The sequence below is a fragment of the Pseudomonas sp. B329 genome (assembly GCF_023127835.1).
In the GTDB taxonomy this organism is placed as follows: Bacteria; Pseudomonadota; Gammaproteobacteria; order Pseudomonadales; family Pseudomonadaceae; genus Aquipseudomonas; species Aquipseudomonas synxantha_A.
This window is the reverse complement of record NZ_SPKP01000059.1, coordinates 7,538-63,006: the sequence shown is the minus strand read 5'-3', so window position 1 is coordinate 63,006 and position 55,469 is coordinate 7,538. Positions and strand designations below refer to the sequence as shown.

The following is a 55,469-nucleotide window of genomic DNA, read 5'->3' as shown; positions in this document are numbered from 1 at the left end:
CGGTTGTTCCATGAGGTCGCCGCGTCCCATTCCGCAGAGTTGTTCGTGCTGCTGGCGCTGGTAATTGTCTTGCTCACCGCCTGGCTCACCCACCTGCTCGGCCTGTCCCCTGCCCTTGGTGCGTTTCTGGCCGGTATGTTGCTGGGCGAGAGTCATTATCGTCACCAGATAGAAGCGGATATCCGGCCGTTTCGCGACATTCTGCTGGGGCTGTTTTTCGTCAGCATCGGCATGTTGATCGACCTGCAGTTATTCGTCAGCCACAGCCTGTTGATCCTCGGCCTGACCCTTACGCTGATGTTGGTCAAAGGCTCTGTGGTGGCCGTACTGGTCAAGCTGCGTGGCAGCGACACTGAAACCGCCTGGCGCAGCGGCCTGGCCCTGGCCCAGGGTGGCGAGTTCTGTTTCGCGCTGATGGCGCAGATGCAGCAGAGCCGGTTGATTCCGGATGAGTTCAACGGCCTGCTACTGGCCGCCACGTTCTGCTCGATGCTGTTGACGCCGCTGCTGTTGCGCGCAGCGCCGGCCATTGCCCTGCGCCTGCATCGCAAGCCCAACCAGCAAGTGCAACTGGAGCACATCACCGCGCTCAACGCTCAGTTGCACGGGCACGCGGTGATTTGCGGTTATGGTCGGGTGGGACAATCGATCGGGCGGTTTTTGCGCCGCGAGCACCAGGCGTTTATCGCCCTGGATGACGACCCCGAACGGGTGCAGGAGGCCGCTACCGAGGAAAGCAGCGTGCATTATGGCGACTGCCGCCGGGGTGCCTTGCTCAGTGCCGTGGGCCTGGAGCGCGCGCGGTTGGTGGTGATCGCCGTCGACAACAGCGATGTCGCCCTGGTGGTGCTCAAGGAAGCGCGACGGATCAACCCACAGGTGCCGATCCTGGTGCGCACCCGTGATGACAGCCAGTTGGCTGAACTCAAGGCCGCGGGGGCCAGCGAAGTGGTGCCCGAGTTGCTTGAGTCAAGCCTGATGCTCGCGTCCCACGCCCTGATCCTGCTGGGCCTGCCGGACCAACAGGTACAGGCTCGGGTGGATGAAGTGCGGCAGAACCACTATCGCTTGCTGCACGGGTTTTATCCGCCGCCACACACTGATGAACAAGCGCCGATCAATCCTGACTGACCGCACCGATCTTGTGGATCGACAGGTCCGCGCCGTAATACTCCTCTTCCTGACTCAAGCGCAGCCCTTGCACGCGCTTGATCACGCCGTACACCAGCAAGCCGCCACCAAACGCCACCGACACGCCCAGGCCGGTGCCGATCAACTGGCTGATCAAGCTGACGCCGCCAAGCCCACCCAGGGTGGCCTGCCCGAAGATGCCGCAGGCGATGCCGCCCCACACGCCACACAAGCCGTGCAACGGCCATACGCCCAGCACATCGTCGATCTTCCAGCGTGCCTGGGCGGCGATAAAGCACCACACAAACAAGCCGCCTGCGACTACTCCGGTGACCAGCGCGCCCACCGGATGCATCAGGTCGGAACCTGCGCAGATCGCCACCAGCCCGGCCAAGGGGCCGTTGTGCAGGAATCCTGGGTCGTTACGGCCGATCACCAGCGCGGCCACGGTACCGCCAACCATGGCCATCAACGAATTGACGGCCACCAGGCCGCTGACCCCGTTGAGGGTCTGCGCACTCATCACGTTAAAGCCGAACCATCCCACGATCAGGATCCACGACCCCAGCGCCAGGAACGGGATGCTCGACGGTGCAAACGCCACCAGGCGCCCTTCGCGATAACGTCCATTGCGCGGCCCCAGCAGCAACACCGCCGCCAGCGCCAGCCAGCCGCCCATGGCGTGCACCACCACGGAACCGGCAAAATCGTGAAAACTGGCGCCAAAGCTTGCAAGCAGCCAGGCTTGCAGACCGAAATTGCCGTTCCACACCATGCCCTCGAAGAACGGGTAGATAAACGCCACGATCAGTGCAGTGGCGCACAACTGCGGCGCAAACTTCGCACGTTCGGCTATGCCACCGGAAATGATCGCAGGGATCGCCGCGGCGAAGGTCAGCAGGAAGAAAAACTTCACCAGGCCATAGCCATGATCGGCGCTGATGACGGCTGCCGGTTGCATGAAGCTCACACCGTATGAGATCCAATAGCCTATAAAGAAATAGGCCAGGGTGGAGATGGCGAAATCGCTGAGGATTTTCGACAGGGCGTTGACCTGATTCTTCTGGCGCACCGTGCCGACTTCAAGGAAGGCAAAGCCGGCGTGCATGGCCAGGACCATGACCGCGCCAATCAGGATAAACAGGGTGTTGGAACTGTGGACGAGTGTATCCACCGCACTTTGCAGATTTTCCATGGAGGTTGGCAGGCCTGCATCAAGGCAAAAAGCACCAAATCGGTTCAAGCTGAGGGTTGGCGCACTAAATGGGTACCACCGGCTTCGTCCCTCTTGGGAGGGCACGAACCGCTTTAGCGCAGCGATCAACACAACTGACCGTTGCCGACAGGGTTTTTCCGCGGGTTTTAGTTATTTAGGGTAAGGTTTTTCAAGGCTTGCGCCCCGACCGCCCATATTCGGCGCGGGCCTCTGAGCCTGCGCACCAATGCAAAGCAAAAGCTGTACCACACAATTGCAGTGAACCTTCAGCGAACGCCGCGACTCGAAACCACACGTACAGATCAGCCACACACGGAGACAACCATGGCCGGTAAAACAGCAAAGACTGCTCAAGAGATACTGATGGCGGATTTTCAAACCCTGGTCAGTGATACCGAAAGGTTGCTGGACGACACCGCAGTGCTGGCCGGCGATCAGGCCGACGAACTGCGCACCAAGATCCACGAGAGCCTGCTCAAGGCCCGCGAGACCTTGCAACTGACCGAAGACTCCCTGCGCGAGCGCGGTCAGGCGGCCATCACCGCCACCGAAGACTACGTGCAAGCCAACCCATGGCAGTCAGTCGGCATCGCTGCCGGCGTGGGCTTTTTGATCGGTCTGCTGGCTACAAGGCGCTAATCATGTCTATCGGCGAATCCAGCTCATCAACGAGCGCACATTCTTCGGCAAGCGGTTCCACCTCCCGACGCCTGGGCGCCGCTGTGCTGGGCTTGCTGCACAGCCATGTCGAGTTGTTTGGCATCGAATTGCAGGAGCAAAAGGCCCGCACTGTCAGCCTGTTGTTGTTTGCCGGTCTGGCGTTGGTGTTCGCCCTGCTGTTGCTGGTAGGGTTGTCGACGCTGGTGATGATCCTGGTGTGGGATACCGGCTACCGCCTGACAGGCATCATCTGCCTTTGCGTGTTCTATAGCCTGGCCGCGGCCTTCTGCGGTGTGCGCCTGAAAGCGGCGGTGTTCGATGAATCCACGCCCTTCCACGCCACGCTCGAAGAGCTGGCCAACGACCGGGAGCGCCTGCTGCCATGAGCATGACCGAGATCCCGAAAAATACCTCCCGCCGGGAAATGCGCAAGACGCTGATCCGCCTGCGCATGGAAATGCACCGCCAGGAAATCCGTCATGAGTCCCAGCAACTGATGGCCCCTCTGCAGAAAATGCGCAACATGCGCCACAACTGGCAGGACAGCCTGGGCATCAAGCACGCGCCACTGTGGGGCGTGGCGGCGGTGACGCTGATGGGCTTTTTCACCGGCAAGGGCGCCAAGGGCGGCAGTATCAGCAGCGTGACACGTCTGGTGCGGCTGGGTGCAGGGTTGATCCCATTGATCAAATTGGCCATGCAAGGCTCGCGCAAAAGTTAAACCTTTGCCGGCGTTTAGCGTGCCGATACCAGTGGCCCGGCCCTCGTCAACGGGTGCCGGGCCTTTTTTCGCCCGCACCGCCGACCTGTAGATTTTTGCTTGCTCCGCCACGCCGGAAACGGGAAGCTGGCGGATGTCATTCACCGAACGGAGAGTAGTTGCCTTGGATTGGCCCACCCTGCTGAACCGCGAACGCCTGGGAAAACCTCTGCACAGCCCTGAAGAACTGGGCCGCAGCCCCTTTCACAAAGACCACGACCGCATTATTTTCTCCGGCGCGTTCCGGCGCCTGGGCCGCAAGACCCAGGTGCATCCGGTATCGAGCAACGACCATATCCACACGCGCCTGACCCATTCGCTGGAAGTCAGTTGCGTCGGCCGCTCCCTGGGTATGCGCGTGGGTGAAACGTTGCGCGGCGCCCTGCCCGACTGGTGCGACCCGAGCGACCTGGGCATGGTGGTGCAATCGGCTTGCCTTGCCCACGATATCGGTAACCCGCCGTTCGGACACTCCGGCGAGGATGCCATTCGCCATTGGTTCCAACAGGCCGCCGGGCGCGGCTGGTTGGACGACATGAGCAGCGCCGAACGCAATGATTTTCTCAACTTCGAAGGCAATGCCCAGGGCTTTCGGGTACTGACCCAACTTGAATACCATCAGTTCGACGGCGGCACGCGGCTGACCTACGCCACCTTGGGGACGTACCTCAAGTACCCCTGGACCGCCCGCCACGCCGACTCGCTGGGCTACAAGAAGCACAAGTTCGGCTGTTACCAGAGCGAGCTGCCGATTCTGGAGCAAATCGCCCATAAGCTCGGCCTGCCCCAGCTTGAAGAGCAACGCTGGGCCCGTCACCCGCTCGTATACCTGATGGAAGCGGCCGACGACATCTGCTATGCGCTGATCGACCTGGAAGACGGCCTGGAAATGGAGCTGCTGCAGTACGCCGAAGTCGAGTCGCTGTTGCTTGATCTGGTGGGCGATGACTTGCCGCAGACGTACCGCCAATTGGGCCCGCTTGACTCTCGGCGCCGCAAGCTGGCGATCTTGCGCGGCAAAGCGATTGAGCACCTGACCAATGCAGCGGCGCAGGCCTTTGTCGAACAGCAGGACGCCCTGCTCGCCGGCACGCTGCCTGGCGATCTGGTCGAGCATATGCACGGGCCGGCGAAGCGCTGTGTGCTGGATGCCAAGGACATGGCGCGCAAGAAGATCTTCCAGGACAAGCGCAAGACACTGCACGAAATCGGCGCCTACACCACCCTGGAAATCCTGCTGAACGCCTTCTGCGGCGCGGCCCTTGAACAACATGGCGGGCGCACGCCGTCATTCAAGAATCGGCGCATTCTGGACTTGCTCGGCAATAGCGCGCCGGATCCGACCTGGCCGCTGCACGCCTCATTCCTGCGGATGATCGACTTCATCGCCGGTATGACCGACAGCTACGCCACTGAAATGGCACGGGAGATGACCGGGCGCTCCAGCCCCCAATAACGATCCGATCAAGCCGCCCGTTCCCTGAAACGAATCGCCCTACGATGGGAACAGAGCGGCCTGATCGAATTCGTACAGGCACCCGAAGAATAATCACGCACGCTCCTAACGGGCCAGCCGCGCAATTCCTACCGCCCCCATCGACGCTTGCATCACTGTGTGCACTTTTATGCCCAGACACTCTCTTCGTATTCTTTTGGTGGAGGATCACCCTTTTCAACTTCTGGCCACCCAGTGCCTGCTCAAAAGCTTCGGCTTCGAGCAACTGACACCTGTGGAAAATGCCGAGCAGGCCATACACACGATGAGTCGGTCCGAACACCCCTTCGACCTGATGCTGTGTGACCAATGCCTGCCTGACCTGCCGGGGCTTGAACTGATCGAAATCGCCAACCGCCAGCGCTTCATCACTGGCGCCATTCTGTTAAGCGGCTTACCCACACAGGAATTGATCAACCTGAGCAGGCAAGCCTTGCAACGACGTCTTCCACTGCTTGGCTATTTGTCCAAGCCCTTGAACAAAGATGAGCTGGAAAGGCTAATAGGTTAATTTTTAACTCTCTCATGTAGGAACTTAAACATCATTTTCAATGAAAAACACTATAAGGCCCGTCGTAAAATCCAAGGCCCCGTTTATTGGCGCAACCACCTTCAAATTGTTGATATACCCTGCAACGTCCCCCTAACAACTTGTAGGCTTTTGCCTTATTAAACGTAGGAACTTTCCTGTTTTGCATTTACTCCCTGTGAGCTTCATGCTGAGCCCTCATCTTCTGAGCTAATGTGCCCGCTTTATTTGCACCAGCATGGAATGTGATTATGAACTCAGTTTTTATTATCGATGACCACCCGGTAATCCGGCTTGCCATTCGAATGTTACTGGAGCATGAGGGTTACAAGGTCGTCGGCGAAACAGACAATGGGTGCGATGCGATACAGATGGTCCGCGAATGCCTTCCAGACCTGGTGATTCTCGACATCAGCATCCCGAAACTCGACGGCCTTGAGGTGCTCTGCCGATTCAACGCCATGAACACCTCGATGAAAACCCTCGTGCTCACGGCGCAATGTCCTACGCTGTTTGCCACGCGATGCATGCGCTCGGGTGCCGAGGGCTATGTGTGCAAGGAAGGGGACTTGAGCGAGTTGCTGAGCGCCATCCGTGCGGTCCTGTCCGGTTACAACTACTTCCCCAGCCAGGCGTTGAACGGCCCCGGAACGGAAGGCCTGGATGTACAAGAACTGGAACTGTTCAAGACAGTCAATGACCGGGAGCTGATGGTCTTGCAACTTTTTGCACAAGGCCGCACTAACAAGGAAATAGCCAAAGGCATGTTTTTGAGCAACAAGACTGTCAGTACTTATAAAAAGAGGTTAATGCAAAAACTCAAAGCCAAATCCTTGGTAGAACTCATCGAGATGGCAAAACGAAACGCGCTAGTGTGAGAAAGCGGATGCCCAGGCGTATAAAGGACTATCTGATTATATTGAGTGCCGGTCTGTACTTCAGCACTGCCGTGCTCGCAGAGCACCAAACAAACCCGGAACGCTTCACCTTATTGAGTCGTGCGGGAGCCGTTCAACTCGGCACTCATTTTGACAAGGCTCAGCACCAGTGGCTACAGAACAAACGCGAACTGGTGCTGGGCACCTCCGCGCCCGATTACCCGCCATTCGACCTGACGTCCAGCGGCTATGATTATGAAGGGCTGACCGCCGATTACGCGGGGTTGTTGGCCAAAGCACTCTCCTTGCCGGTCAATGTAATGCGCTACCCGTCCCGGGATGCTGCCATTCGAGCCTTGGAAACCGGGGAAATCGACTTGTTGGGCTCATCCAACGGTTTTGAGGCTGCGACACCGAACCTTATCCTCTCTGAACCCTACGCCGTGGACCAACCGGTACTGGTCACCCGCGAGGGAGAAACCCGTAGCCTCAACGAGGGCCTGGACGGGCTGCGCTTGAGCCTTGTCTACCATTACCTGCCGCTCAATGAGGTAGAAAAGCTGTACCCCAAGGCCATCATCCGCGCCTATCCGTCTTATCAGAACGCCTTGAATGCGGTGGCCTTCGACCAGGCGGATGTGTTTCTGGGTGACACCATTTCCACCCACTACATGATCAACAAGGGTTATCTCAAAAACATCCGCATGGCCAATTTCGGCAAGCATGAGGCTTATGGTTTCAGCTTCGCCATGCGTGAAGATAACCGCGTGCTGCTGAGCATTGTCGACGCGGTCCTGGCTGCGGTCCCCATCACCGAACGAGACAGCATCGCCAAACGCTGGAGCGCCGGCAGCGATATCCTGCTCACCGACAAGAAATTGCAACTGACCCAACGCGAAGAGCGCTGGCTTAAAGAGCATCCGGTGGTCAAGGTGATCGTCAATGAAACCTTCGCGCCTCTCACGTTCTTCGATGCGGACGGCAACTTTCGCGGCATTACCGCCGATCTCCTGGAGCTGATTCGCCTGCGCACCGGCCTACGCTTTTCGATTGTACGCGGGCGTGATGTCAACGCGATGATCGATCAGGTCACCAGCCAGAAGGTCGATATGATCGGGGCCATTGTGCCGAGCAACACAAGGGACTCGCAGCTCAATTTCAGCCGACCCTACCTGGAAAACTCCTACGTATTGTTGACACGCAAGGAGCCAGGGCCACCCGCGAACATCGCACAAATGGCAGGAAAGCGCCTGGCGATAACCCAGGGCAACCCCTTGATCGAGACCTTGACCAACGATTTCCCCCAGGTTCACCTGGTCGAAACCAGTGATACTTTCAGGGCATCGGAGTTACTCGCACAGGGCCAAGTGGATGGCGCAGTGAGCACACTGGTGATCGCCAACTACCTGCTGTCTTCCAAGGCTTTTCAGGACAAGCTGCAGATCAGCGCCAGCATTGGCACTACGCCGGCAACTTATACCCTGGCGACATCGCGCCACGCCACGGAACTGAGCTCAATCCTCGACAAGGCGCTGCTCAGCATCGCCCCGGATGAAATGGGCGTGATCAACAGTCGTTGGCGGGGTTACACCGCCGCGTCCGACAGCTACTGGCGCAACTACCATCAATTGATATCTCGAATCATCATCGGTACCGGGCTGTTGCTACTGATTTCCCTGACCTGGAACGCCTACATGCGGCGCCAGATAAAACACCGCAAAATGGCCGAACGGGCCCTGAACGACCAATTCGAATTCATGCGTGCGCTGGTCAATGAAACCCCCCATCCGATCTACGTGCGTGACCGCAACGGCCTGCTGCAAACCTGCAACGACAGCTACCTGCAGGTATTCGACGTCAAACGCGAAGACGTGATCGGCAAAAGCGTCACCCAGATGAGCATGGCCCTGGAGTCGGAGGCGGCGCAATACCATGCCGACTATCTGCGCGTAGTGGCCGAGGGCATTCCGCTGATCCTGGATCGCACATTGCATATCCACGAGCGCAAACTGACGATCTATCACTGGATCCTGCCGTACCGCGACTCCACAGGCGAAGTCCAGGGCATCATCGGCGGCTGGATCGACATCAGCGACCGACGCGAGTTGTTTGATGAGCTACGCGCCGCCAAAGAGCGGGCCGATGAGGCCAATCGCGCCAAGAGCACGTTCCTTGCCACCATGAGCCACGAGATCCGTACGCCCATGAACGCCGTGATCGGAATGCTCGAACTGACGCTCAAGCGCGCCGATCAAGGGCATCTCGACCGCCCGGCCATCGAAGTGGCGTACAACTCGGCCAAGGATCTGCTGGAGTTGATCGGTGACATCCTGGACATAGCGCGTATCGAGTCCGGCCGTCTCAGCCTGGCGCCGGAGCGCGTCAACCTGCGCGAGGTGATTGAGTCGGTGGTGCGTGTCTTCGACGGTCTGGCACGCCAGAAAACCCTCAGCCTGCTGCTGGAATTCAAGCCCGACCTGAACGATATCGAAGTGCTGATAGACCCTCTGCGCTTCAAGCAAGTACTGTCGAACCTGGTGAGCAACGCGATCAAGTTCACCGAGCAAGGCCAGGTGAAGATCAAAGTGGAAGTACAGCCGACCCAGGCACCGGAGCAGATCGAGCTGAAGCTGGTGGTGGAAGACACCGGCATCGGCATCAGCAGGGAGGATCAACTGCGTCTGTTCGAACCCTTTGCCCAAGCGGACAATTCCGGTCAACTGGCCAGGAGCGGCGCGGGGCTGGGGCTGGTGATCTGCCGCAGCCTGTGCGCCATGATGGGCGGCCAGTTGAGCCTGAGCAGCGTGCCCATGGTAGGTACCCAGGTGCACGTCAACCTGAGCGTACCCCGCCTGCAAACGATCACGGTGGTGGGTGAGCAACAGCCTGAAGCACCGGCCGCCACTCGGGTGCTGAATGTACTGGTGGTAGACGACCACCCGGCGAACCGCCTGCTGATGTGCCAGCAACTGGGCTACCTGGGTCATCAATTCACTGCCGCCGAGCACGGTGCTGCAGGGTTCCAGGCCTGGCGCAAGGAGCATTTCGACCTGGTGATCGCCGATTGCAACATGCCCATCATGAATGGCTATGAGCTGAGCCGTTCAATCCGTGAATATGAGCAACGCGAGCAATTGGTACCTTGTGTGGTGCTGGGCTTTACTGCCAACGCCCAGCCAGAGGAAAGACAACGTTGCGTGCAGGCCGGCATGGATGACTGCCTGTTCAAGCCCATCAGCCTGACCGTACTGGAACGGCAACTGGCGCAAATCGCTCCCAAACCTGCGAACCAGCGCCTGAACCTCGAGTGCCTGCAAGCGTTGACCGGCGGCGACCCGCAATTGAGTCGACGCCTGCTGGAGGAGCTGCTGAGCAGCAGCCGTGACGACCGTCAGGCGCTTGTCACGCTGTTGAACCGGCAGGCCCACCCCCCCGAGATCATTGAACAAGCCCACAAAATCAAGGGCGCTGCCCGTATCGTTCAGGCCCATTCATTGGCTGGGCAATGCGAAGCGCTGGAGCAAACCTGCGCTCGCAATGAAGAGTGGGCAACCATTGAAACCGGCATCAAGGCGCTGGAGCATCTCATGCTGGAACTGGAGAGGATGCTGCAGATTCAACTGGCCGAGCTGCAAGGCCAATAAACGCCCGGGCCCGCAACGGCAGGAGCGAGTCACTCGCTCCTGCACTCCTCTGCCGTGGCTCCCAGGTTCAGCAGTCGGTCAGCCGCAGGAAAATCGCCGCCAGCCGTTCAATCCCTGCCTGGTCCTGAGGTGTAAAACGGGCCAGCGAGGGACTGTCGAGGTCAAGCACGCCAATCAGCTGACCGTCTTTGACCAATGGCACCACCAACTCACTGTTCGAGGCGCTGTCACAGGCGATATGGCCTGGGAACGCATGCACATCCTCTACTCGCTGGGTTTGTCGTGAAGCCGCAGCAGCGCCACATACGCCACGGCCGAACGGGATACGTACGCAGGCTATCTGACCCTGGAACGGCCCAAGCACCAGTTCTTCATTGCGATTAAGGTAAAAGCCTGCCCAGTTCAGGTCATCGAGCTGGTTGAACAGAAACGCAGAAAACTGTGCACTGTTGGCAATAAAGTCACGCTCATCCGCCAGCAATGACTCCAGTTGTGCACACAGCATGGCGTAGCCATCAAGACCGCTGCCGGCCTGTTGCAAATCGATCATGGTTGACGTTCCAGCAATTTAAGACCTACCCAGTAACGGGCAAACTGATAGGCACAACGGCCATTGCGGTTACCGCGCCCTGTGGCCCAGCGCACCGCGAGTACATCAAGCTGCTCATCGCGCTGCCACTGCAAGCCGGCCTTGCCGGCCAACTCGCCGATCCAGTGTTCCACCACATCCAGGAAATGCTCCTGGGAAAACGGATAGAACGACAGCCACAAGCCAAAACGGTCCGACAAGGCAATCTTGTCCTCTACCGCCTCGCTCGGGTGCAACTCGCCATCCACACGTTTCCAGTTGTCGTTGTCGCTCTGGTTCTCCGGCACCAGATGACGGCGGTTGGACGTGGCATACAGCAGCACGTTTTCCGGCGCCTGCTCCAGGGAGCCGTCCAGCACGCTTTTGAGCACGCGATAATCGCCTTCGCCGGCTTCGAACGAGAGGTCATCGCAAAACAAAATGAAGCGCTGCGGCAGTTTTATCAACTGTTCGACCACGCGCGGCAGGTCGGCCAGGTGGTCGCGTTCGATTTCGATCAAGCGCAGACCCGCCGTGGCGTGCTGAGCCAGCAAGGCGCGCACCATGGAAGACTTGCCGGTGCCGCGAGAACCCCACAGCAGCGCATGGTTGGCGGGCAGGCCATCGAGGAACTGCTGGGTATTACGCGCCAGTTGTTCACGTTGCTTGTCGACGCCAATCAGGTCCGACAAGCGCATATCCAGGCTCACTTCCAGCGGCAACAGGAAGCCACTGCGACCTTCACGCTGCCAACGAGCGGCCAGGCATTGGCGCCAGTCGATGGCTTGGCGCGGGGCCGGCAATAAGGGTTCCAGGCGAGCAAGTACGGCGTCGGCCCGCTCAAGGAAGGCATTCAATCGAGAATCCATGATTATTCCTCTGGCAAGTTCTTGTAAAAGATGGCGTATTGGCAACCCTGCGGCAGACCGCATGAGGCTGCGTCAAAAAACGATTCGTGCCCGGCAAGCAGAAGCTTGGGGATGTTCAGCTATGCTTGCCGGGCGAAAGGAAACGTGAAGTGGTTCAACACTCGATGGATATCAAGTTCGCCCACCGCTTGTCTTATAAACAAGCCAGATTGACTGTGCTGGTCGGTTTCGTGTTGGGAACCTTGCTCAGTCTGATCCAAATCGGCATTGATTATGCCAGTGAAGACGCATCCATCAACCGTGAAATACGCTCACTGATTGAAATCAGCCATAACCCCGCGTCGCGTATCGCCTACAACATCGATGCCGAACTCGCCCAGGAGCTGACCCTGGGCCTGCTGCACTCCCCTGCCATCACCCGTGCGCAGCTGATCGACAACAATGGCGCGGTGCTGGCCGACGTCAACCGCCCGCGCAAAGAAAGCAACTATCGTCCGGTCAGCGATTTTCTGTTTGGCGCCAATCGTCAGTTCGAGGACCGACTGTTTCTCAACCATATGCCCAACGAATCCCTCGGCGTATTGCGCCTCGACGTTGATACCTATGCCTTTGGCAGCCGTTTCCTGCATCGCGCCGAGATCACCCTGCTCAACGGATTTACCCGCAGCCTGCTGCTGACCGGGATCTTGCTGGGCTTATTCTACGTAATGCTCACGCAACCGCTGGTACGTATTATCCGAGAGTTGAGTACCCGCAAACAGGCACGCCTGGATTGCCCGCCGGGGCATGAGCACGACGAAATCGGCGTATTGGTCGACGTCGCCAACCAGCAATTTGAAAACATGGAAACCGAGATCCATCAGCGGCGTCACGCCGAGGACCGCCTCACCGAATACCTGGGCCAATTGGAAAATATCGTTTCGGCGCGCACCCTTGAACTCAAGGCCAGCAACCAACGCTTGAGCCAATCCAATGATGAACTGGAAGCAGCCAGGATGACCGCGCTGGGGATGGCACAGGCACGGGCCGCGTTCCTGGCCAATATGAGCCATGAAATCCGTACGCCGCTCAATGGCCTGCTGGGGATGATTGCACTGTCGCTCGACAGCCCACTGAATGCCGAGCAGCGCCAGCAACTGTCGATCGCCCATGACTCGGGCAAAGTGCTGGTCGAATTGCTCAACGATATTCTCGATCTGTCCAAGTTCGATGCCGGCCAACTGGAACTGGAACATATCCCCTTCGACCTGGGCTCACTGGTGGAAGACACTGCCAACCTGCTGTCGCAGAATGCGGCGCCGAGTGTCGAGCTGACGTGCCTGATTGATCCACAGTTTCCCGCCCAGGTCATCGGCGACCCGACCCGGGTGCGGCAAATCGTCAGTAATCTGCTTTCCAATGCCTTGAAGTTCACGCGCTTCGGCCGGGTCGATGTGCGCCTGCGTGCCCTGGAAGGCAGGGTCAATATTGAAGTCTGTGATACCGGCATCGGTATCGCCCAGGAAGCCCAGGTGAAAATCTTCCAACCCTTCACCCAGGCCGGTGCGGGCATCACCCGTCAATTTGGCGGTACGGGTTTGGGACTGGCCTTGACGCACAATCTGTGTGAAGCCATGCAAGGCCGCTTGAGTATCAGCTCGGAGGTGGGCTTTGGCAGCCAGTTCTGCGCCGACCTCCCGCTACCCACCCATTTACCTGCCACGCGCTATACACCGCTCACAGGTGATGTAATCGCCATCACCCATGCCGGTGGCGGGTTGACAGAGCTGCTCACCACCCTGCTGCCCTCTTGGGGGCTGACACCAAGGTGCTATTCCCAAGACGATGATTTGAGCGCACTGGCCCCTGACCTGTTGATTACCGACTGCCCTGAATGCTTGTTCCGCTTGCGCCCGGCAATCAGCGCGCCGATTCTGCTGGTCACCGCCTATGGCAACTTCATGCCCAGTGAAGAAGTCGCGGCGCTGGCACCGCTGCAGCAACAAGCACGCCCATTGAGCCGTAACGCGCTGTACCAGATCCTGCAACGCAACCTGCGCAGCAGCACGCAACCGATCCTCGACCCGATCCAGATGGAAGCCGCGCCGCTGGCTCACCGCGCGCGCATCTTGTTGGTGGAGGACAACGCGGTCAATCAACTGGTGGCCAAGGGGATGCTCAGCAAGCTGGGGTGTGAGGTGATTGTGGCTGCCCATGGTGGGGAAGCGCTCAAGCTGCTTGAGGACCAGCGCTTCGATATGGTGCTGATGGACTGCAACATGCCGGTGATGGATGGCTACGAGGCCAGCCGGCAAATTCGCCGTAGCGGGCGCTGGCCAGACCTGCCCATTGTCGCCTTGACCGCCAATGCCCTGTCCGAAGAGCGCGAGCGTTGCCGGGCGGCGGGCATGAACGATTACCTGGCCAAGCCGTTTCGCCGCGAAGAGCTCCATGCGCTGCTGGAGTTGTGGGTACCGACGACGACAAGCCTCTGAGGCTGCGCCCGCACTATCGTGGTCATTTGAGCAAGGCTTCGATCTCCTGGCTCAGGTCCTGTGGCTTGGTCGTTGGCGCAAATCGCTTGACCTGCTTGCCGTCGGGGCCGATGAGGAACTTGGTGAAGTTCCACTTGATATTCTTGGAGCCCAGCAGCCCCGGGGCCTGCTTTTTCAACTGTACGAACAATGGGTGGGCATCGCTGCCATTGACGTCGACCTTCTTGAACAGCGGAAAACTGACACCGAAGTTCAGCTCGCAGAACTCGGCTATCGCGCCTTCGTTACCCGGTTCCTGCTTGCCGAACTGGTTGCAGGGAAACCCCAGCACCACCAGCCCCTGGTCCTTGTAGCGCTGCCAAAGTTGCTCCAGGCCCTTGTACTGGGGGGTGAAGCCACATTTGCTGGCGGTGTTGACCACCAAAATGGCCTTGCCGGCGAAATCGGCCAGGGTCTTTTGCTCACCCTTGATGGTGGTGCAAGGGATGCTCAGCAGGGAGTCGCTCATGGCAATGCCTCAATTCAGGGGAAGAAGTGATACGCGTACGCTTGACCGACTGGCATTCGGGCCTGTTTATCGCTTCAAGCCGAGCGCGGCACCAGGTCCAGGCACACCGAGTTGATGCAGTAGCGCAGGCCCGTCGGCGGCGGCCCGTCCGGGAACACATGCCCCAGGTGTGCGTCGCACTTGGCGCAGGTGACTTCGGTACGAATCATGCCGTGGCTGACGTCACGAATTTCGATCATCGCGCTGTCGGCAATCGGCGCGTAGAAGCTCGGCCAGCCGCAGCCGGAATCAAACTTGGTGGTCGAATCGAACAGCGGCTCATTACAGCAGATGCAGTGATACACGCCGTCGGTCCTGGTTCCGTTGTACTTGCCGCTGAAAGGCCGCTCGGTGCCCTTGAGGCGGCACACGTTGTACTGCTCAGGGTCGAGCATGGCCTTCCACTCATCAACGGTTTTCTGCAACTTTTCCATCGGTACACCTCGGCAACTGAAAAACCCTGATCTGTGTCTTTTCCATGGATCAGGCGGCACGTATGATTGCGCCTCTTCAAAACGCCAGTCTGGCACCCGCGCCATCGGCATTCAAACGTATTTATGGGGGCGAACCGCGCAGGATTCACCCTACGGTAGTGCCTACGCCGTCTGAATCGTTCATTTTCAGGATCACATCGCCATGCAGGTCAGCAAATCGAACAAGCTCGCCAACGTCTGCTACGACATTCGCGGCCCAGTGCTCAAGCACGCCAAGCGCCTGGAAGAGGAAGGCCATCGCATCCTCAAGTTGAACATTGGCAACCCGGCGCCGTTTGGTTTCGAAGCGCCGGACGAAATCCTCCAGGACGTGATCCGCAACCTGCCGACCGCCCAAGGCTACAGCGACTCCAAGGGCCTGTTCAGTGCACGCAAGGCGGTAATGCAGTACTACCAGCAGAAGCAGGTCGAAGGTGTCGGCATCGAGGACATCTACCTGGGCAACGGCGTGTCAGAGCTGATCGTGATGTCGATGCAGGCGCTGCTCAACAATGGCGATGAAGTGCTGGTGCCGGCACCGGACTATCCGCTCTGGACCGCTGCCGTGACCCTGGCTGGCGGCCATCCGGTGCATTACCTGTGTGATGAAGGCGCCGACTGGTTTCCGGACCTGGCCGACATCAAGGCCAAGATCACCCCCAACACCAAGGCGCTGGTGATCATCAATCCGAACAACCCTACCGGCGCCGTGTACTCCAAGGAAGTGCTGCTGGGCATGCTTGAACTGGCACGCCAGCACAACCTGGTAGTGTTCTCCGACGAGATCTACGACAAGATCCTCTACGATGACGCCGTTCACATATGCACCGCCTCCCTGGCTCCGGACCTGCTATGCCTGACCTTCAACGGCCTGTCCAAGTCGTATCGCGTGGCGGGCTTCCGCTCCGGATGGATCGCCATTTCCGGCCCCAAGCATAATGCCCAGAGCTACATCGAAGGCATCGACATGCTGGCCAACATGCGCCTGTGTGCCAACGTGCCGAGCCAGCACGCCATCCAGACCGCCCTCGGCGGCTACCAGAGCATCAATGACCTGATCTTGCCCCAGGGTCGCCTGCTGGAGCAGCGCAACCGCACCTGGGAGTTGCTCAACGCGATCCCCGGTGTGAGCTGTGTGAAGCCTATGGGCGCGTTGTATGCGTTCCCGCGGATCGACCCGAAAGTCTGCCCGATTCTCAACGACGAGAAGTTCGTGCTCGACCTGCTACTGTCGGAAAAGCTGCTGGTGGTCCAGGGCACTGCGTTCAACTGGCCATGGCCGGATCACTTCCGCGTGGTGACTTTGCCACGTGTGGATGACCTGGAAATGGCCATCGGTCGCATCGGCAACTTCCTGAAGTCCTATCGCCAGTAAGGAAATTGACGCTGTACGACTCACATTGGGTCGTACAGCGATTATCTGGCAACACTTCTTTCTCGCTTACGCGCGGTGGTAGTTCAATCAGCCCCTGCCTGAGGCGTGCCCCCTATAATCACGGGGCGGCAAGGCAAACTCACGCCGGTCATGGCCGACAATACAGGTCGGAAAATCCCTTCAGGGCCTTACGTTCACGCTGTAGGACACAGTTTGAAATAGTCGCTCGGTTGAATCACCCCATGCGGCACCTTATATACCCCGCAGTACGCGACATATTAAGCATGAGGAGAACCCTACAACCATGATGCGCATCCTGCTGTTCTTGGCCACTAACCTGGCGGTCGTGCTGATTGCCAGCATCACCCTGAGCCTGTTCGGCTTCAACGGGTTCATGGCGGCCAACGGGGTTGACCTGAACCTCAATCAGCTGTTGGTTTTCTGTGCGGTCTTTGGTTTTGCCGGCTCGCTGTTTTCGCTGTTCATCTCCAAGTGGATGGCGAAGATGAGTACCAGCACCCAGGTCATCACTCAACCTCGCACTCGCCATGAACAATGGCTGATGCAAACCGTGGAGCAGCTATCTCAAGAAGCAGGCATCAAAATGCCCGAAGTGGGGATTTTCCCTGCCTATGAGGCCAACGCCTTCGCCACCGGCTGGAACAAGAACGACGCGCTGGTGGCCGTAAGCCAGGGCTTGCTGGAGCGTTTTTCGCCCGATGAAGTCAAGGCGGTGCTGGCCCACGAGATCGGTCACGTGGCCAACGGCGACATGGTCACCCTCGCGCTGGTACAGGGCGTAGTGAACACCTTCGTGATGTTCTTTGCGCGGATCATCGGCAACTTTGTCGACAAGGTCATCTTCAAGAACGAAGAAGGTCGCGGCATTGCCTACTTCGTGGCGACCATCTTCGCCGAGTTGGTGCTGGGCTTCCTGGCCAGCGCGATCACCATGTGGTTCTCGCGCAAACGCGAGTTCCGCGCAGATGAAGCCGGCGCACGCCTGGCGGGCACCAGCGCAATGATCGGCGCGCTGCAACGCTTGCGCTCCGAACAGGGCCTGCCGGTGCATATGCCGGACAGCCTGACGGCCTTTGGCATCAACGGTGGCATCAAACAGGGCATGGCTCGCCTGTTCATGAGCCATCCGCCGCTGGAAGAGCGGATCGACGCACTGCGTCGTCGGGGCTGATAACCCAGGCAAGACAAAAAAGGGGCGATTGAATCGCCCCTTTTTCGTGGACGTGATTTACCGCCTGGTCAGCCGATAAACACGCTCATCAAGCCGAGTAACGCCGTCCGCCTTGAATTTGCTGCTTTCACTCAAAATGTCCCGCTCTTGCAGCGTGACCACATTCCAGTGCGGGCCCAGCAACGACTGCACTTCCTCATCCGGGACGGCGAAAGGCGGGCCAGCCCTTTGTGCCTGGTCGTAGTCGACAGTGATCAACAACCCCTCACAGACGGGGGTCAGCAGGGTATCGAGATGCTCGGTGTATCGCGAGCGCATTGGCTGCGGCAAGGCGATCAGTGCCGCACGGTCATACAGCGCCGTGCAATCAGCCACGGCACTTGCGTCAAGGGCGAAGAAGTCACCGCACCACACTTCGATCAGGCCCGCCTGATACACCTTGAACACGCCTCTCTGATCGATCTGCGGCGTAAGCCCCTGCTCGCTGAAGAACGCCTCAACGGCTTGTTCAGACACCTCCACACCCATCACGCGATGCCCGCGATCCGCCAACCACTTCATGTCCAGGCTCTTGCCACACAAAGGCACGAAAACCCTGGCACCATCAGCCAGGGCCAACGCTGACCAATGCCGCTGCAAGTAAGGATTAACGTCGGACTGATGAAAACCGATCTGATTGGTTGCCCAGCGTTCCTGCCAAATTTTTGCGTCCATGCATCACCCTGAAAAAATCGATTAAAAGACACTAAATCTTATATTAGATCTCGATCAATGATCTGAATGAAGATAGCGCCATATTATTCTTCAGGACCCCTCTTATGCTCCCCAGCCTGTTTATCTCCCATGGCTCCCCGATGCTGGCCCTGCAACCCGGTGCCAGCGGCCCGGCGCTGCAGGCCCTGGCAGCCGCGTTGCCACGGCCCAAGGCGATTGTGGTGGTATCGGCGCATTGGGAAAGCCACGAGTTACTGGTGAGTGGCAGCGCCGCGCCCGAAACCTGGCACGACTTCGGCGGCTTCCCTCGCGAACTGTTTGCGGTGCAATACCCTGCGCCGGGTGATCCACAGCTGGCAAATGAAATTGTCGAGTTATTGCAGGCTGACGGCCTGACTGCACGCGTCGACAACCAACGGCCCTTCGACCATGGCACCTGGGTGCCCCTGTCGCTGATGTACCCGGCGGCGGATATTCCGGTGGTGCAAGTCTCCCTGCCAAGCCGCATGGGCCCGGCTTTTCAAACCCGGGTTGGATACGCCCTCTGCCGCCTTCGCGATCAAGGTGTGCTACTGATCGGCTCCGGCAGCATCACCCATAATCTCGGTGAGCTGGACTGGCGCGCCGGGCCGGAAACCATCACGCCATGGGCGCTAGCCTTTCGCGACTGGGTGGTCGAAAAACTCGCTGCCGGTGACGAAACAGCCTTGCATGACTATCGCCTCCTGGCGCCCCATGCAGTGCGCAGCCACCCCAGCGACGAGCATTTGTTGCCGCTGTACTTTGCGCGGGGTGCCGGCGGTGATTTCAGCGTGGCGCATCAGGGCTTCACCCTCGGCGCCTTGGGCATGGACATCTACCGCTTTGGCTAACGCAGATGCACAGCCTGAAATCCCAGGCAAAAAAAATCCCCGAACCAGTCGGGGATTTTTTATGTGCGATCAATCAGCCCAGAGGCGGATCAATCTTCGCGGTAGCGACGCAGTTTGAGCTGCTTACCGGCAACGCGAGTGTCTTTGAGCTTGGCCAGCAGTTTTTCCAGGCCATCCTCCGGCAGCTCCACCAGGGAGAAGCTGTCACGTACCTGGATGCGACCGATGGCTTCACGCGCCAGGCCACCCTCGTTGAGGATAGCGCCCAGCAGGTTCTTGGCAGCGATACCGTCACGCGCACCCAGCGCGGTACGGCAACGAGCACGACCTTCAGCCAATGGAACCGGAGCACGACGTTCACGATCGCCACGCTCTGGACGGTCGCCGGAACGCTCTGGACGATCACCGCGCGGGGCGTTGTTCGGTACCAGTGGGCGCTCTTTCTCGATGGCAGCCAGGGTCAGGGCTTGACCATTGGTCGCTTTGCGCAGCAGGGCTGCAGCCAGGGCACGCGGGGTGCAACCGATATCGGCGGTCAGGCGGTCCAGCAGGTCGCCGTGGGTCGATTCAGCGTCAGCCACCAATGGCGCCAGGCTGTTGGTCAATTTCTTGATGCGAGCATCAAGAACGGCCTGGGCATCCGGCAGGCGTACTTCGGCAACTTTCTGACCGGTGACACGCTCGATCACTTGCAGCATGCGGCGCTCGCGCGGAGTCACCAGCAGCAGTGCACGACCTTCGCGACCCGCACGGCCGGTACGGCCGATACGGTGAACGTAGGACTCTGGATCGTACGGCATGTCAACGTTGAACACGTGGGTGATACGTGGAACGTCGAGGCCACGGGCAGCAACGTCGGTCGCCACAACGATGTCCAGACGGCCATCCTTGAGGGAGTCGATCACGCGCTCACGTTGGTTCTGGGCGATGTCACCGTTCAGCGCAGCGGCTTTGTAGCCTTTGGCTTCCAGGGCACTGGCCAGGTCCAGGGTCGCTTGCTTGGTGCGCACGAACATGATCAGGGCGTCGAAGTCTTCGACTTCCAGCAGGCTCAATACAGCCGAGGTCTTCTGGTCAGCGTGAACCAACAGGTGAGCCTGTTCGATCGCGGTAACGGTCTGGGTCTTGGTCTGGATCTTCACGTGTTGCGGATCGCGCAGGTGGCGTTCGGCAATGGCACGGATCGACTGCGGCAGGGTAGCCGAGAACAATACGGTCTGACGGGTCGGTGGCAGTGCCTTGAAGATGACTTCCAGGTCATCCATAAAGCCCAGCTTCAACATTTCGTCAGCTTCGTCCAGAACCAGGTGGTTCACGGTCGACAGGACTTTCTCGTCACGACGCAGGTGGTCGCACAGACGGCCCGGGGTGGCGACAACGATCTGTGCGCCGTTACGGATAGCCTTGAGTTGTGGGCCCATCGGCGCGCCGCCGTAAACGGCCACAACGGTTACGCCTGGCATTTGCTTGGCGTAGGTTTCAAAAGCGGTTGCTACTTGCAGCGCCAACTCTCGGGTTGGCGCCAGGATCAGGGCTTGCGGCTCGCGCTTGGCAGGATCGATGCAATGCAAAATAGGCAGGGCGAACGCGGCGGTTTTACCGGTACCGGTTTGCGCCTGGCCAATCATGTCCTGGCCGGCCATGATGATCGGGATCGATTGCTGCTGAATAGCCGAAGGTTCTTCGTAGCCAGTCGCGATGACAGCGGCGAGAATGTTCGGGTTAAGATTAAAAGCGGCGAAGCCGCCGGTTTCCTGGGTCATGGGTCTGCCTCTAAGTGCATCCGCAAAGACCCATGCTCCAAAGCTGCGCATGCCGTGTTGAGACTCAAGAGTCGCCCTGGCTGCTTTGTCGGCGGGGATTTGCGAAAACGAATGAATGAAAAAGATTCGTCAAGGGAGAGTCCGCTGTGCGGACGTGCAGCCGAAGCTGACTTCGGGGAATTGCGCTACCTAAACGCGGCCCGGTTAAAGGCCGGCGCGCACTATACCGGAAATAGCTGAAAAAGGGAGCTTTTTTTATCGCAGCGCACTGATAAACCGCGCTGCGTCGCGGGCTTTGCAGATCTGTGCGCCAGGGTCTATTTTTCAAAGGCCCGGCCCTGCTGGTCATCAAGCTTAAACGGTTCACCCACCCACTCAGGCCCTTCGGTCTGAAACCCTACCCGCGCCCGAGGGCACACCCGATGAAACAAGCCAGCAGTAGCCGCGTCAGCCGTGCACTTGAGGGCCATGTTCTGTTGCTGGGCCTGGACCGCGTGGCCAAACGCAATGCCTTCGATCTGGATTTACTCAATGAGCTGAGCCTGGCCTATGGCGAATTTGATCGAAACGATGACGCCCGGGTGGCCGTGGTATTTGCCCACGGCGATCACTTCACGGCGGGGCTGGACTTGGCCAATGTCAGCGGCGTGATGGCGGGCGGCTGGCAACCGCCGCTGGGCGGGTGCGATCCCTGGGGCGTATTCGCAGGGCCCAGGGTCAGCAAACCGGTGATCGTCGCGGCCCAGGGCTACTGCCTGACCATTGGTATCGAGTTGATGCTGGCGGCGGATATCAACCTCTGCGCCAGCAATACACGCTTTGCACAGATGGAAGTGCAACGTGGGATCTTTCCGTTTGGCGGCGCGACAATGCGCTTGCACCAGATCGCGGGCTGGGGCAATGCGATGCGCTGGCTGCTTACCGGAGACGAGTTCGACGCCCATGAAGCCCTGCGCCTGGGCCTGGTACAGGAAGTAATGGCCAGTGAAGACCTGTTGCCCCGCGCCATCGAACTGGCCAACCGCATTGCTCGTCAGGCGCCGCTTGGCGTGCAGGCGACGTTGATGTCGGCGCGTCTGGCGCGTATGGAAGGCGAAGCTGTCGCAGCCGCCGCCCTGCCACCCATGGTGGATAAATTGCTCAACAGCGAGGATGCCAAGGAAGGTGTGCGGGCGATGATCGAGAAGCGACCGGGGGTGTTCAAGGGGATTTGAGTTGGCAATACCGACGCGATCGGGGGCAAGCCCCCTCCCACATGTGTACGTGTAAACGGATCTGAAATGCGGTCAAATGTGGGAGGGGGCTTGCTCCCGATCGCGCCGGAGCACACAACTAGGTCGCCGGCCGAATAGCCTTGATCAACGGCTGCAACGAGTACCCCAATCGCGGCGCCAAGGCTTCGGCGCGGGCTGACAGGGCATCGAGGTCCAGTTCCTGATCCAGCTCGGAAGGCACCAGCAGAATCACATTGCCCTCCTTCACCGGCAGCTCCCAGTAGTGTCGGTGATACAACCCACGCAGCAATGCCGCGCCCAGCGGTTTACCATCATCGGTGGCCCACTGGTTGATCACCAGCCAGCCGCCGGGGTTGAGTTTCTTCTGGCAGCTTTCCAGAAAGGTCCAGGCCAGATGCCCCACACCGGGGCCGACATCGGTGTAGAGGTCGACGAAGATCAGGTCGGCCGATTCAGCGGTATCGAGCAATTGCAGGGCGTCCCCCACTCGAATGTACAAGCGCGGGTCGTCATCGAGCCCCAGGTATTCGATGGCCAGGCGCGGTACATCAGGGCGCAGTTCAATGGCCTCGACGTCTTCCAAAGGCAGAAACCTGAGGCATGCCTGGGTCAACGTGCCCGCGCCCAAACCGAGGAACAACGCGCTCTCCGGCTGCTCATGGCACAGCGCACCGATCAACATGGCCCGGGTGTAGTCATACTCCAACCAGCTAGGGTCGGCGGTGAACACGCAGCTTTGCTCGATGGCGTCGCCGAATTCGAGAAAGCGGTAATCGGCTACTTCGAGCACACGGATCATGCCGAAATCATCATGGACTTCGGCCAGCAGGCGCTCGACACGCTCCTCGGTCATCACTACTCCTAAGGGGTTACCGCTTGGCAAAGGCGCGATTGTCGGCCAACCGGCAGCAACAGGTCACGCACTAATTGCTGATAACATCAGCGTTATCCGTCAATCACCCAATCGAGTTCATGATGAGCCAACCTTGGAGCCCCGACAGCTGGCGCGCCCTGCCAATCCAGCAACAACCCCAGTATCCGGACGCTGCACACCTGTTGCAGGTGGAGCAGAACCTGGCCAGCTACCCGCCGCTGGTGTTTGCCGGGGAAGCCCGTGAGTTGCGTCGCCAGTTTGCCGAAGTGACCCAAGGCCGCGCCTTCCTCCTGCAAGGTGGCGATTGTGCCGAGAGTTTTGCCGAGTTCTCCGCGGCAAAAATCCGCGACACCTTCAAGGTGCTGCTGCAGATGGCGATTGTCATGACCTTCGCCGCCGGTTGCCCGGTGGTGAAAGTCGGACGCATGGCCGGCCAGTTTGCCAAACCGCGCTCGTCCAACGATGAGACCATCGACGGTATCACCCTGCCTGCCTACCGTGGCGACATCGTCAACGGCATCGGCTTCGATGAAAAAAGCCGTGTGCCGGACCCCGACCGCCTGTTGCAGTCCTACCACCAGTCCACCGCCACCCTCAACCTGCTGCGCGCGTTTGCCCAAGGGGGGTTCGCCGACCTGCACCAGGTGCACAAGTGGAACCTGGACTTTATCGCCAACTCAGCCCTGGCCGAGAAGTACAGCCAACTGGCCGACCGCATCGACGAGACCCTGGCCTTCATGCGCGCCTGTGGCATGGACAGCTCGCCGCAATTGCGCGAAACCAGCTTCTTCACCGCCCACGAAGCGTTGCTGCTCAACTATGAACAAGCCTTCGTGCGTCGCGACAGCCTGACCAACGACTACTACGACTGCTCGGCCCATATGCTGTGGATCGGCGACCGTACACGCCAGTTGGACGGCGCCCACGTCGAATTCCTGCGCGGGGTGAACAACCCGATCGGCGTGAAAGTCGGACCGAGCATGAACCCGGACGATCTGATCCGCCTGATTGATATCCTTAACCCGGACAATGACCCTGGTCGCCTCAACCTGATTGCGCGCATGGGCGCAGGCAAGGTCGGCGACCACTTGCCCAACCTGATCCGCGCCGTACAGCGCGAGGGCAAGCAGGTGCTGTGGAGCTCCGATCCGATGCACGGCAACACCATCAAGGCCAGCAGCGGCTACAAGACCCGCGACTTTGCGCAAATCCTCGGCGAAGTGAAGGAGTTCTTCCAGGTGCACCACGCCGAAGGCAGCTACGCCGGCGGCATTCATATCGAGATGACCGGGCAGAACGTCACCGAATGCATCGGCGGCGCACGGCCGATTACCGAAGACGGGCTATCGGACCGCTATCACACCCATTGCGACCCACGGATGAATGCCGATCAGTCGCTGGAGCTGGCGTTTCTGATTGCCGAGACCTTGAAACAGGTCAAACGCTGATCAACATCGCCGCCCTTAATCGGGCGGCATCGGGTCGCTGGCAATTGAGCTGGACCTGCTCCAGCCCCAGCCAGGCGGCCATTCGCCGCAGGTTGACGGCCAGCGCCAACATGCCTTCGTCATCCAGCCCCGATTCTTCTTCGTGCACTGCATGCACCGCCAGCCGCCCGTGGGCACGCTCGGCCCGCAGGTCGACGCGCGCAGCGATCCGCTCATTGTGCAAAAACGGCAGCACGTAGTAGCCATACACCCGCTTGTCTTGCGGGGTGTAGATCTCCAGTCGATAGCGGAAATCGAACAGGCGCTCGGTGCGGCTGCGCTCCCATATCAATGAATCGAACGGTGACAGCAAAGCGCTCGCCGGCACTTTGCGTGGCACTTTGGGCTCCGGCAGACAGTACGCTGGTTGCTTGAAGCCTTGCACCTGGCACGTCAGCAACTGCCCGTCCTCGACCAGTTCGGCCAAGCGCGGGCGGCTGTCCGCGGGGTCGAGGCGGAAATAATCGCGCAGGTCCTTTTCGGTGGCGATACCCAGCGCCGTTGCGCTATGCATCAGCAAGCCGCGCTGGGCTTGAGCCTCGCTCATGGACGTTTGAAGAATCTCGCCCGGGATCACACGCTCCGGCAAATCATACAGTCGCTCAAAACCTCGGCGCCCCGCGACGGTGACCAAACCGGCGGCTAACAGCCATTCCAGTGCGTGCTTCTCATCACTCCAATCCCACCAGGGCCCAGCACGCTCCTCTCGGGTCGACAAACTGCCCGCACCCAAGGCGCCCTGCTGCTCGACGCTGTGCAACACACGCCCAATAGTCGCCTGCTGCTCACGGCCAAAACGCGCCATCTGCGCATAGATGCCTTGCCCTTGCCTGGCCCGCTCCATGCGCCAGCGCATCAGCGGGTACATCGCCATCGGCAACAGCGACGCCTCATGCCCCCAATACTCGAACAATGAACGCCGCCGCCCCTGGCTCCAGGCTGCTTGCTCAAGGAGCAACGGGGTGTACTGGCCAAGGCGGGAGAACAACGGCAGGTAGTGGGAACGCACCAATGCGTTGACCGAGTCGATTTGTATAACGCCCAGGCGTTCGATCAGCCGGTTGAGGTGCGCAGCTTTTATCTGGGCAGGCGCCTGGCGCCCCGAGAAACCCTGGGCGGCCAGCGCCATGCGTCGAGCTTGCTTGAGTGAAAAGGACAGGTCGGCGGGCATGGCAATCTCCATAAAAGCTCGCTCCCTACCCTACTGCATCCTGGCTTACTTTCGCAGCGGGTCTTCCCAGAAATGCCGATGGCTTTCCTGCTCGACGTCGGCGCGGTTGAGCCCGATATCCTTGAGTGCGTCATCGCTCAACGTCGCCAGCATATTGCGCTCTTGATGCAACAACTGCCAACGCGCAACCCTATTAAACAGACCGGCAAACCACCACTTATTCAGTAATACAAAACCTTTTTGACCTTTCATCTTCTCGCCCTCCAGTAGGGATGACGAAAGTGTGTGCCTGCCGCTATGATCAATCCAACGAATGTTTCTTATGCAATACATTTCGGAGATTGATCCATTGTCCGGCTACCCGAGTATCGACACTGACGTGCTACGCACCTTCGTGGCCATTGCTGACCAAGGCGGCTTTACCCGCGCCGGTGAGCTGGTCAACCGCACTCAATCGGCGGTGAGCATGCAGATGAAACGCCTGGAGGAGGATGTGTTGCAGCGCAAGTTGTTCGAGCGTGACGGCCGACAAGTGCGGCTCACGCCCGAAGGCCAGGTGCTGCTGGGGTATGCGCGGCGCATCCTGAAACTGCACAGCGAGGTGTTCAATACCCTGCGCGAGCCACATATGGTGGGGCTGGTACGCATCGGCACGCCGGATGACTACGTCATGCGTTTTTTGCCGGGAATCCTGAAGCAGTTTTCCAAAGCTTACCCACTGATTCAGCTTGAGATGCACTGCGAGGCGTCGTCTGTATTGATGCAACGGCGGGACCTGGCGCTGACCGTCATTAGCCGCGAGCCCGGTAATGATATCGGTGAGCTGTTACGCACTGAACGCATGGTGTGGGCTGCGTCACCGTGCTTCTGTGTCGATGAGCACGATGCCCTGCCACTGGCGATTTCCGGCGATGACTGCCTGTACACCCATTGGGCACGAGCCGCACTGGATGCGGCCGGACGGGATTATCGCCTGGCCTATCACAGCTCCAACGGCGCGGCGATCCAGGCGGTGGTCAGTGCTGGCCTGGCGGCGATGGTCAGCATGGAAAGCCTGATCACCGACGACCTGCGAGTGCTTGGCAGCGAAGAAGGCTTTCCCCCGCTGCCGTCGATGAATCTGCGCTTGCTGCGCAACCCGCAGATGACGTCGCCGATCACGGAATGCCTGGCGGAGTACATCGTTGAAGGCTTCAAACTTTAAAGGTCAGCATCACCGCGCACACCACTAAAAAACCACAGAACAGGCCGCGCAACAGGCGCTCCGGCATGGCGTGCGCGACTTTCACACCCCAACTGATACTGAGCAGGCCACCTACCGCCAGTGGCAGGCCGATCATCCAGTCCACCTCGTGGTGCCAGGCATAAGTGACCAGGGTCACGCTGGTGCTGGGCAGCGCCAAGGCCAACGATAAGCCTTGGGCAACCACTTGGGTGGTGCCGAACACACTGGTGAGTACCGGCGTGGCGACCACCGCGCCCCCCACCCCGAACAATCCGCCCATGGAGCCGGACGCCGCGCCCAATACCCCAAGCCACGGCCATGAATAGCGCATCTGCGCCGTGGGCGGTGCGTTGCGGGTGAACATGCGCAGCAGGTTGTAGGCCGACAGCGCCACCAGGAACGCAATAAAGCCGATACGCATTGCGCCCGCATCCAGCCCCACCGCCCAGATAGATCCCAGCCAGGCAAAGCAGAATCCCATCACGCCCAATGGCAAGGCGTGACGCAATTCGATGCGATTACGCTGGTGATAGCGCCACAGGGCAAGCATCACATTGGGCACCACCATGACCAAGGCGGTGCCCTGGGCGATCTGCTGATCCAGGCCGAACAGCACGCCCAGCACCGGGATAGCAATCAGCCCGCCGCCAATGCCAAACAGCCCACCCACCGTGCCCAGGGCCGCGCCCAATATCAGGTACATCACTAAATCCAACACCGCACTACTCCGTCATCCCAAGCCTTGCATGCTACGCAGTCGGCTCTAGCGCGGAAACGCACAGCAACGCACAATGGCTATGCCAATCTCGCACAAGCGCTAGCCAATGAACCCCAATACCCTCACCGAACAACTGGGCCTGTTTCTGGACGTATTGGAAACCGGCAGCTTTTCCGCCGCCGCACGGCGCCATCCGCTGACGCCCTCCGCGGTGGCTAGGCGTATCGACAGCCTGGAAAGCTCAGTGGGCAGCCAGCTGTTCCAGCGCAGCACCCATGCGGTGCTGCCGACACCGGCGGGTTTGGCCTTTGCCGAACGGGCCCGGCGGATCGTCAGTGAGTTGCAACTGGCGCGGGCGGAAGCAGTGTCCCTGAGCCACGCGCCGGAAGGCTTGATCCGGGTGGATGCACCTGCGGCATTCGGTCGACGGCACCTGGCACCGGTGATTGCGGATTTTTTGAACGTGTACCCGGGCCTGGACGTGCACCTGCACCTGATCGACAGCTTTGTCGATATGCAGGGCGCACACCTGGGCAAGGTCGACCTGGTGCTGCGCGCCGGGCATATCGTAGACACGCGGTTGATCGCTACCCCGCTGGCGAGCATCGTGCGTATCGCCTGTGCCAGCCCGGCCTACTTGAAGAGCCGCGGCACACCGACCCATCCTCGAGAACTGAGCGAGCATGACGGCCTTGACTGGGATGGCCTGGCGCCGATGTTTGCCTGGCGCTTTGAGCACGACGGGCGCCGCACCACTTATCGTCCGCGGCGTATCCGCCTGAGCGCCAACAACGCCGAGGCCCTGCTCAGCGGTGCGCTGGCGGGGCTGGGCATCGCGCATTTGCCTACCTGGCTTGCCAGTGAATACCTGGTACGGGGTGAGCTGCTGCCGCTGTTTTGTGAAAACGGCCTGCCCAGCCCGGAGACCGCCGGCATTTATGCGCTGCGCCTGGAACAACAACCCAACGCCCGTAGCCGATTACTCCTTGAATACCTCAAGTCGCGCTTCAGCCCAGTGCCGCCTTGGGATTTGGCCTTGCAAAGCGGCCTGATCTGACCCGCCAGGCAAAATTACCTGGCGCATTAAAGATTTGCCCGCTAGATTCCAGCGCAGACACGCTTTTACGAGGCACCCCAATGAGTAAAAACCCTGATCCCTGCCAATCGCTGCTGCTGGACAATCAGCTGTGCTTCGCCTTGCATTCCACCTCGTTGCTGATGACAAAGGTGTACAAACCCTTGCTCCAGGCGCTCGGCCTGACCTACCCGCAGTACCTGGCCATGATGGTGCTGTGGGAAGAGGATGGTTTGACCGTCAGCGAAATCAGCAGCCGCCTGCTGACGGACCCCGGTTCACTCACGCCATTACTCAAACGCCTGGAAGCCGAGGGCCTGCTTAGCCGCACCCGTAGCCGCGAAGATGAGCGGGTGGTGGTGGTAGAGCTGACCGACGCCGGGCGTGCCTTGCAGGGCAAGGCCAAGGATGTGCCGCAATGCATCCTGGGCGCCAGCGGGATGCAGCTTGCGCAATTGCGCAAGCTGCAAGCCGACCTGATCGCGTTGCGCGGCAATCTGCAAAGCGCTATTTAGAAAACAGCAAATCACTTGAATGTGGGAGGGGCCGTGCGCCCTCCCACATTAAATTTCAGCAAGTCAAAAACATTTATCTTGCGCGCAAAACATTAGCGCTATACATTGGCTCCACCAACTACTTAGCGCGCAAATATTTAGCGCTAACAATCAAAGAGGAACGCCCCATGCAAACGCTCTATACCGCTGTAGCCACCGCCACTGGCGGCCGTGATGGTCGCGCTGTTTCCAGCGATAACATCCTCGACGTCAAACTCTCCACCCCCAAGGAACTGGGCGGTGCTGGTGGCCAGGCTACCAACCCGGAGCAACTGTTCGCCGCGGGCTACTCCGCTTGCTTTATCGGGGCGCTGAAATTTGTCGCCAGCCAGACCAAACGCAAAATCCCGGATGACGCCTCTATCACCGCCCACGTTGGCATCGGTCAGATCCCCGGCGGTTTCGGCCTGGACATCGACCTGCACGTCAGCCTGCCGGGCCTGGCCCAGGAGGATGCGCAAAGCCTGGTCGACGCCGCCCACCAGGTATGCCCTTATTCCAACGCCACCCGTGGCAACGTGGATGTGCGCTTGCATGTAACAGTCTGATAAACAGACGCCCACAAAAAAGCCCGACACCAGGTCGGGCTTTTTGCGTACCGCCGGGGCCAGAATTACTTCTTGGCGCGACCTTTGTACGAACCACCTTCGCGGGTGTCGATCTCGATCAGGTCGTCGATTTCGATGAAATCGGCCACTTGCAGTTCGGTACCGTTGCTCAGCTTGGCAGGCTTCATCACCTTGCCCGAAGTGTCGCCGCGAGCGGAACCTTCGGTGTAGGCAACCTTACGCACGATGGTAGTCGGCAGCTCTACGGACACCAGGCGCTCTTCGAAGAAAATCGCTTCGCAGACGTCTTCCATGCCTTCTTCGATGAACGGCAGAACGGCTTCGATATCTTCAGCGTTCAGCTCGTACATGGTGTAGTCGGTGGTGTCCATGAACGTGTAGGTGTCGCCGCTGATGAAGGACAGGGTCGCTTCCTTGCGGTCGAGGATCACGTCGTCCAGTTTGTCGTCAGCGCTGTAGACGATCTCGGTCTTGTAACCGGTCAGCAGGTTCTTCAGCTTGGTCTTCATGATTGCGCTGTTACGACCAGACTTGGTGAACTCAGCTTTCTGAACCAGCCAAGGGTCGTTTTCGAGACGGATCACTGTACCGGGTTTCAGTTCTTTACCAGTTTTCATTGCATATATCCGAAATTTGGATGGGATTTACAAAAATCAAGGTGGCGTATCATATCCAACTTTCATAAAACTGTACCAGCGCCGTCGCAAGATCGGCCTGCAAGCCTTGTTCCAGACACCAGTTCTGCGCGTGCTCATTCACCTCGGGCCAGTGTTCCAGCAGCATTTTCCAGGACTGTGCCATGTCGCCATCAGCGTTCCAGGCTTGCCAAAGCGCAAAGACAGCCGCTTTGGCGGCAGGCGAGAGTGCAGCGGTGTACAACTCAAGGAAGGCATCCAGTTTGTCCAGGTGGATGTCTTCATCCTGGCGGTAGATATGCCACAGCAACGGCCTCCCCGCCCATTGGGCGCGCACGAAGGAATCCTCACCGCGCACGGCGTTGAACTCGCAACACCACAGCAAATGGTCATATTGCTCCTGGCGCATGAATGCAATGACCTGCACCGTCAGCGCCCCGCGTACCTGGATGTCTCCCGCCGACAGGCTGGTCACGCCCAACCAGCGTTGCACATCCCCCAGAATTCGCCCTTCCGGCACCAGCAAGTGAGTCGCACGCCCATCCTTGGCGAGCACGTCCAGCCAACCGGCCAGCCCAGGATTCTCATAGGCAAACAATGAGATCAATCGTGCCCCGCCCGCAGGAGACACGCCCAGGCTCTGCAGGAATTGTCGTTGCGCAACGTCATCCTGCTGAAAAGCCTGGCGTCGCTCCACCAACCCGGCTTCACGCAGCAAACCACCGGTACCAGGACGAAAGCCGGGGAAGAAAAAGTATTTCTGCACCCCCTTGAACTTCACCGAAGGCAGGCGATGACAACCCACCACCCAGTCTTCTGCGCTGAGGTAATCCAGGTTCATCCACAACGGCGGGCGCTCACGCTCGGCCATGCGCTCCATGTAGTGCGGCGGCAGCTGGCAGGCGAATGCAGCAATCACCACATCGGCCGACTGCGCGCCCGGCCACTCGGCCGGCCAGCGCCGCACCTCTACGCCCTCTTGCCATTGCTGGTCCATCTGCACATCAATGTGCGGGCACATGCGCTCGAACGCCCGCAGGTCATCGACCCACAAGCGCACCTCACAACCATGCTCCGCCACCAACTGTCGGGCCAGGCGCCAGGTCACGCCGATGTCGCCGTAGTTGTCGACGACGCTGCAAAAAATATCCCAGCGGGCTTTCATTCCGGGCTCCATCGTCCAAAGGCTCGATTGTCCGCATAAATGCGCTGATGCAGAAGGCTTGATCGCGATTATTCTGCACGGCGGCTGTGCGACAATCGGCACCACGCCGTCAATGTCTGCAAGGAGGCCATCATGTCCGACCGTCAGCTGTCACTGTTCAAGCTGTGCATCGCCATTGCCGCAGGCGTGTGGCTGGGGTTTATCGCCATTGCGCTGACCGCCTGGCTGGCAACTCGCTATCTGTTTCCCCAAAGCCTGGCACCCGTGGCCCAGGCGGTTCAGCAGTTGGGCGAGCCGGCCGCAGTTGTGCCGCAGCCACCGAACCGCATGTTCGAACAGTATCAACAAAACCTGCAAAAGCAGGAACAACAACAGGCCCTGGACCAGGCCCGCAGTAATGCGCGCAACCTGTCCAACCCCAAATGCCAGTTCTGGCTGCAACAGGACCAGAACGCCCCCAGTGAAAAGACTCGGGCCAATGTCCTGCAATTTTGCGATTGAAGACCATGAATAAACACGCCGTCCTCCAGTTGATCCTGGAAAAACTCACCGCCGACCTCGATATTACCCAACGCGCCGCGCAGACTGCCTACGAAACCGCGACCCACGAAGAAAACATCGCCGAGAACAAATACGACACCCTGGGGTTGGAGGCGTCATACCTGGCGGCCGGGCAGGCCAAGCGAGTCGAGGAGATCAAGCAATCGCTGACGCTGTGCCAGAACCTTCAGTTGCGAGGGTACGATGAACAACGCGGGATAGAAGTCGGTGCGCTGCTGGGCCTGGAAGACGAGAACGGTCGCCAGCAATGGCTATTTTTGGCGCCGGATGCGGCAGGGTTGAAAGTCGATGTGGTCGGGCAACCGGTGACCGTCATCACCCCGCGCTCGCCCCTGGGCAAAAGCCTGCTCGGCAAGTTTGAAGGCGATGAGGTAGAGATTCTGGTGGCAGGCGCTCGGCAACACTTTACGGTTACCGAGGCCCGATAAATCACTCAGTGGACGGGCAATTCAACGCCGTCGAACAAATCTTCCAGCTCTTGCTTGTTGTGGCACTGGATCGCCTTGGCCATGACTTCGCGGGTCAGGTGCGGTGCGAATTTCTCGATGAAATCGCACATGAACCCCCGCAGGAAGGTGCCGCGACGGAAGCCGATCTTGGTCACGCTCGACTCGAACAATTCGCTGGCATCCAGCACCACCAGGTCTTTGTCGAGGTTGGTGTCGACCGCCATCTTGGCGACGATCCCGACGCCCAGGCCCAGGCGAACATAAGTTTTGATCACGTCGGCATCCGCCGCGGTGAACACCACTTTTGGCGTCAGACCACGATGACTGAACGCTTCGTCGAGCTTCGAACGACCGGTAAACCCAAATACATAAGTCACAATCGGGTATTCGGCCAGGGCTTCCAGCGTCAGCTTCGGCAGCTTGGCCAAGGGGTGCCCCTGGGGCACGACCACGCAGCGGTTCCAGCGGTAGCACGGCATCATCACCAGGTCGCCGAACAGCTCCAGGGCCTCGGTGGCGATGGCAAAATCGACGGTGCCATCAGCGGCCATCTCGGCGATCTGCATCGGTGAGCCCTGGTGCATGTGCAGGGCTACGTCTGGGTATTGCTTGATGAAATCGCGAATCACCGGCGGCAATGCATAACGCGCCTGGGTGTGGGTGGTGGCGATCGACAGGGTGCCCTTCTTTTCGTTGGAGAATTCCTGGGCGATCTGCTTGATGCTCTCGACTTTACGCAAGATCTCGCCAGCGGTGGTGATGATCCGCTCGCCAGCCGGGGTGACGCGGGTCAGGTGCTTGCCACTGCGAGCGAACACTTCGACGCCCAACTCGTCTTCGAGCAGGCGGATCTGCTTGCTGATACCGGGTTGCGAGGTGTAAAGGCTTTGAGCGGTAGCGGAAACGTTGAGGTCGTGGTGCGCCACTTCCCAGATGTAGCGCAGTTGTTGAAGCTTCATATCAATCCCTCAAAGCAGATAGACGCCACGGGTATCAGCGACGATATATAACTATATTAAAGGTTAGACAGATAAATCTAGAACTTTTTATCGTTTTTACCGATCAGCTATCTTCGCTGCGTCTACGCTGCAGCGACGGCACCAGATAAACCGGCACCGGAGACAGCTGCAACACGCGAGCAGCGGTGCGCCCCAAGGGCACGGCCACGCCGGTTGCCTGGCTATGACTCCCTACGATCAGCAAGTCGACGGAAAGTTTTCGCAGTTGGTCGAGAATCACCTCGCAGGTATCCCCTTGGATCACCCTGACCGAACGAATCAATTGCAGGTCCTGCTCCCCTTCTCCCAACTCATCGCGAAAGCCGTCCAATACGCGCTGTTCGATGGTCGCCATGACCGTGCTCACCCCCTGGCTCTGCCATTCGCTCAGCGCCTTCTCATCAAGGTAGCTCTGTAATACTGATTCGGCGAACAACCCGATGGGCTCGACCACATGGATCACATACAGGTCAGCCTTGAACGTTCGCGCCAGCGCCAGCGCATGTTGCATCACGTACGGCGCATACAAACCCAGGTCCGTGGCATACAACATCGAACGAATCATAGAACCTCCTGGACTGCCAGGATGGCGGAGATTGAATGAGCTTAGCAGCTAGCTCTCGGTCTGGATTCTCAACTCGTTACTGATGCCATGGGGCACATGCCCGGTGGCCACCACCTCCCTGGCTTTCTCGCAATGCCCGGCCTGGTCATCAAAAAATACATCGGCCGCAAAGGCCTCCAGGAAGGCGGATTTTTCCAGCCCCCCGAGAAACAGCGACTCGTCCAGGCGGATATCCCACTCACGCAACGTACGAATTACACGCTCATGGGACGGCGCCGAACGTGCAGTGACCAGCGCCGTGCGGATCGGGCAGGCGTCATCGGCAAACTCGCGCTGCAACAGGTTGAGCGCCGCCAGGAAGCCTTTGAACGGGCCGCCGTGCAACGGCTGGCGCGCCGACTCCCGCTCACTGGCCTGAAAGGCTTCCAGCCCGCCAGCCTGGTAGACACGCTCGGACTCGTCGGAGAACAACACTGCGTCGCCGTCGAATGCGATGCGCAGTTCTTCGCTCGAAGCCCGACGCGCACCGCCCGACAGAATCGTCGCCGCGGCAAAACCGGCATCCAGGGCGCTGCGCACATCTTCAGCATGGGTGGAGAGAAACAGATGACAACCGAAGGCCGCCAAATAAGGATAAGGACTACGCCCGCCGACGAAAGCGGCGCGCGAAATGTCCAGGCCGTAATGCTGGATCGAGTTGAACACCCGCAACCCGGTATCGGCACTGTTGCGCGACACCAGTACCACCTCAACCCGCGCACGGCCCAAGCTGGCATTCAGGCTCAGCAGTTTTTTGACCAGCGGGAAGGCATCGCCGGGCTCGAGGGTTTCTTCCTCGTGTTCGATCTGGTATTTGCGGTAAGCCTCAACACCTTCAGCCAGGTAGACCTTGTGACTGTCACTGAGGTCGAACAGCGCCCGCGAGGAAATCGCCAGCACCAGCTTGTCACCCAACCCCTTTGCCATGGTGTCTCCCCCCAATCAGCGATTGTGCCGATCAATAAAACTCAAGGCCTGGAACAGCGCCCGCATACGCGGCAGCTCGCAACCGGCCGCCCTCGCAGCGGCCAGGGGCCGGGCGTAGATCGCCGCCAATTCCAATGGGCGCTTATGCACGTGATCGTGATACATGCTGGGCAAGTAATCGTCCATGGTTTCGGTCATGGCAAACATCTGCCCTGCGTAGCTGACGGGAATTTCATGGCCGCAGGCACGGGCGCCTTGCACCACTTCGGCCATCAAGGCCTGGATCAATTCGCGGCTGGACTCATCCGCCATCATGGCCTTGGTTCCCGTGCCCAGCAACACAGACAGGCCGTTATACGGCACGTTCCACACCAGTTTATGCCAGCGCGCCTGATGCACGTTGGCCATGGCCTGGGACTCGATGCCGGCCCGGTGAAACAGCCCCGCGCCCTCTTCGACAATTGCCTTTTGCTGCGCCTCATCGTTGGCAGCCGTACCGCTGTGATACCCCAGGTTGACCCGGCCCAGTGCCTGATGCTCGACCACACCCGGAGCGGACCGGTACACGCCGATGTAGCACAGCCCGCCGAGCAGGTGCAGCGACGCTGGCAAATGTTCACGCAGACTGTCCTCTACATCGAGGCCGTTTTGCAGCAGCACCACCTTGGCATCCGGCGCCGCGACCTGGGCGATAGTAGGCGCCAGGTCCACGTTGCCGGTGGATTTGGTGCCCACCAACAGCCAGTCGCATGACGGCATGTCGGCGGCGCAGGCATAGGCCTGAACCGGATGCAGGTGCAACGGGCCATGCACCGTGCTGTTGACATGCAGGCCATGTTGACTGACCGCTGCATATTCGCTGCGCAACAGGAAATGCACGTCGAAGCCAGCACGCGCCAGCATCAAGCCGTAGTAACCACCAATGGCACCCGTGCCAATAATGCCAATGCGTGGCGACGGGGATGAAAGGGCTGTCATGGCAAATCCTCTGGTGTGCGTGTGAGCGCCTGGTTTACACATTTGGCGAGGTCGGATGCCGTAAGCCGTGTCTGTAATTGCCCGAGGAACTGACCCTCGCACACCAGGAACAACGCCGGCAAATGAAAGATCTGGTAGCGTTCGACTGCACCGCCATTGTGCCCGGCATCAACCCAGCACACGCGGTCCACCGGCAGCGGCCAACTCGGCAGTTGCTGGCGTGCCCAACGGCAACTGGAGCAGCCGACACTGGTAAACACTACCAGCGAAATACCTGGCAATCCCAGCAATTGCTGGTCAATATCCAGGTCGGTCAATTCCAGTTCCTTCACTATACTGCTGCCACTGCCGTCAACCGGACGGCGCTCGGAGTCCGTGTACATGGGTCGTTTTTTACCTCACCCTGATGATGTCGCTGTCGAGTTGATCCAACGTCCCTCTCCTGCCCTGCCCCGTCAACGCCTGCACACTATCGGCCGCGGCGGCGTCGCCTGCAATTGGCCGCGAGCCTGGCGCCCAGGCACGGCGGTCGACCTGCATATCCCCTCCCTGGGGCCCAGCGCCCGTTATCCGGGCTATGTAGCCTGGTGCCGCAAAGGCGAAAACGCTTATCGCGTCGGTATTTGCTTTACCGATGAGCACGCCTTGTTCGGTGCCCGAATGGGCGAGCAAGTGTGCCAGATCGAACGTTACTGTCGCCTGCACGAAAACACCGAGCCAACACCTGCGCAACTGGAAGCCATGGCCCGTGACTGGGTGTCGCGCCACGCCGCCGAGTTCTCCAATGAGGCCGTTGTGCAATCGGCGCTGGATTAAACCGGGCTTTGCCCATTGTCGCGGGCCCGTGTTACGCGCTAAGGTTCCTCCCCCCTGTATTCAAATCATGCTGTGCCCGCCGCACGGGGATGGCTGGCGGCCGGCACCCGTGACCCTGGCGAGTAACACGATGGCTGATTTACCGATCAATGACCTTAACGTCGAATCCAACGAGACCCTGATCACACCCGATCAGCTCAAGCGCGAAATCCCCCTGAGCGACGCTGCCCTGCAGACCGTCACCAAGGGTCGCGAAGTCATCCGTGACATTCTCGATGGCACCGACCACCGTCTTTTCGTGGTGATCGGGCCTTGCTCGATCCACGACCTCAAGGCTGCCCACGAATACGCCGAGCGTCTCAAGGTGCTGGCCGCGGAAGTGTCCGACACCCTGTATCTGGTGATGCGCGTCTATTTCGAGAAACCGCGTACCACCGTCGGCTGGAAAGGCTTGATCAACGACCCGTACCTGGACGACTCGTTCAAGATCCAGGACGGCTTGCACATCGGGCGCAAACTGTTGCTGGACCTGGCTGAAATGGGCCTGCCCACTGCCACCGAAGCGCTGGACCCGATCTCCCCGCAGTATCTGCAGGACCTGATCAGCTGGTCGGCCATTGGCGCACGCACCACCGAATCCCAGACCCACCGCGAAATGGCGTCCGGCCTGTCTTCGGCCGTAGGCTTCAAGAATGGTACCGACGGCGGTCTGACCGTGGCGATCAATGCCTTGCAATCGGTCTCCAGCCCTCACCGTTTCCTGGGTATCAACCAGGAAGGTGGCGTCTCCATCGTCACCACCAAGGGCAACGCCTACGGTCACGTAGTGCTGCGCGGTGGCAACGGCAAGCCCAACTACGATTCGGTCAGTGTCGCACTGTGCGAACAGGCGCTGAACAAAGCCAAGATCAAGCCAAACATCATGGTTGACTGCAGCCACGCCAACTCCAACAAGGACCCGGCCTTGCAGCCACTGGTGATGGAAAACGTCGCCAACCAGATCCTGGAAGGCAACCAGTCGATCATCGGCTTGATGGTCGAAAGCCATTTGAACTGGGGTTGCCAGGCAATTCCAAAGGATCTGGCCGATTTGCAGTACGGCGTGTCGATTACCGATGCCTGCATCGACTGGGCGGCTACCGAAAACACCCTGCGCAGCATGCACGCCAAGCTCAAGGACGTGTTGCCCAAGCGCAAACGCAGCTGAACCACGCATTTTTCTGGATCAGACGCACACAAAAACGCCGGGCTAAGCCCGGCGTTTTTATTGGCAACTGGTCAGTTACAGCTTTGCGGCATGGCGCTGGTGGCGCTCCATGTAGCGTTCGACATACGAGCACGACGGGATCACCGTGTAGCCGGCCTCTTCGGCAAACTTCAAGGCTTCTTCTGTCAACGCGGCGGCAATGCCTCGTCCGCGCAGCGCGTTGGGCACGAACGTGCGATAGATATCCAGCGTCTGCTTCCCGAGGTCCATATAGGTCAGATAGGCACGATGACCGTCCACATTGGTCTCGAACTGATGACCAGCCTGGTCATGGTGGATGGACAACGCCTCGCTCATCACTACTCCTCGCGGGTCTTGAATATTGACCCTACCTTACCGATGTTTTTCCGGCGAAGGAACATCTACGCCACCCCGTGCCGGTTTCGACAACGAGAAAACCCTGAGCGCTCACAGCCAGCACGTAGGGAATAGTAGGCACCAATCCTGCAATTGCTCAAGGCGCACTCATCATTCCCTGCCCCGGCTGGATATATAGAAAGGGCCTCGATCAACCGTTGACCGATAGCCTGAACATTGCCGGCAGTTGAAGCTTGAGACGAACTGCCGCTCTTAAAGTCACCTCTAGATGCGCAAAAGATGCCAGCCGGAGTAAAGCCGATGGCAACGAAAGTGCCCGCTTCGATATATAAATTTTCATCTGTTTACAAGGCTTAACACATGCGGGCCGGCCCTTTCAGCCTGGATCCAATGTCGATCGAGATGAAAAAAATTGGACAGTTTTCATACAAACCTTCAAAAGGTTAGCCAAAATAGATTCGGCACAGGAATTTTTTTTGCTTCTTGCGCAACGTCAGTTTACTTACTACAAGTAATGGGTAGTATGTACGCCGGCTATTAGCTCACTCTGAGCAAGTAGCCATCTAATTGAAAGTCCTTGAAGGGGAACACGATGAACAACGTTCTGAAATTCTCTGCTCTGGCTCTGGCCGCAGTTCTGGCTACCGGTTGCAGCAGCGTCTCCAAAGAAACCGAAGCTCGTCTGACTGCAACTGAAGACGCAGCAGCTCGCTCCCAGGCTCGTGCAGACGAAGCCTACCGTAAAGCTGATGAAGCTCTGGCTGCTGCTCAAAAAGCACAACAGACTGCTGACGAAGCTAACGAGCGCGCTCTGCGCATGCTTGAGAAAGCAAGCCGCAAGTAATAATCCTTCGGGGTTGTTATCAAGCCGATCCATTTATGGGTCGGCTTTTTTTTGCCTCGCGCTTGACGCGCCTACAGGTCGGCCGGCGTGCTGGAGGCCACCGGCGCCGCGCCCGGCACGCCAATCTCGGTCGGCAAACCATCCTCGGCCGCGACCACATCACGCACCTGGTCCCAGTTCACGCGCAGGTTGTTGGACAGGTCTTCACGCTTGAGCAACGCGTTGATGACCGCCGTGTGCTTGTCGACCACCGAAGGCGTGCCGTCATCGTTCAACGGGGTATGAGCTTCAAGGTAGACCTTGCCACCACTGCTGCCGAACTTGTAGGCGTCGTTGATAATGCGTACCGAGGTGCCCACCGGCACCATGCCGGCCATTTCCAGTACGTTGTTATTGAACATGCGGAAACAGCCGTGGCTGGTACGCGTGCCGATACCAAATTTCATGTTGGAGCCATGGATCAGGTAACCCGGCGTGCCCAGCGTGAACTTGAACGGCCCCAGCGGGTTATCCGGACCGGCAGGCACCACGTTGGGCAGCGGGTCACCGTTGGCGGCGTGCTCGGCCTTGATCGAGGCCGGTGGCGTCCAGGTCGGGTTCGGCGTTTTGGCGATGATACTGGTGTGGGCGATCGGCGAGCCCCAGCCTTCACGGCCGATGCCCAGCGGGAAGGTGTAGACGACGTCCTGGCCCTTTGGATAATAGTAGAGCCGGTACTCGGCCAAATTGATCACAATGCCTTCCCGTGGCCCCGGCGGCAGGATAAAACGTGTCGGCAGCACAATATCGGTGCCCGCGCCCGGCAGCCAGGCATCGACGCCGGGGTTGGCCGCAACCATTTCCGAGTAGCCCAGGTCGTACGTGGTGCCCAGGTCGGCAAAGGTATCTTCGTACTTGGCCTTGATGACCTGGACCTGACCGACAATGTCCTCGCCTGGCGGCGGCAGGGGCAACTGCAAGGCTGCCGCCGAACCGGCCGCACAAAGCGCAGCGAGAGACAGGCAGCAGGTGACGACGGAAAGGCGCGACAACATCCGGAAAATCCTTCGCAAGACGACGGGTAGGGAAAAATTGATTGTATACGGCTTCGCAGCGCCAGGCTTCAAGCTGTTTTATAGCTCGAACCGCAGCTCCGGCCAGATCGGCGGCGTGCCGCGCTTTTGCGATTCCAGAATCGCCCGGCACAACGGGCACAGGCGCTGATCCTGGAAGATCGAGCGATTCACCGACGACCAGCGTGGCTGCGCCGGCAATAAAGTGCCACAGAGCGTGCGGTCGATCGAGCCGCCCAACTCCAATTGACGCGCCACCAGATGCACCCGAACTTCCTGACAGGCGAACAGATCCAGCTGCTCGTCCGGCTCGATCAGTTGGTAGTTAAACAGGGACCAGGCAGGGCGCGACATCGAGGGCTCCAAATCAGGGGGGCGCCACCTTAGCCGAAAGCCTGCCGGTAGAAAAGCGTCATAACAGCGGTTTTAGCGCCGGCCAGACATTTTCCAGCAACTTGCCTTGGGCCGCGACCGCCGGGTGCAATTGATCAGCCTGCATCAGCTCTGGATGACCGCCCACCCCCTCAAGGAAAAACGGCACCAGGGGAATGTCATTTTCCTTGGCCAACTCACCATAGACTTGTGCAAATGCGGTGGTGTATCGAGGCCCGTAATTGGGTGGCAACTGCATACCCAGCAGCAGCACCTTGGCACCGCCAGCCTTGGACTGGTCAATCATCGACGCAAGATTTTGTTTCAATTGCGCCGGCGGCTGCCCGCGCAAGCCATCATTGCCCCCAAGTTCGATAACCACTACGTCAGGCTTATGCTCTGCAAGCGCCGCAGGCAGGCGTGCGAGGCCACCCGCACTGGTGTCGCCACTGAGGGATGCGTTGACCACTTTGTCGTCAAAACCCTCCTGCTTGAGCCGTTGCTCCAGCAGCGCAACCCACCCTTTGCGGGTATCCAGGCCGAAACCGGCACTGATACTATCGCCAACGATCAGGACTGTACCCGCCGCTGCGTTCTGGGCCATGCACATCAAGGCCAGGCCAGCACTCAAAAACCACATTCGCATCGGATTCTCCATGGGCGCAAGCATTCTCACCGCGCGAAACCTTAGCAAAGTGGTTCCCAGCGCGGAAGGTGAACTGACTATCCTGCACGAACTGAGCCTGGAACTGAACAAGGGCGATAGCCTGGCTATCGTCGGCAGCTCCGGTTCCGGTAAATCCACCCTGCTGGGCCTGCTGGCCGGCCTCGACCTGCCCAGCAGCGGCGAAGTCACTCTGGCGGGGCAAGCCTTGAGCACGCTTGACGAAGACCAGCGTGCACGCATCCGTGCCGAACATGTGGGTTTCGTCTTTCAATCCTTCCAACTGCTCGACAGCCTCAACGCACTGGAAAACGTGATGCTGCCGCTGGAGCTGGACGGCCGCAAGGACGCCCGCGAGCGTGCCCGGCATCTGTTGGAACGTGTGGGTCTGGGCCAGCGCCTGACCCACTCGCCGCGCCAACTGTCCGGTGGCGAGCAGCAACGGGTCGCCATTGCCCGCGCGTTTGCCGCCGAACCGGACGTGCTGTTTGCCGACGAACCCACCGGCAACCTCGACAGCCATACCGGCGAGCGCATCAGCGACCTGCTGTTCGAGCTCAATAAAGAGAGCGGCACGACCCTGGTACTGGTCACCCATGACGAGCGCCTGGCCCACCGTTGCCGACGCCTGATCCGCCTTGAAGCCGGCCTGATGGTCGCGCCCCTGGAGCCTTGATGGCACGTTTGCCGCTGTTGCGCCTGTTCAGCCTTGCCATGCGCCAGTTACTGCGCGACGCCCGCGCAGGTGAACTGCGCGTGCTGTTCTTTGCCCTGCTGGTGGCCGTGGCGGCCAGCACCGCCATCGGCTACTTCGGCGCGCGCCTCAACGGCGCCATGCTGTTGCGTGCCACCGAGTTCCTCGGCGCCGACCTGGTGCTCGAAGGCAGCTCACCTGCCCGCCCCGAGCAAATCAGGTCCGGGGCCGAACTGGGCCTGGATCACGCCCGCATCGTGGAGTTCTCCAGCGTTATCGCCACGGACAATGGCATTCAGCTTTCCAGTATCAAGGCCGTCAACGAGCAGTACCCCTTGCGCGGCGAGTTGAAAAGCAGCGCCGAGCCCTTCGGTACGCAAACGCAGGGCGGCGGCCCCAAACCCGGTGAAGCCTGGGTGGAAGCAAGGCTGCTGACCGCGCTGGACCTGAAAGTCGGCGACAGCATCGATGTCGGCATGAAGACCCTGCGCCTGGCGCGTATCCTGACGTATGAGCCCGACCGGGCCGGCAACTTCTACAGCCTCACGCCCAGGGTGATGATCAACCTGACCGACTTGGACGCCACCGGAGTAGTCCAGCCAGGTAGCCGTGTGAGTTACCGCGAACTGTGGCGCGCCCCGCAAGGCAGCACGGCGCTGCAAACCTATCGCGACTTGATCAAGCCTGGCCTTGCCGCCAACCAGCGACTGCAGGACTCGCGCGATGGCAACCAGCAGATCGGCGGCGCCCTGGGCAAGGCCGAGCGCTACCTGAACATGGCCAGCCTGGTGGCCGTGCTGCTGGCCGGCGTAGCCGTGGCACTGTCGGCCAATCGATTCGCCAGTCGTCGTTTCGATGCCAGCGCGTTGTTGCGCTGCCTGGGATTGTCACGACGTGAAGCCATGTTGCTGTTCAGCCTGCAACTGAGCGTACTGGGCTTGCTGGCAAGCCTGGTCGGCGCCCTGCTCGGCTGGCTGGCGCAATTTGGTTTGTTCTATTTCCTCCACGACCTGCTGCCCGCCGATGTGCCGCCGGGCGGATTGCTGCCGGCCGTCGCGGGGATCGGCACCGGGCTGGTCGCCCTCGCAGGCTTCGCCCTCCCACCACTGGCGGCACTGGGGCGCGTACCGCCGCTGCGGGTATTGCGCCGCGATTTGCTGCCCATCCCCTCAAGCACCTGGATGGTCTACGGCGCGGCGCTGTTTGCCTTGGGCCTGATCATGTGGCGCCTGAGCCTGGACCTGGTATTGACCTTCGCTCTGCTGGGCGGCGGCGTGGTCGCGGCATTGATCCTTGGCGGCTTGTTGCTGCTGATGTTGCAAAGCCTGCGACGCCTATTGGCTCGCGCCTCCTTGCCCTGGCGCCTGGGCCTGGGCCAATTGCTGCGCCACCCGCTGGCGGCGGCAGGCCAATCCCTGGCCTTTGGCCTGATTCTGCTGTCCATGGGATTGATCGCACTGTTGCGGGGCGAATTGCTCGACACCTGGCAAAATCAACTGCCCAAAGACGCGCCCAACTACTTCGCATTGAATATCCTGCCGGCCGACAAGGACACCTTTGGCGCCCGCCTGCTGGAAGTACAGGCGCAAGCGGCACCGTTGTATCCGGTAGTGCCGGGGCGATTGATCAGCATCAACGGCGAACCCGTGCAAGAGATTGTCAGCAAGGACTCCAGTGGCGACCGTGCGATTCAACGCGATCTGAGCCTGACCTGGGCTGCCGATTTACCTCCGGGTAACGCCCTGACGGCAGGCGCCTGGTGGTCGGCGCAACCAAGCGATGAGATTCCTGGCGTGTCGGTGGAAGCCAAGGTGGCCGAGAGCCTGAAACTCAAGCTCAACGACCATTTGCTGTTCACCATCGGCGGGGAAAACCGCGAGGCACGGGTCACCAGCCTGCGGACCATCAACTGGGATAATTTCCAGCCTAACTTCTTCATGATCTTCCAGCCCGGCACCTTGAAAGACTTACCCGCGACCTACCTGACCAGTTTCTACCTGGCACCCGGTCACGACCAACAGATCGTCGATCTTGCACGGGCCTTCCCGGCTGTCACTATCCTGCAGGTCGAAGCGTTGCTGGAGCAGTTGCGCAGCATCCTTGCCCAAGTGACACTGGCGGTGGAGTACGTGCTGTTGTTTGTGTTGGCGGCGGGCATGGCGGTGTTGTTCTCCGGCTTGCAGGCCACTCTGGACGAACGCATCCGCCAGGGAGCCTTGCTGCGAGCCCTGGGTGCCGAGCGCAAATTGCTGATCAAGGCGCGACGCATTGAGTTCGGCCTGCTGGGTGCCGTCAGTGGCCTGCTGGCGGCATTGGGCACCGAACTGGTGACGTGGGTGCTGTACCGCTACGCCTTTGACCTGGCGTGGCACCCCCACCCGTGGCTGCTACTGCTACCCGTGATCGGGGCCGTGCTGATCGGCGCTGCCGGGGTATTCGGCACGCGTCGCGCACTGAATGCCAGCCCGCTGACCGTATTGCGCGAAGGCTGAGACCTGGCTGGCCCGTGCTCGGTTCAGAGCACGGGCCATTATGCCTGCTTCACATATTCAATCTTGGTGATCCACCAGCACACCTCGCCGCCTGGGGTGTGCACGATTGCCTCATCGTCCACCTCCTTGCGCAGCAGAGCCCGTGCCATGGGCGAGTCGATGGAGATGTAATCCATTCGGTCATAAATCTCGTCATAACCCACGATACGAAAACGCTTGGTGTCACCCTGTTCGTTTTCGATTTCGACCCATGCGCCGAAAAACACCTTGCCCTCCTGCTCGGGCATGTATTCCACCACGCGCATATCTTCCAGGCGTTTACGCAGGTAGCGCACCCGCCGGTCGATCTCCCGCAACAGTTTCTTGTTGTACTGGTAGTCCGCGTTTTCACTGCGATCGCCCAGGGAGGCCGCCCAAGTCACTTTGCGCGTGGTGTCCGGACGCTTTTCCCGCCACAGGTAATCCAACTCTTTTTTAAGCGCTTCATGGCCTTCTTTGGTAATCAGCTTGGTACTCAAACGCTTGCATCCCCAGGCAGTGTCCAATGGTGCCAAATACGCCAGGCATCATGCCCAGGCGTTGGCTGGCTGGGGGTGATGATAAATGAACCTGGGCGGCGAGCCCATCGGCTTATCCCTGGCCATCCAGGACCTGATCCAGGCCAAAGAGCGTCCCGTGCAGATGCTGGCGCACTCCTGACAGCTGCGACATCATCATCGCCAGCTTTTCCGCCTTTTGGTTGACCTCTGATTGCTGATCCTGCAATTGAGTATGACGCTGCTCCAGCTCTCGGTGTTTTTCGTCCAATTGGCTTTGCTGCTCTTGCAGCCGCATCTGCCACTGCTCAAGTTGCTCTTCCTTTTCGAGGACAGCGCGTTTTTTTTGCGTCAGCTCCTGAGCGACCTTGGCGAGATTGCTCAGGGTGCTATCCATCTCAAGCAAAGACTCTTGCTCCAGCGGCGCAGGCTCCTCAAACGGTGGGACTTCAGGCTGTTCAACCTGAAAAGGCACCTTAACTGCCTCAGCGGGCGCCTGCGGCATCTGCACAAACGATGGCACCGGTTCTTCCACGATATCTTCCACCACAGGCTGTGGCGCAATCCTGGGTGGGGTTGGGTTGCGTGGCGGTGCAACCATTTGCGATGAGAAGCGGATCGACGGCACGATCACCGTACTACTTTCGATGGCAGGCAGCGCAGGGGCTGACATGCCCAGGGTAATCACCTTCATCACCAACGCTTTCTTGATGATCACCGAATGGTGATCCTCGGGTCGGGCAGGCGGCAACCTGCACCCCTTCAGGTCAATGAAATGGAACGGAACCTGGGGCTCGGCAGCCGGAATCGCCTTGGAGCCTGGTGCGGCCGCCTGCGTCAGAACCTGCTTGAAGACCTGCATCGCCACCTGCAAATCCTCCTTCGAATCAACGCCGCCCAGGAAATAGCGTTCAAGCTTTTTACGCAGAACCGCGATGTAGACCCTGGAATGACCAGGTTCGGCTTCTTCATCGAGGCTATACACAAGAAAGTTAGAAGCGGTTTGGGCGACAGCAAACCCACAGAGCAGCGCACCGTTTACAGGTGCCTGCGCATCGCTGCGCTCAAGAACAAGAGTACGTAGAAGCATCATGGCGATCAGGCCTCGTTACAAAAGAGAAAACCTTATATAAACATCAGATAAACATCCGAACATTAATAAGCCCTCCAAACAAAACAATTGTTTCAGCGAATTATCGAGCCGAACGTAGGATTCTTCTTATAAGTCGCGCCGTGCGTTCCCAACCACAACTAATGAACGTACTCTTTTTAAGGCCCTTCCCTATACAGCGCCGCTTCGCACACGCCCCGAACACTTATTCGGTAACGACATGATCGAGATAAGCAACTTAACAAAACAGCTGGGCAGAACAAGCGCAATTACCAATATTTCCTTCAGTGCGCAGCATCAGGAATGCGTGGGCCTGCTGGGAGAAAGTGGCGCAGGGAAAACGACCTTATTGAACTTGATCGCCGGTACGATCAAACCGACTTCTGGGCAAATCAATATTCTGGGGTTCAATACCCAAACTCATTCACTTCAAGCCAAAAAAGCCATTGGCTATCAACTTCAAGGCGGACTCACCCACCATAGAATGTCCGTCAAAAACATACTTGATTTTATTGCGGCCATTCGTGGTTTGAGGGGCCTGGAAAAGCGCAGCCAGGTAGAGCAGGTAGCCGCACGGCTGGACCTGATGCCCGTGCTCGACTGCCCCGCCGACATACTGCCCCCTGATTTGAAGCGCAGAGTTGCATTGGCCCAGGCTTTAGTCCACTCCCCAAGCCTGCTCCTGCTCGATGAACCCACGCAGGGGCTATGCCCTGATCAAAGGCTCAAGTTCAGCGCACTCATCAAGTCCCTGACCGAGGACATGACGGTCGTTATCGCCTCCCGCCAGTACCACGAACTGACGGACATGTGCACCCGTGCCCTGGTCATCGCCGGTGGCCGCCTGGCCGCCGATGCTTCGCTGGCGGATCTGCAGCGCAGTTCCCGGCATTTCCAGGCGGTGACCCTGGCATCAGACAGCCCCTTGGACTTACTCGCACTTGCCGTATTACCCGGTGTCGCGGGCATCGAGGAGGACCGACATGCACAGGGCAAGGTGACTGTCCTGGCCATGCCCGGGCACTCCATCTTCCCCTCGATTAACGCGCTTATCGCACATCGCGGCTGGAACATAACGTCTTTGAGCCTGGAGCCGGGTCGCCTGGGCGATGTCGTTCACCATCTGAGCCAGGAGATACCTGCTTGAGACTGCTACCTGTTATTTTCAAGCGTCAACTCGCCAGTTATGCCTGCTCACCAAGCACTTACCTGAGTGTGGCGGTTTTCCTCGTGCTGTGTGCGACATTGGGATTGGACACCCAGCAATGGATGGAGCGAAACAGCAGCGATTTGCAAGCTTTCTTCGAACTGCACCCCTGGCTTTATCTATTGTTGGTCCCCATTTTATCGACGCAGTTGTGGTCGGATGAATACAACAGCAGCTTTTGCGACACGCTGAAATCCTTGCCTGTCACCGCCACTGAACAGGTGGTCGGAAAATTCATGGCAGCCTGGACCGTCTGCGCCATTGCCTTAATGTTTATTTTCCCTTTGGTGATCGCGGTCAACTATTTGGGCACACCGGATAATGCCGTTATCGCGTCACAATTCCTGGCCAGTTGGTTGTTGGCCGGAAGTTATCTCTCGGTGGGCTGCTTCATCTGTGTACTTGCCAAGCAACGCATCATTATTTTCCTGCTCACACTGGGCTTATTGCTGATTGCCAGCGCGCTTTCCTCAATGCTGGATGCACTTGATAGCCAGACACCCATTTGGATTATCGACAGCCTGATGTCCCTTGACCCTATTGCTCGCTTTAGCACGATGGATAACGGCAAACTGACACTGCATGACGGCTTTTACTTTATAAGTATGATCCTGGCTTTTCTCTTTGCGACGACCATCACACTCAACTACAAGAACAGCTGAGAAGGAAAGCCACTGATGGGATCCGCTCTTCGTGCGGGTATGACCTTACTTGTCATATCGCTACTGTTTCTGGCCTTCAATCTGGTCTGGGTACCGAAACTACCCAATATCCGCTGGGACTTTTCACACACACAAATCCATACCTTATCGTCATCAACGCGCCAACTGCTGACAACACTTGAAACCCCACTGGACCTGTATTACTTCAATGCTATCAATGCCCCTCAACGGAGCCAGGCAGTGAGTCGTTACGGCCGTCGCGTTGAAGACATGCTCAAGGAAGTCGAAAAAGCGGCCAACGGCATGATCAATCTACATGTCATCAACCCAACGCCTTTTTCAGAAGACGCTTACAAAGCCGGTTTGTTTGGCCTGGATGACACGCAAGGATTCCTAGGCCTTATTGGCACCCGTGCCGGACATAGCGCGCAACGCATTGACCTGTTCAGTCCTGAGCATGAGTCATTGCTTGAATATGAAATCAGCCACCTGCTCCACAAACTCATGCACCCTGAACGTCCCACTATCGGCCTGCTGTCGGGACTGGCGCTACATGAACCTGCCGGCGAACTACTGGAACAGATGCGCGAACAATTCAACGTGGTGGAACTGGCATCGACCATCGCTCAAGTGCCGTCATCGATAAGTACATTGATGGTCGTACAGCCCGGTGCCCTGCCCGAGCAGGCTCTGTATGCCATTGAGCAAGCGGTAATGAGAGGCGCAACGCTGATGGCCTTTATCGACCCGGTGAGCGAGATAGCTGCGCAAGCCATAACGACCAACGCCAGGCTGGATGCGCTGCTCACTGCATGGGGTATACAAATGCCTGCGGACAAGCTGTTGGTCGATAATATTTACGCCTCATCGGCTACGCCCGGCCCCGGAATGCCAAAGGTACTGCACCCAGCCAGGCTGGAACTTCCACGGCAGGCAATGAACCCGACAGACCTGAGCACCTGGAACCTGGATGCCGTGACCGTGTCCAGCAGCGGCGCCCTCTCCCTGTCCAACAAAAATCGTACGCTGCTGACCCCCTTGCTACAGAGCTCCCGGCAGTCCGCACTGCTGGATGCAGGGCGCTTTGCTTCTGCGACCACGTTCGACTCACTCATCGATGAAACCGCCACGACAGGAGAGCGCCACGTGATTGCCGCCCGCGTTGAGGGCCCCGCTTATTCAGTGTTTCCCGACGGCCTCAAGGGCCAGCCACCGGGGATGCAACATGCCGAGCAGATCCAGGTGGTGGTCGTGGCCGACACTGACGTACTCGCGGACGCTGTCAGCAACGCTCAGCCCAACGGTAATGCGCAATTTGTATTGAATACCCTGGATAACCTGGCAGTTCCGGAGATACTCAGGCGCATCCGACCGCGCGTCATCACCCAGCCACTGCACAGGCTCGAACACATGCGCGAAGAAGCCGCACAGGCTTATCGCAAAAGTGCGGTTGAACTGGAGCGACGACAAGAGCTCACAGAGCAAGCATGGCAAAGGCTGAATCCAGGGCACGCAAGCCTGGTCACACAGGCCGTGGATACCAACACCCAGTTGCAGGCACTCAACAAGGAACGCCTGCAATTGCCCATCGAGTTGCATGCACTCAAAGCCCAGGCATACGCGCCCTTGCAGCGTTTCGAGCGATACCTTAAAGGGCTGATGATCGCCACGATGCCGTTACTGTTATGCCTGATTGCCTGGGGACTTTCCCTCCACCAACGTCGACGCCGATCAGCCGCGCCAGCGGTCTATGACTGACGGCTCAACGCCGCGCAATCAACCCCTGGCGGGCAATACGCGTCAGTTGGTGAATCACTTCATGGGCGTCGCCGGCATTGGGCGCCTGGATCACTGCAAGGTCGAAACTATTGCTGGCAAAACGAGCCAGGGATTCGCCGTCCTCGACAAACTGGATCAGGAACGCCGAGGGCCGACCGCTACGGCGTGGCCAGCCGTCCAGATAACGCAGGAGCGTCGGCTGGTGTTTACCACCCAGGAGGATTTTCGGATTGCGTTGAGTCAGGTCCGCGGTAATCGGGGCCAGGCGTATGAGAGGGCGTGGTGCATTCATCGTGTCGTGTCTCTGCCTCAAAAGTCTGCGGGCAGGTGAGAGGCAACACCGAACCAGCGCTTTAGCGGTATTTCGAAGAGCGCCCTGGGTGAGGATACGGACTTCTATCGGGCTGCATTGAGTCCCAGTGGCGCCCCGCAATTAGCTGTTTAAATCGGCGCATGAACAGCATCCTAGAGAAGCCGGTGGGGCAGTGTCAAGAATCCCGAGCAACGAAAAGGCCCGCAGATGCGGGCCTTTTCCGGGACATGCAAACAGATCAGTCAGTGATGGCGCGATCAACCGACAGTTTGCCCGCACCTTCGAGCAATACCGCCAGCGCCCCGCCGAGCAAAGCCAAAGCAAATTCATACCCGTTGTTGGCCATGAACAAGCCGTTATGGATATGCACCGAGAAGATCGCAACCAGCGTGAGGAAGGTCAGGCCCAATGCTGCCGGGCGAGCGAGCAAACCAATGATCAGGGCCAGGCCGGCGAAAAACTCGGTACCGCCCGACAACACTGCCATCAGGGTACCCGGCGTCAGGCCGAGGCTTTCCATGAATTGGGCAGTACCCGCCAGGCCGCCGCCGCCAAACCAGCCGAACAGTTTTTGCGAACCGTGAGCGGCAAAGATGATGCCGACGAAGATGCGCAGGATAGTCAGGCCGTAACCGGCGCGGGTGGACAGGACGCGTGTAATCATTGGGCTCATTTAAGTAAATCCTTTTCCAGGTAGGGGTTGGTTGGCCGCTATATTAATCAGTTTAAACAATGACAAAAGCGCAAATATTGCCTAATTAATATCGATAAATTTGATTATTTGCGTAAGGCAATTTTTGCTGCAGGCGGCTCCAGGGACTCTCGCTCCCGGTCGAACGCCAAGTAATACTTGTTGACGCTATTAACATAGCTGACGCCGCCCATCCCCACCTGCTCCATGGCGATGCGTTCAACCTGGAAGAACCATTGATTGGGGTTCAGCCCGCGGCGCCTGGCCTCGGTGCGCATCCCCTGGACCCGCTCCGGGCCCATGTTGTAGGCCGCCAGCACAAAAGCCATGCGCTCGCGCTCGTTGAGCTTGGGGCTGGAGAAAAATTTACGCCGGATCAACGCCAGGTAACGTGCGCCAGCTTGCACATTGCTATCGAGACTCTCGATGTTGTTGACCCCCACCCGTTGCGCCGCCGAAGGCGTGATTTGCATCAGGCCGGTCGGGCCGCCGCTATTGCGTGCGCCTGGGTCCAGGGAGGACTCCTTGAATGCCAACGCCGCCAGGTTCAGCCAGTCCATCCCTTGCTCGCGCGCATGTTTTTGCAGGACCGGGCGCAGTTTTTCCAGACGCTGGCGGTCGGCGCGCGCCAGCGGGTTGCGCACCTGATAGAGGCGTCGGTAGATACGCTGGAACGCCACGTCCTGATCGGCAGGGGTTCGATAGGTCTTGAGAAATCGGTCAATGCTGGCGCGCAGCATCGAAGCGTCCTGGCGCACGAACCAGAACTCGTCACCCGGTTCGCTGATTACCACCTGCTTGTCAAAGCGCAGCTTGGGCAGGATTTTCGACCAGCGCTCGGCAATCGGTTTTTCAACGATCGTCAGGTGAAAAATCCCGGCCTGCACCATCTCCAGTACATCCTCTACCGCCAGGCTAGGGTCAACCCACTCCACCTTCACCGGCGCTCGTTTGTGCAGCGCCAGTTTCTGATTGACCTGACTGATGGCATCCGCCGCCGCACTGCCGGTGGTCAGCGTCAACGTGCGACCAGATAATTGCTCCAACTTGGTAAATCGTCGCTCTCCCTTGACGCCGACCAGCCACAACGGCACATCGCTGACAATCGGCTCGCTGGCGCTGATTTTGTGTATGGCCTTCACATCCAGCAACTCGCCGGGCGCCACCAGGTCGCCTTCGCCACGGGCCAACGCGCCGAGTAACTGGTCCTTGGCCTTGGGGATGATCTTGAGGTTGATTTCCTGGCCATCGCGGGCGTGACCGTTGAGGTACTGTTCGAAGGCACGCAACCGATGGTATTCGACGCCGATGGCCTGGCCCTGCACTTCACCGGAGCTGTTGCGGCTCTGGTTGACCAGTACGCGCAGGGTGCGACTGGAACGAATTTGCGCCAGGTCACGCACCTTGCCAGGCTTGGTGACTTCCAACGGCCCGTCCAGACGTGCGACCGCCGCCATGGGCAGTAGCAACGTCAGGCACAACATAAGCAACGCCGAGGGTCGGATCATCCGCTCTCCGGAAAGAATACTGGCCAGCGCCTTCGCGAATAACAAAGTGCTGGAGGTCAGAAACAGAGCGCTCTATGCGCTGGCAAGGCGCGCAACGGCGACACAGTGACAGGCAACTGGCCAACCACAATGTCGCTTGCGACGTTCAAAGACAGCGATAACGCGTTGTAGTTCTTGGTTTTTCTTATAAATCTACAGCTCTGATATGCTTTCCGGCCGCAGGCGGAGATAGCACCATGCAACTCATTGATATCGGCGTCAACCTGACCAACCCCAGTTTCGACGAGAGGCACCAGGCTGTCCTCGAACGCGCCTACGCCGCTGGCGTGCAGCAATTGGTGCTCACCGGCACCAGCATCGAGGGCAGTGAACAGGCCCTGGAGCTGTGTGCAAAACTTGATGAAAGCGGCCAGCGCTTGTTCAGTACCTCTGGCATCCACCCTCACTCTGCCAGCGACTGGAACGGCGACAGTGCACAGCGCCTGCGTAGCCTGTTGGGAGAAAGTCGGGTGCGTGCCGTGGGCGAGTGCGGGCTGGATTTCAACCGCGACTTCTCCCCTCGCCCCCAGCAGGAAAAAGTCCTCGAACACCACCTGGCCCTGGCCGTCGAGCTGAAACTGCCGGTGTTTCTCCACGAGCGCGACGCCAACCAGCGCCTGCTGGAGATCCTCAAAGACTACCGCGACCACCTGCCCGCCGCCGTGGTGCACTGCTTCACCGGTGAACAAGCGGCGCTGTTCAGCTACCTGGACCTGGACTTGCATATCGGCATCACCGGCTGGATCTGCGACGAACGCCGTGGGACGCACCTGCATCCGCTGGTCAGGGAAATTCCCAGGGGCCGCCTGATGCTGGAAAGCGACGCGCCGTACCTGCTGCCGCGCACCCTGCGCCCCAAGCCAAAAAACGGTCGCAATGAACCGGCGTACTTGCCCGAAGTCCTGCGCGAAGTGGCCTTGCACCGTCATGAAACCCTCGAAGACCTGGCATTGCACAGCACCGCCTGCGCCCGCCGTTTTTTCGGCTTACCTGATGTGGATTGATGCCGTGCATTGACGCATGTCAAAAACGCTTTTCTGAGTAGCGGCACAATAATGGCACCTTGCCAATACTGTTTCCGCTATCAGAGAAAACCTTCCATGGGTGCCTGGCTTAGCAATATCTCGCTCAAGTACAAATTCTGGGCCGTCAATGCGGTCGCCTTCATTACCACCCTGCTGCTGGTGCTGTACGCGGTACAGCTTGAGCAACAGGCACGCAGCCAGGCATCCCAGGCTTCGGCCCAGGCTCAGGGGCGGTTGCTCAGCGCCTGGCCAGCCGACAAAGCCCTGCCCACCGGCGAGCAATGGCTGGTCTATGCCCAGGGGCAAACCCCACAATTGGGCGACCAGCCTCTTCCAGCCTTGAGTACTGCCAGCGGCTGGGTCGAACTCAATCACATGCCGCTGTTGGGCAAAAACCCACTGATAGGCGCCGAGGTGATCGATCGCGTTGACGGTCAACACGTCGCCGTCCTCGCCTACGCACCCAGCCTTGGCCAAGTGTTCAGCGAGCGCTTCGCCAACTATGCCGTCGCCGTGGCAATCCTGATGCTGGCCATGCTCGGCGCCTCACAACTGTTGATCCGCTTCCTGCTCAGCCAACTCAACACCCTCAAGGACGTGATGCTGCACGTCGAGAAAACCGGCGACCTGTCGGCACGCGTACCCTTGGCCTGCAAGGACGAAGTCGGCCAGATGGCCAGTGCATTCAACGCCATGCAGGCCGGCTACCAGCGCGTGGTCAACACCGTGGCACGCACCGCCCGGCAACTGGATGACGGCGCCGCACGCCTGGCCAGCAGCATGAACGAGGTGCAGCACGGTATGCTCGGCCAGCAGAGCGAAACCGACCAGGCCGCCACCGCCATCAATGAGATGACCGCCACCGTCCACCATATCGCCCAGCACGCCGGCGCTACCCGCGACCTGTCCCAGACCGCCGACACCCTCGCCGGCAGCGGCCAGGAGGTGGTCATCCGCGTACAGCGTTCAATCGCCGGGCTGTCCAACGGCGTACAACAGACCGCCGAAATGATCCAGAAACTGGCCCAGGACAGCCAACAGATCAACGGCGTGGTCGGGGTGATCCACAGCATCGCCGAACAGACCAACCTGCTCGCCCTCAACGCCGCCATCGAAGCCGCCCGCGCCGGGGAAATGGGCCGAGGTTTCGCGGTGGTTGCCGACGAAGTTCGCAACCTGGCCAAGCGCGTGCAAAGCTCTACCGACGAAATCACCCGCATGGTCTCGGCATTGCAAGCCGGTACTCGCGATGCGGTGGACTTTATGCAGGAAAGCTCATTCAAGGCCGACGACTGCGTACAACAAGCCCAGGAAGCTGGCGCCGCACTGGCGCAAATCACCGGTGCCGTGGCGCAGATGCGCGAAAGCAATACTCAGATCGCCGTCGCCGCCGAACAGCAAAGCCATGTGGCCGAAGAGATGAACCGCGCCGTGGTGAGTATTCGCGATGTCACCGAAAACACTGTACAGCAGACCGTGTCGTCGGCGACCACCAGCAATGAACTGGCGACGTTGGCGGGTGAGTTGAGCAAGGCGATTGGGCAGTTGAAGCTGTAAGACTGTTCCACCTGTAATCCGATTCCTACCACCAAGCCTCGGTTTACCTGAAGTTTAGGCGAAACTTCCTCGCCATCTCCGCGAATAACGCCGACTTCTTTTACCCAAGAACCTCTGCAAAGTCCCTCGCCTGATCA

General features: G+C 59.3%; 57 protein-coding genes (1 of these 57 cut by a window edge). 30 read left to right on the top strand and 27 right to left on the bottom strand.

Features of this window, described 5'->3' with window-relative positions:
- Positions 1 to 1,131, top strand: the 3' portion of a protein-coding gene (locus E4P00_RS26315) for a monovalent cation:proton antiporter-2 (CPA2) family protein (RefSeq protein WP_143508419.1). Its footprint begins 606 nt before the window's first position; only the last 1,131 of its 1,737 coding nucleotides appear in the window; its start codon lies beyond the left edge, outside the window; it ends in the stop codon at positions 1,129 to 1,131.
- Here E4P00_RS26315 and E4P00_RS26310 read toward each other — a convergent pair.
- On the bottom strand, positions 1,118 to 2,326 hold the full coding sequence (locus E4P00_RS26310; protein ID WP_032877119.1) for an ammonium transporter: 1,209 nt from the start codon (positions 2,324 to 2,326) through the stop codon (positions 1,118 to 1,120). The genes E4P00_RS26315 and E4P00_RS26310 overlap by 14 nt on opposite strands.
- 345 nt (positions 2,327 to 2,671) lie before the next feature.
- Here E4P00_RS26310 and E4P00_RS26305 point away from each other — a divergent pair, with 345 nt between their 5' ends.
- The 7 genes from E4P00_RS26305 (at position 2,672) to E4P00_RS26275 (ending at position 10,313) form a co-directional block, all read left to right on the top strand.
- Positions 2,672 to 2,986 (top strand): YqjD family protein, encoded by a 315-nt coding sequence (locus tag E4P00_RS26305; protein ID WP_005786475.1) that lies wholly within the window; start codon positions 2,672 to 2,674, stop codon positions 2,984 to 2,986.
- 2 nt (positions 2,987 to 2,988) lie between these two features.
- Positions 2,989 to 3,393 (top strand): phage holin family protein, encoded by a 405-nt coding sequence (locus tag E4P00_RS26300; RefSeq protein ID WP_005786473.1) that lies wholly within the window; start codon positions 2,989 to 2,991, stop codon positions 3,391 to 3,393.
- Positions 3,390 to 3,728 carry a hypothetical protein gene (locus E4P00_RS26295; protein WP_032877120.1) on the top strand — a complete coding sequence of 113 codons (339 nt, stop codon included), beginning with the start codon at positions 3,390 to 3,392 and terminating at the stop codon, positions 3,726 to 3,728. Before E4P00_RS26300 ends, E4P00_RS26295 begins: the two co-directional genes overlap by 4 nt.
- Positions 3,729 to 3,891: 163 nt before the next feature.
- On the top strand, positions 3,892 to 5,223 hold the full coding sequence (locus tag E4P00_RS26290; protein ID WP_248133338.1) for a deoxyguanosinetriphosphate triphosphohydrolase: 1,332 nt from the start codon (positions 3,892 to 3,894) through the stop codon (positions 5,221 to 5,223).
- A gap of 169 nt (positions 5,224 to 5,392) precedes the next feature.
- The gene (locus E4P00_RS26285; protein WP_032877121.1) at positions 5,393 to 5,773 is read left to right on the top strand and encodes a response regulator; all 381 of its coding nucleotides are present in this window, start codon (positions 5,393 to 5,395) and stop codon (positions 5,771 to 5,773) included.
- 269 nt (positions 5,774 to 6,042) lie between these two features.
- On the top strand, positions 6,043 to 6,669 hold the full coding sequence (locus E4P00_RS26280) for a response regulator transcription factor (RefSeq protein WP_005786466.1): 627 nt from the start codon (positions 6,043 to 6,045) through the stop codon (positions 6,667 to 6,669).
- A gap of 8 nt (positions 6,670 to 6,677) precedes the next feature.
- On the top strand, positions 6,678 to 10,313 hold the full coding sequence (locus tag E4P00_RS26275) for a transporter substrate-binding domain-containing protein (RefSeq protein WP_078820706.1): 3,636 nt from the start codon (positions 6,678 to 6,680) through the stop codon (positions 10,311 to 10,313).
- A 67-nt stretch (positions 10,314 to 10,380) separates the two neighbouring features.
- Here E4P00_RS26275 and E4P00_RS26270 read toward each other — a convergent pair whose 3' ends face one another.
- Positions 10,381 to 10,863 carry a GAF domain-containing protein gene (locus E4P00_RS26270; RefSeq protein ID WP_032877122.1) on the bottom strand — a complete coding sequence of 161 codons (483 nt, stop codon included), beginning with the start codon at positions 10,861 to 10,863 and terminating at the stop codon, positions 10,381 to 10,383.
- A complete protein-coding gene (locus E4P00_RS26265) occupies positions 10,860 to 11,750 on the bottom strand; it encodes an ATP-binding protein (protein WP_032877123.1) in 891 nt (296 codons plus the stop codon). Before E4P00_RS26265 ends, E4P00_RS26270 begins: the two co-directional genes overlap by 4 nt.
- Positions 11,751 to 11,914: 164 nt before the next feature.
- Here E4P00_RS26265 and E4P00_RS26260 point away from each other — a divergent pair, with 164 nt between their 5' ends.
- Positions 11,915 to 14,224, top strand: a complete 2,310-nt coding sequence (locus E4P00_RS26260; RefSeq protein WP_032877124.1) for a response regulator — start codon at positions 11,915 to 11,917, stop codon at positions 14,222 to 14,224.
- A 22-nt stretch (positions 14,225 to 14,246) separates the two neighbouring features.
- Here the strand turns inward: E4P00_RS26260 and E4P00_RS26255 are convergent, their stop codons facing one another.
- Both E4P00_RS26255 and msrB read right to left on the bottom strand, forming a co-directional pair.
- Positions 14,247 to 14,732, bottom strand: a complete 486-nt coding sequence (locus E4P00_RS26255; RefSeq protein ID WP_005786456.1) for a glutathione peroxidase — start codon at positions 14,730 to 14,732, stop codon at positions 14,247 to 14,249.
- A 74-nt stretch (positions 14,733 to 14,806) separates the two neighbouring features.
- Positions 14,807 to 15,205 (bottom strand): peptide-methionine (R)-S-oxide reductase MsrB, encoded by a 399-nt coding sequence (gene msrB / locus E4P00_RS26250; protein ID WP_005786454.1) that lies wholly within the window; start codon positions 15,203 to 15,205, stop codon positions 14,807 to 14,809.
- A gap of 202 nt (positions 15,206 to 15,407) precedes the next feature.
- Here msrB and E4P00_RS26245 point away from each other — a divergent pair, with 202 nt between their 5' ends.
- Complete coding sequence (locus E4P00_RS26245) at positions 15,408 to 16,619, top strand: pyridoxal phosphate-dependent aminotransferase (protein WP_003189906.1); 1,212 nt, start codon at positions 15,408 to 15,410, stop codon at positions 16,617 to 16,619.
- A 304-nt stretch (positions 16,620 to 16,923) separates the two neighbouring features.
- Positions 16,924 to 17,811: a protease HtpX gene (gene htpX, locus E4P00_RS26240; RefSeq protein WP_005786451.1), complete on the top strand. Its 888-nt coding sequence runs from the start codon at positions 16,924 to 16,926 to the stop codon at positions 17,809 to 17,811.
- A 57-nt stretch (positions 17,812 to 17,868) separates the two neighbouring features.
- Here htpX and E4P00_RS26235 read toward each other — a convergent pair whose 3' ends face one another.
- Positions 17,869 to 18,525, bottom strand: a complete 657-nt coding sequence (locus E4P00_RS26235) for a thiopurine S-methyltransferase (RefSeq protein WP_248133337.1) — start codon at positions 18,523 to 18,525, stop codon at positions 17,869 to 17,871.
- Between the two features lie 104 nt (positions 18,526 to 18,629).
- On the opposite strand from E4P00_RS26235, the gene E4P00_RS26230 reads away from it, so the two are divergent.
- On the top strand, positions 18,630 to 19,397 hold the full coding sequence (locus E4P00_RS26230; RefSeq protein WP_248133336.1) for a class III extradiol ring-cleavage dioxygenase: 768 nt from the start codon (positions 18,630 to 18,632) through the stop codon (positions 19,395 to 19,397).
- Between the two features lie 89 nt (positions 19,398 to 19,486).
- Here the strand turns inward: E4P00_RS26230 and E4P00_RS26225 are convergent, their stop codons facing one another.
- Positions 19,487 to 21,160, bottom strand: coding sequence for a DEAD/DEAH box helicase (locus E4P00_RS26225; RefSeq protein WP_005786445.1), 1,674 nt, complete (start codon positions 21,158 to 21,160; stop codon positions 19,487 to 19,489).
- A gap of 422 nt (positions 21,161 to 21,582) precedes the next feature.
- Between E4P00_RS26225 and E4P00_RS26220 the strand changes: the two genes are divergently transcribed.
- Positions 21,583 to 22,374 (top strand): crotonase/enoyl-CoA hydratase family protein, encoded by a 792-nt coding sequence (locus tag E4P00_RS26220; RefSeq protein WP_005786443.1) that lies wholly within the window; start codon positions 21,583 to 21,585, stop codon positions 22,372 to 22,374.
- Between the two features lie 118 nt (positions 22,375 to 22,492).
- Here the strand turns inward: E4P00_RS26220 and E4P00_RS26215 are convergent, their stop codons facing one another.
- On the bottom strand, positions 22,493 to 23,248 hold the full coding sequence (locus tag E4P00_RS26215) for a spermidine synthase (protein WP_005786442.1): 756 nt from the start codon (positions 23,246 to 23,248) through the stop codon (positions 22,493 to 22,495).
- A gap of 122 nt (positions 23,249 to 23,370) precedes the next feature.
- Here E4P00_RS26215 and E4P00_RS26210 point away from each other — a divergent pair, with 122 nt between their 5' ends.
- Positions 23,371 to 24,717: a 3-deoxy-7-phosphoheptulonate synthase class II gene (locus E4P00_RS26210; RefSeq protein ID WP_122732652.1), complete on the top strand. Its 1,347-nt coding sequence runs from the start codon at positions 23,371 to 23,373 to the stop codon at positions 24,715 to 24,717.
- Here the strand turns inward: E4P00_RS26210 and E4P00_RS26205 are convergent.
- Together E4P00_RS26205 and E4P00_RS26200 are read right to left on the bottom strand one after the other, a co-directional pair.
- The gene (locus tag E4P00_RS26205) at positions 24,707 to 25,927 is read right to left on the bottom strand and encodes a winged helix-turn-helix domain-containing protein (protein WP_248133335.1); all 1,221 of its coding nucleotides are present in this window, start codon (positions 25,925 to 25,927) and stop codon (positions 24,707 to 24,709) included. The genes E4P00_RS26210 and E4P00_RS26205 overlap by 11 nt on opposite strands.
- Positions 25,928 to 25,972: 45 nt before the next feature.
- Positions 25,973 to 26,179 (bottom strand): DUF1127 domain-containing protein, encoded by a 207-nt coding sequence (locus E4P00_RS26200; RefSeq protein ID WP_032877129.1) that lies wholly within the window; start codon positions 26,177 to 26,179, stop codon positions 25,973 to 25,975.
- A gap of 70 nt (positions 26,180 to 26,249) precedes the next feature.
- Between E4P00_RS26200 and E4P00_RS26195 the strand changes: the two genes are divergently transcribed.
- Positions 26,250 to 27,131 carry a LysR family transcriptional regulator gene (locus E4P00_RS26195; protein ID WP_005786436.1) on the top strand — a complete coding sequence of 294 codons (882 nt, stop codon included), beginning with the start codon at positions 26,250 to 26,252 and terminating at the stop codon, positions 27,129 to 27,131.
- Here E4P00_RS26195 and E4P00_RS26190 read toward each other — a convergent pair.
- On the bottom strand, positions 27,121 to 27,870 hold the full coding sequence (locus E4P00_RS26190; RefSeq protein WP_032877131.1) for a sulfite exporter TauE/SafE family protein: 750 nt from the start codon (positions 27,868 to 27,870) through the stop codon (positions 27,121 to 27,123). The genes E4P00_RS26195 and E4P00_RS26190 overlap by 11 nt on opposite strands.
- 106 nt (positions 27,871 to 27,976) lie before the next feature.
- Here E4P00_RS26190 and E4P00_RS26185 point away from each other — a divergent pair, with 106 nt between their 5' ends.
- From E4P00_RS26185 to E4P00_RS26175, 3 genes are all read left to right on the top strand, one after another.
- Positions 27,977 to 28,927, top strand: a complete 951-nt coding sequence (locus tag E4P00_RS26185; protein ID WP_005786433.1) for a LysR family transcriptional regulator — start codon at positions 27,977 to 27,979, stop codon at positions 28,925 to 28,927.
- Between the two features lie 80 nt (positions 28,928 to 29,007).
- The gene (locus E4P00_RS26180; RefSeq protein ID WP_005786431.1) at positions 29,008 to 29,460 is read left to right on the top strand and encodes a MarR family transcriptional regulator; all 453 of its coding nucleotides are present in this window, start codon (positions 29,008 to 29,010) and stop codon (positions 29,458 to 29,460) included.
- A 167-nt stretch (positions 29,461 to 29,627) separates the two neighbouring features.
- A complete protein-coding gene (locus E4P00_RS26175; protein WP_005786430.1) occupies positions 29,628 to 30,047 on the top strand; it encodes an organic hydroperoxide resistance protein in 420 nt (139 codons plus the stop codon).
- 65 nt (positions 30,048 to 30,112) lie between these two features.
- On the opposite strand, the gene E4P00_RS26170 is transcribed toward E4P00_RS26175, so the two are convergent.
- Together E4P00_RS26170 and earP are read right to left on the bottom strand one after the other, a co-directional pair.
- On the bottom strand, positions 30,113 to 30,685 hold the full coding sequence (locus tag E4P00_RS26170) for an elongation factor P (protein ID WP_003172723.1): 573 nt from the start codon (positions 30,683 to 30,685) through the stop codon (positions 30,113 to 30,115).
- Positions 30,686 to 30,734: 49 nt separating this feature from the next.
- Entirely contained in the window at positions 30,735 to 31,868 is a 1,134-nt protein-coding gene (earP, locus tag E4P00_RS26165; protein WP_248133334.1) for an elongation factor P maturation arginine rhamnosyltransferase EarP, read from the bottom strand.
- Between the two features lie 132 nt (positions 31,869 to 32,000).
- On the opposite strand from earP, the gene E4P00_RS26160 reads away from it, so the two are divergent.
- Positions 32,001 to 32,369, top strand: a complete 369-nt coding sequence (locus E4P00_RS26160) for a hypothetical protein (protein ID WP_005786426.1) — start codon at positions 32,001 to 32,003, stop codon at positions 32,367 to 32,369.
- 5 nt (positions 32,370 to 32,374) lie between these two features.
- Positions 32,375 to 32,857: a transcription elongation factor GreAB gene (locus E4P00_RS26155; RefSeq protein WP_248133333.1), complete on the top strand. Its 483-nt coding sequence runs from the start codon at positions 32,375 to 32,377 to the stop codon at positions 32,855 to 32,857.
- 5 nt (positions 32,858 to 32,862) lie between these two features.
- Here E4P00_RS26155 and cysB read toward each other — a convergent pair whose 3' ends face one another.
- From cysB to E4P00_RS26130, 5 genes are all read right to left on the bottom strand, one after another.
- Positions 32,863 to 33,837 (bottom strand): HTH-type transcriptional regulator CysB, encoded by a 975-nt coding sequence (gene cysB / locus E4P00_RS26150; RefSeq protein ID WP_005786423.1) that lies wholly within the window; start codon positions 33,835 to 33,837, stop codon positions 32,863 to 32,865.
- A 103-nt stretch (positions 33,838 to 33,940) separates the two neighbouring features.
- Positions 33,941 to 34,441, bottom strand: coding sequence for a universal stress protein (locus E4P00_RS26145; RefSeq protein WP_032877135.1), 501 nt, complete (start codon positions 34,439 to 34,441; stop codon positions 33,941 to 33,943).
- Between the two features lie 48 nt (positions 34,442 to 34,489).
- Positions 34,490 to 35,407 carry a 5'-nucleotidase gene (locus E4P00_RS26140; protein WP_005786420.1) on the bottom strand — a complete coding sequence of 306 codons (918 nt, stop codon included), beginning with the start codon at positions 35,405 to 35,407 and terminating at the stop codon, positions 34,490 to 34,492.
- Between the two features lie 15 nt (positions 35,408 to 35,422).
- On the bottom strand, positions 35,423 to 36,385 hold the full coding sequence (locus E4P00_RS26135; RefSeq protein WP_078820698.1) for a putative 2-dehydropantoate 2-reductase: 963 nt from the start codon (positions 36,383 to 36,385) through the stop codon (positions 35,423 to 35,425).
- Positions 36,382 to 36,768 carry a hypothetical protein gene (locus E4P00_RS26130; protein WP_005786417.1) on the bottom strand — a complete coding sequence of 129 codons (387 nt, stop codon included), beginning with the start codon at positions 36,766 to 36,768 and terminating at the stop codon, positions 36,382 to 36,384. Before E4P00_RS26130 ends, E4P00_RS26135 begins: the two co-directional genes overlap by 4 nt.
- On the opposite strand from E4P00_RS26130, the gene E4P00_RS26125 reads away from it, so the two are divergent.
- Entirely contained in the window at positions 36,767 to 37,201 is a 435-nt protein-coding gene (locus E4P00_RS26125; protein WP_078820697.1) for a pilus assembly protein PilZ, read from the top strand. The genes E4P00_RS26130 and E4P00_RS26125 overlap by 2 nt on opposite strands.
- A gap of 130 nt (positions 37,202 to 37,331) precedes the next feature.
- Complete coding sequence (locus E4P00_RS26120) at positions 37,332 to 38,408, top strand: 3-deoxy-7-phosphoheptulonate synthase (protein WP_032877137.1); 1,077 nt, start codon at positions 37,332 to 37,334, stop codon at positions 38,406 to 38,408.
- Between the two features lie 75 nt (positions 38,409 to 38,483).
- Here the strand turns inward: E4P00_RS26120 and E4P00_RS26115 are convergent, their stop codons facing one another.
- On the bottom strand, positions 38,484 to 38,765 hold the full coding sequence (locus E4P00_RS26115; protein ID WP_003189869.1) for a GNAT family N-acetyltransferase: 282 nt from the start codon (positions 38,763 to 38,765) through the stop codon (positions 38,484 to 38,486).
- 613 nt (positions 38,766 to 39,378) lie between these two features.
- On the opposite strand from E4P00_RS26115, the gene oprI reads away from it, so the two are divergent.
- Positions 39,379 to 39,630, top strand: coding sequence for an outer membrane lipoprotei OprI (gene oprI, locus E4P00_RS26110; protein WP_003172710.1), 252 nt, complete (start codon positions 39,379 to 39,381; stop codon positions 39,628 to 39,630).
- 71 nt (positions 39,631 to 39,701) lie between these two features.
- On the opposite strand, the gene E4P00_RS26105 is transcribed toward oprI, so the two are convergent.
- From E4P00_RS26105 to E4P00_RS26095, 3 genes are all read right to left on the bottom strand, one after another.
- The gene (locus E4P00_RS26105; RefSeq protein WP_078820695.1) at positions 39,702 to 40,664 is read right to left on the bottom strand and encodes a L,D-transpeptidase family protein; all 963 of its coding nucleotides are present in this window, start codon (positions 40,662 to 40,664) and stop codon (positions 39,702 to 39,704) included.
- Between the two features lie 78 nt (positions 40,665 to 40,742).
- Positions 40,743 to 41,036, bottom strand: coding sequence for a hypothetical protein (locus E4P00_RS26100; protein ID WP_003189866.1), 294 nt, complete (start codon positions 41,034 to 41,036; stop codon positions 40,743 to 40,745).
- Positions 41,037 to 41,094: 58 nt separating this feature from the next.
- Positions 41,095 to 41,700 (bottom strand): arylesterase, encoded by a 606-nt coding sequence (locus E4P00_RS26095; protein ID WP_032877139.1) that lies wholly within the window; start codon positions 41,698 to 41,700, stop codon positions 41,095 to 41,097.
- Positions 41,701 to 41,710: 10 nt separating this feature from the next.
- Between E4P00_RS26095 and E4P00_RS26090 the strand changes: the two genes are divergently transcribed.
- A complete protein-coding gene (locus E4P00_RS26090) occupies positions 41,711 to 42,394 on the top strand; it encodes an ABC transporter ATP-binding protein (RefSeq protein ID WP_005786391.1) in 684 nt (227 codons plus the stop codon).
- Entirely contained in the window at positions 42,394 to 44,904 is a 2,511-nt protein-coding gene (locus E4P00_RS26085; protein ID WP_032877140.1) for an ABC transporter permease, read from the top strand. The genes E4P00_RS26090 and E4P00_RS26085 overlap by 1 nt, the downstream gene beginning before the upstream one ends.
- 38 nt (positions 44,905 to 44,942) lie before the next feature.
- Here the strand turns inward: E4P00_RS26085 and greB are convergent, their stop codons facing one another.
- Positions 44,943 to 45,422, bottom strand: coding sequence for a transcription elongation factor GreB (gene greB, locus E4P00_RS26080; protein WP_005786387.1), 480 nt, complete (start codon positions 45,420 to 45,422; stop codon positions 44,943 to 44,945).
- 112 nt (positions 45,423 to 45,534) lie between these two features.
- Positions 45,535 to 46,533 (bottom strand): hypothetical protein, encoded by a 999-nt coding sequence (locus E4P00_RS26075; RefSeq protein ID WP_078820694.1) that lies wholly within the window; start codon positions 46,531 to 46,533, stop codon positions 45,535 to 45,537.
- Positions 46,534 to 46,771: 238 nt separating this feature from the next.
- On the opposite strand from E4P00_RS26075, the gene E4P00_RS26070 reads away from it, so the two are divergent.
- The 3 genes from E4P00_RS26070 to E4P00_RS26060 are packed head-to-tail and all read left to right on the top strand — an operon-like array spanning position 46,772 to position 50,178.
- Positions 46,772 to 47,698, top strand: coding sequence for an ABC transporter ATP-binding protein (locus E4P00_RS26070; protein ID WP_078820693.1), 927 nt, complete (start codon positions 46,772 to 46,774; stop codon positions 47,696 to 47,698).
- The gene (locus tag E4P00_RS26065; RefSeq protein ID WP_248133332.1) at positions 47,695 to 48,420 is read left to right on the top strand and encodes an ABC transporter permease; all 726 of its coding nucleotides are present in this window, start codon (positions 47,695 to 47,697) and stop codon (positions 48,418 to 48,420) included. The genes E4P00_RS26070 and E4P00_RS26065 overlap by 4 nt, the downstream gene beginning before the upstream one ends.
- A gap of 15 nt (positions 48,421 to 48,435) precedes the next feature.
- The gene (locus E4P00_RS26060; protein WP_248133331.1) at positions 48,436 to 50,178 is read left to right on the top strand and encodes a Gldg family protein; all 1,743 of its coding nucleotides are present in this window, start codon (positions 48,436 to 48,438) and stop codon (positions 50,176 to 50,178) included.
- A gap of 4 nt (positions 50,179 to 50,182) precedes the next feature.
- Here the strand turns inward: E4P00_RS26060 and E4P00_RS26055 are convergent, their stop codons facing one another.
- The 3 genes from E4P00_RS26055 to E4P00_RS26045 form a co-directional block, all read right to left on the bottom strand.
- Positions 50,183 to 50,491 carry a hypothetical protein gene (locus E4P00_RS26055; RefSeq protein WP_032877145.1) on the bottom strand — a complete coding sequence of 103 codons (309 nt, stop codon included), beginning with the start codon at positions 50,489 to 50,491 and terminating at the stop codon, positions 50,183 to 50,185.
- A 259-nt stretch (positions 50,492 to 50,750) separates the two neighbouring features.
- Positions 50,751 to 51,185, bottom strand: a complete 435-nt coding sequence (locus E4P00_RS26050) for a DoxX family protein (RefSeq protein WP_032877146.1) — start codon at positions 51,183 to 51,185, stop codon at positions 50,751 to 50,753.
- A gap of 104 nt (positions 51,186 to 51,289) precedes the next feature.
- Positions 51,290 to 52,711, bottom strand: coding sequence for a transglycosylase SLT domain-containing protein (locus E4P00_RS26045; protein ID WP_248133330.1), 1,422 nt, complete (start codon positions 52,709 to 52,711; stop codon positions 51,290 to 51,292).
- Positions 52,712 to 52,947: 236 nt separating this feature from the next.
- Here E4P00_RS26045 and E4P00_RS26040 point away from each other — a divergent pair, with 236 nt between their 5' ends.
- Both E4P00_RS26040 and E4P00_RS26035 read left to right on the top strand, forming a co-directional pair.
- Complete coding sequence (locus tag E4P00_RS26040) at positions 52,948 to 53,754, top strand: TatD family hydrolase (RefSeq protein ID WP_248133329.1); 807 nt, start codon at positions 52,948 to 52,950, stop codon at positions 53,752 to 53,754.
- Between the two features lie 96 nt (positions 53,755 to 53,850).
- Positions 53,851 to 55,332: a methyl-accepting chemotaxis protein gene (locus tag E4P00_RS26035; RefSeq protein ID WP_148852303.1), complete on the top strand. Its 1,482-nt coding sequence runs from the start codon at positions 53,851 to 53,853 to the stop codon at positions 55,330 to 55,332.
- Positions 55,333 to 55,469 lie beyond the last annotated feature (137 nt).

Bases quoted from the DNA above. Each gene is read 5' to 3' on its own strand.
- E4P00_RS26095 (WP_032877139.1), bottom strand. From the start codon at position 41,700: ATGCGAATGTGGTTTTTGAGTGCTGGCCTGGCCTTGATGTGCATGGCC.
- E4P00_RS26175 (WP_005786430.1), top strand. From the start codon at position 29,628: ATGCAAACGCTCTATACCGCTGTAGCCACCGCCACTGGCGGCCGTGAT.
- E4P00_RS26275 (WP_078820706.1), top strand. From the start codon at position 6,678: ATGCCCAGGCGTATAAAGGACTATCTGATTATATTGAGTGCCGGTCTG.
- E4P00_RS26235 (WP_248133337.1), bottom strand. From the start codon at position 18,525: ATGGACGCAAAAATTTGGCAGGAACGCTGGGCAACCAATCAGATCGGT.
- E4P00_RS26160 (WP_005786426.1), top strand. From the start codon at position 32,001: ATGTCCGACCGTCAGCTGTCACTGTTCAAGCTGTGCATCGCCATTGCC.
- E4P00_RS26200 (WP_032877129.1), bottom strand. From the start codon at position 26,179: ATGAAAGGTCAAAAAGGTTTTGTATTACTGAATAAGTGGTGGTTTGCC.
- E4P00_RS26205 (WP_248133335.1), bottom strand. From the start codon at position 25,927: ATGCCCGCCGACCTGTCCTTTTCACTCAAGCAAGCTCGACGCATGGCG.
- E4P00_RS26300 (WP_005786473.1), top strand. From the start codon at position 2,989: ATGTCTATCGGCGAATCCAGCTCATCAACGAGCGCACATTCTTCGGCA.
- E4P00_RS26210 (WP_122732652.1), top strand. From the start codon at position 23,371: ATGAGCCAACCTTGGAGCCCCGACAGCTGGCGCGCCCTGCCAATCCAG.
- E4P00_RS26130 (WP_005786417.1), bottom strand. From the start codon at position 36,768: ATGTACACGGACTCCGAGCGCCGTCCGGTTGACGGCAGTGGCAGCAGT.
- E4P00_RS26105 (WP_078820695.1), bottom strand. From the start codon at position 40,664: ATGTTGTCGCGCCTTTCCGTCGTCACCTGCTGCCTGTCTCTCGCTGCG.
- E4P00_RS26135 (WP_078820698.1), bottom strand. From the start codon at position 36,385: ATGACAGCCCTTTCATCCCCGTCGCCACGCATTGGCATTATTGGCACG.
- msrB (WP_005786454.1), bottom strand. From the start codon at position 15,205: ATGGAAAAGTTGCAGAAAACCGTTGATGAGTGGAAGGCCATGCTCGAC.
- E4P00_RS26070 (WP_078820693.1), top strand. From the start codon at position 46,772: ATGATCGAGATAAGCAACTTAACAAAACAGCTGGGCAGAACAAGCGCA.
- cysB (WP_005786423.1), bottom strand. From the start codon at position 33,837: ATGAAGCTTCAACAACTGCGCTACATCTGGGAAGTGGCGCACCACGAC.
- E4P00_RS26140 (WP_005786420.1), bottom strand. From the start codon at position 35,407: ATGGCAAAGGGGTTGGGTGACAAGCTGGTGCTGGCGATTTCCTCGCGG.
- E4P00_RS26265 (WP_032877123.1), bottom strand. From the start codon at position 11,750: ATGGATTCTCGATTGAATGCCTTCCTTGAGCGGGCCGACGCCGTACTT.
- E4P00_RS26220 (WP_005786443.1), top strand. From the start codon at position 21,583: ATGAAACAAGCCAGCAGTAGCCGCGTCAGCCGTGCACTTGAGGGCCAT.
- E4P00_RS26180 (WP_005786431.1), top strand. From the start codon at position 29,008: ATGAGTAAAAACCCTGATCCCTGCCAATCGCTGCTGCTGGACAATCAG.
- E4P00_RS26145 (WP_032877135.1), bottom strand. From the start codon at position 34,441: ATGATTCGTTCGATGTTGTATGCCACGGACCTGGGTTTGTATGCGCCG.
- E4P00_RS26255 (WP_005786456.1), bottom strand. From the start codon at position 14,732: ATGAGCGACTCCCTGCTGAGCATCCCTTGCACCACCATCAAGGGTGAG.
- oprI (WP_003172710.1), top strand. From the start codon at position 39,379: ATGAACAACGTTCTGAAATTCTCTGCTCTGGCTCTGGCCGCAGTTCTG.
- E4P00_RS26090 (WP_005786391.1), top strand. From the start codon at position 41,711: ATGGGCGCAAGCATTCTCACCGCGCGAAACCTTAGCAAAGTGGTTCCC.
- E4P00_RS26100 (WP_003189866.1), bottom strand. From the start codon at position 41,036: ATGTCGCGCCCTGCCTGGTCCCTGTTTAACTACCAACTGATCGAGCCG.
- E4P00_RS26120 (WP_032877137.1), top strand. From the start codon at position 37,332: ATGGCTGATTTACCGATCAATGACCTTAACGTCGAATCCAACGAGACC.
- E4P00_RS26055 (WP_032877145.1), bottom strand. From the start codon at position 50,491: ATGAATGCACCACGCCCTCTCATACGCCTGGCCCCGATTACCGCGGAC.
- E4P00_RS26170 (WP_003172723.1), bottom strand. From the start codon at position 30,685: ATGAAAACTGGTAAAGAACTGAAACCCGGTACAGTGATCCGTCTCGAA.
- E4P00_RS26035 (WP_148852303.1), top strand. From the start codon at position 53,851: ATGGGTGCCTGGCTTAGCAATATCTCGCTCAAGTACAAATTCTGGGCC.
- E4P00_RS26050 (WP_032877146.1), bottom strand. From the start codon at position 51,185: ATGAGCCCAATGATTACACGCGTCCTGTCCACCCGCGCCGGTTACGGC.
- E4P00_RS26215 (WP_005786442.1), bottom strand. From the start codon at position 23,248: ATGACCGAGGAGCGTGTCGAGCGCCTGCTGGCCGAAGTCCATGATGAT.
- E4P00_RS26075 (WP_078820694.1), bottom strand. From the start codon at position 46,533: ATGATGCTTCTACGTACTCTTGTTCTTGAGCGCAGCGATGCGCAGGCA.
- E4P00_RS26280 (WP_005786466.1), top strand. From the start codon at position 6,043: ATGAACTCAGTTTTTATTATCGATGACCACCCGGTAATCCGGCTTGCC.
- E4P00_RS26060 (WP_248133331.1), top strand. From the start codon at position 48,436: ATGGGATCCGCTCTTCGTGCGGGTATGACCTTACTTGTCATATCGCTA.
- htpX (WP_005786451.1), top strand. From the start codon at position 16,924: ATGATGCGCATCCTGCTGTTCTTGGCCACTAACCTGGCGGTCGTGCTG.
- E4P00_RS26285 (WP_032877121.1), top strand. From the start codon at position 5,393: ATGCCCAGACACTCTCTTCGTATTCTTTTGGTGGAGGATCACCCTTTT.
- E4P00_RS26310 (WP_032877119.1), bottom strand. From the start codon at position 2,326: ATGGAAAATCTGCAAAGTGCGGTGGATACACTCGTCCACAGTTCCAAC.
- E4P00_RS26270 (WP_032877122.1), bottom strand. From the start codon at position 10,863: ATGATCGATTTGCAACAGGCCGGCAGCGGTCTTGATGGCTACGCCATG.
- earP (WP_248133334.1), bottom strand. From the start codon at position 31,868: ATGAAAGCCCGCTGGGATATTTTTTGCAGCGTCGTCGACAACTACGGC.
- E4P00_RS26155 (WP_248133333.1), top strand. From the start codon at position 32,375: ATGAATAAACACGCCGTCCTCCAGTTGATCCTGGAAAAACTCACCGCC.
- E4P00_RS26085 (WP_032877140.1), top strand. From the start codon at position 42,394: ATGGCACGTTTGCCGCTGTTGCGCCTGTTCAGCCTTGCCATGCGCCAG.
- E4P00_RS26125 (WP_078820697.1), top strand. From the start codon at position 36,767: ATGGGTCGTTTTTTACCTCACCCTGATGATGTCGCTGTCGAGTTGATC.
- E4P00_RS26245 (WP_003189906.1), top strand. From the start codon at position 15,408: ATGCAGGTCAGCAAATCGAACAAGCTCGCCAACGTCTGCTACGACATT.
- E4P00_RS26185 (WP_005786433.1), top strand. From the start codon at position 27,977: ATGAACCCCAATACCCTCACCGAACAACTGGGCCTGTTTCTGGACGTA.
- E4P00_RS26305 (WP_005786475.1), top strand. From the start codon at position 2,672: ATGGCCGGTAAAACAGCAAAGACTGCTCAAGAGATACTGATGGCGGAT.
- E4P00_RS26295 (WP_032877120.1), top strand. From the start codon at position 3,390: ATGAGCATGACCGAGATCCCGAAAAATACCTCCCGCCGGGAAATGCGC.
- E4P00_RS26040 (WP_248133329.1), top strand. From the start codon at position 52,948: ATGCAACTCATTGATATCGGCGTCAACCTGACCAACCCCAGTTTCGAC.
- E4P00_RS26045 (WP_248133330.1), bottom strand. From the start codon at position 52,711: ATGATCCGACCCTCGGCGTTGCTTATGTTGTGCCTGACGTTGCTACTG.
- E4P00_RS26225 (WP_005786445.1), bottom strand. From the start codon at position 21,160: ATGACCCAGGAAACCGGCGGCTTCGCCGCTTTTAATCTTAACCCGAAC.
- E4P00_RS26195 (WP_005786436.1), top strand. From the start codon at position 26,250: ATGCAATACATTTCGGAGATTGATCCATTGTCCGGCTACCCGAGTATC.
- E4P00_RS26115 (WP_003189869.1), bottom strand. From the start codon at position 38,765: ATGAGCGAGGCGTTGTCCATCCACCATGACCAGGCTGGTCATCAGTTC.
- E4P00_RS26260 (WP_032877124.1), top strand. From the start codon at position 11,915: ATGGATATCAAGTTCGCCCACCGCTTGTCTTATAAACAAGCCAGATTG.
- E4P00_RS26230 (WP_248133336.1), top strand. From the start codon at position 18,630: ATGCTCCCCAGCCTGTTTATCTCCCATGGCTCCCCGATGCTGGCCCTG.